Below are 56,869 nucleotides of genomic sequence, written 5' to 3' on the forward strand. Positions count from 1 at the left end.
GGTCAGACCCGAGCAGTCGAAGGAGGAGGGGCCGGAGGCGCCGTAGACGTACGGCGAGCCGATCTTGGACTGGGCGGCCGAGAAGGCGGCGGCGGCACGGCCGGAGGCGGTCCCCGTGTCACCGAGGTCGACGCGCTCGGCGGAGGAGCGGCTGGCGCGGTCGTCCTCGGCGGCCAGCGCGGCCTTCTCCTTGGCGGTGAGGGTGTTGAGCAGCTTCTGCGCCTGGGCGAGCTTGCTCTGCACCGCCTTCTTCTGCTTGGCCAGCTCGGCGCGGGTGGCCGAGAGGTCCTTGAGCTTGTCGGCGGCCTCGGAGCGCTCCTGCGCCAGCTCGCGCTGCTTCTCCTGGATCTTCTTCAGCGCCTCGACCTGCTGGGCGCTGAGCTGGTCGGCGGTGGACGCCTTGTCCAGGTAGTCGTCCGGGTTCGAGGACAGGAAGAGCTGGAGGGAGGAGTCGATCGTGCCCGTGCGGTACTGGGCGGCGGCCGCCAGGCCTATGGAGTCGCGCAGCTCGTTGAGCTCCTCCTGGCCGCGGGCGACGTTGTCCTGGATGGTGGAGATCTCCTTCTGGAGCTTCTCCTGCTTCTCCTCGGCCCCGTTGAGCTTCTCGGTGGCCTGCTCCGTCTCCTCGTAGAGCTTGTCGACCTTCGTCTTCACCTCGTCCTTGCTGAGCTTCTCGCTGGGGGCCGCGTTGGCGGCCTGGGAGCTCAGCACGACGGCAGCGGCGGCTGCGGTGGTCAGCACGGTCACGCGTGCGCGGGACGGCTGCTTCGGTCGACGGTGGGACGCCACGGAGACGGGCTCCTTCTTTTGAGTGATCACCCGTGTGGAGGTTCGAGCACCAGACCTTAGTGACCTCGCTGTGATCAGTTCAAATCCCCAGCCACAAAAATCACGTCACGCAACGCAGTTTTTTCAGGTAACTCACATGCTGTGATGTGGGCTTGACCCTACGTTGCGTGACGATCCCGCCAATTCGGGCATTAAACCTGCAACTTCGACCTTCAGGACAGGCGCTTGAGAAGCATCGCGGAAGCCACGGGTCGGGCACCCGCCTTCGCGACCCCGTCGGCGACCTCGCGGTCGGTCGAGGCGACGATGACCGGTCTCCCCGGCGGCTCGGCCCGCACGAGCTGGCGGATGAGTTCGTCGGCGGTGACGCCCGCCTTGGAGAACAGCACCCGCACCCCGCGCGGCGGCGCCAGCAGCACCGGAGCGGCCAGTTCGGCCCCGTCGAAGACACAGGTGACCTCGGCGCCGGTCTGGGCGGCGAGCGCCGAGAGCTGCCCGAGCAGCCGCAGCCGCTGCTTCTCCAACGGCATCTGCGGATAGCCGGTCTTGGTCACGTTGTAGCCGTCGACGACCAGATGCGCCTGGGGCAGGGCCAGCAACTGGTCGAGAATGGCCGGATCGTGCTCCGACAGGGCCCGTGCGGCGATGTCCTTCGGGGTCATTCGTCCTGGTTCGACCGCATCGACCGTTTCTGCCGGGCGGACCGACACCGGCGGCAACGCCAGTTCCCGGCGCAGCCCTTGGGCGGCGTCGAGCACGGTGTCCAGCAGCAGCCGTACCCGCATGTCCTCGACGCTGCGCCCCTCGCGGGCCGCCCGCCGGGTGGCCTCCAGGGCCGCCTCGGCCTCCCCGAGGCGCGCCTTGAGCCGCCGGGTCTCGCTCTCGGCGGCGGACACCTGGGCCTGCCCCTCGGCGCGTACGGCCTCGATCTCGCCCTGCACCTTGCGCAGGGCCGCCTCCCCGCGCTTGACGTCGCTGAGGGCCGAACGCAGCTTGCGGTGCAGCGATTCGGCGTCCTTGCGGGCGGCGTCCAGCTCGGTGCGCAGGCGTTCGGTGTCCGCGCGGGTCTGCTCGCGGGCCTGCGCCAGTTCCTCGCGCAGCCGCTCCAGTTCGGCCCGGCTCTCCTCGTCGGCCCGCTCGGCGTCCGCCCGCTGGGCCTCCTCACCGGCCGCCGTCACCAGCTTCACCCAGCCGGGGGGCCGCAGCACATAGGCCGCGGCCGCCACATCGAGCGGGTCCGCGGCCGGGGTCGGCGAGCCGGAGTCCAGGGCGCCGGACAGCTCCGGCTGGGCGTCTCTGAACTTCTCGGCGATACGCTGCCGGAACAGCGGATCCGTCTCCAGCGCGGCCGCCATCGCGTTGCCCGCGAACTTCGCCCGGCGATTCGGGGCGAACCGGGCGTACTGCCGCAACTGGGCCGGTAGTTCGGCGACGGTCAGGCCGCCGAAGCCGTCGGAGACGATCTGCACGACCCGGCGGCGCACGCCGTCGGGCAGCGGACGGTCGAGCATCTCAGCGGCGCCGTCGCCCGGCCCCCCGCCTGCGCTCTCCGCCATCCGTCACACCCCAATACCTGTACGGGGCCCGCTCCGCTCAGGAGCCGGCGCCCGGCCGATCCACGAGTTCCACCTGGTCCACGGCGTTGCACCAGCGGCACCGCACCGACTCGATGGTCTCACTGACCACCTCGCGCTCCTCCACCTTCGGCTCTCCGGCAAGGTCGAGGTGCACGTACTCCACGACCTTCGACGAGCGCGTCACGTCGAACCTGGTCAGGTTGCCGCAGAGGGTGCAGCGCCACCGCGTGGTCGCGGTCGGCAGGGGAACCGTCATCGTGACTGTCCTTCTAGTGTCGGTGTTCCAGCAGGGTCGCGCCGGAGGCTCCCCGCTGTGCATGGCTCGTAACCCTACGGCCTGGCGGGTACTCGCCGCCCATCCGTCCCCAGGGCCTGCCCGGCGGATCCTGTCGGAGACGCGGGGATATGGCACGCACATCTCCCGCGTTGTCGTCGGTCCCCGACTCCCCCACGCTCGGCTGCGCTCGCGCGGGAGGGACCCCCATCGCGTCGACTCCCTCCTCCGCCTTGCAGCTGCACGCACCATATCCCGCTCACCTGCGCCGATGAGGTGCCGCCACTTTCCTCCGACCTGATCCGCCGGACAGGCCCTGGCGGCGAGGCGGAGCGGGTGGTTCTGTCCGGTTACGTCATGCTCTGTATTCATGATCGGCAACTGGAACGGGGCCGTCCGCAAGGCTCTGCGCAGCCCTTCGGCACCGGTGACTCACGGGCTGATCGTCCTGTGCTGTCTGGTCTTCGTGATCGGTCCGGCCTCGGGACTCGATCCGGCGTACGGCGCCGGGGAGGGGCTGATGGCCGCCCAGCGGGCCTATTTCCGCCGCTGGGGCGTGGTCCCGGTGGAACTCTTCACGGGCTCCGCGCGCGCCGTCCTGACCCCCGCCACGGCCCTCTTCGTCCACGGCAGCTGGGTGCACCTGCTGGGCAACATGCTCTTCCTGTACGTCTTCGGGGCGATGACCGAGGAGCGGATGGGCCGCGTCGAGTTCACCTTCTTCTACCTGGGCTGCGGCTGCCTGGCCCTGCTCGGGTACGCGGCCGCGCACTCCGGGTCGCCGCAGTCGCTGGTGGGGGCCTCCGGGGCGATCTCGGCGGTCCTCGGCGCGTTCCTGTACCTGTTCCCGCGGGCCCGGGTGACCAGCCTGCTGCCGTTCCTGTTCTTCCTGCCGCTGCGGTTCCCGGCCTGGGTGGTGCTGCCCTTCTGGGCGGCGCTCCAGTGGATCGCGGTGGGGCAGGCGGCCCAGGGGCCCGGGGTGGCGTATCTGGCGCACCTGGTGGGCTTCGGCCTGGGGTTCGGCTACGCGTGGGCGCGTTTCGGCCGTACGACTAGAGTGAAGGCCGCCCCAGCTCCGGCCCCCGAGGGAGAGAACCAGCCGTGATCACCGCGATCGTCCTCATCAAGACCAGCGTGGACCGGATCCCCGAGATCGCCGAGCGGATCGCGGCGCTGGACTCCGTGAGCGAGGTGTTCTCCGTGACCGGGACGTACGACCTGATCGCCATGGTCCGGGTGAAGCAGCACGAGGACCTCGCGGAGGTCATCCCGGGCAGCATCAGCAAGATCCCCGGCGTCGAGGCCACGGACACGCACGTGGCGTTCCGTACCTACTCCCAGCACGACCTGGAGGCGGCGTTCGCGATCGGTCTGGACTCCTGACCGGCTGAACCCGCCCCCCGGCGCGACGGCGCCTCACACCGCCGGGACGCAGCGGCCGTCCTCCGTGCGGTACGTCCACTTCGGGCCCTCGGTCACCAGCTCGCGGACCGCCGTCACGAAACGGTCCACGTGCTCGTCGGGGGTGCCCGCGCCGAAGCTCACCCGGACGGCGTTGAGGGACTTCTCGCCCGGCGCCGCGTCGGGGGCGCCGCACTCGCCCTGGGTCTGGGGGTCGCTGCCCAGCAGGGTGCGGACCAGGGGATGGGCGCAGAAGAGGCCGTCGCGGACGCCGATGCCGTACTCGGCGGAGAGAGCGGCGGCGAAGTGGGAGCTGTTCCAGCCGTCGACGACGAAGGAGATCACGCCGACCCGCGGGGCGTCGTCGCCGAACAGGGACAGGACCCTGACCTGCGGGACCTCGGCGAGGCCCGCGCGGACCCGGGCGATCAGGCGCTGCTCACGGGCGACCAGGGTGTCGAAGCCGGCCTCCGTGAGGGCGTTGCAGGCCGAGGCGATGGAGTAGGCGCCGATGACGTTGGGGGAGCCGGCCTCGTGGCGGGCCGCGGTCTCGTGCCACTCCACGTCCACTCCCCCGTCCTCGCGCCGGGTGACCTTGCGGCTGGCGCCGCCGCCCGCGAGGTAGGGGTCGGCGGCCCGGAGCCAGTCGGCGCGGCCGGCGAGGACGCCGGAGCCGAACGGGGCGTACAGCTTGTGGCCGGAGAAGGCCACGTAGTCGACGTCCAGGTCGCGGACGGACACCGGGTGGTGCGGGGCGAGCTGGGCCGCGTCCAGGACGATCCGGGCGCCGTGCGCGTGGGCGGCCGCGGCGAGCTCGCGTACGGGCCACAGCTCGCCGGTGACGTTGGAGGCGCCGGTGACGCAGACCAGGGCCGGGCCGTGGGGGTCACGGGCGGCGAGGGCCTTCTCCAGGGTCTCGACGGCCTGCCGCGGGGTGCGCGGGGCGTCGAGGTAGGTGACGCGGGCGCCCTTCCAGGGCAGCAGGCTCGCGTGGTGCTCGGTCTCGAAGACGAAGACCTGGCAGCCGGCCGGGAGGGCGGCGGCCAGCAGGTTCAGGGAGTCGGTGGTGGAGCGGGTGAAGACGAGCTGGTCGTCCTCGCGGCAGTCCAGGAACGCGGTGACCGTGCGGCGGGCGTTCTCGAAGAGGTCCGTGGAGAGCTGGGAGAGGTAGCCGGCGCCGCGGTGGACGCTGCCGTAGTACGGGGCGTACGCGGCCACGTCGTCCCAGACGCGCTGGAGGGCGGGGGCGCTGGCGGCGTAGTCGAGCGCCGCGTAGGCGACCTCGCCGCCGGTGACGAGCGGGACGGTGACATCGCGGCCCAGAACGGGCAGCTCCTCCGAAAGGGCACAAACGGTCCGGGCGGCGGCAGCGCTGGAGACAGACATGGCGAACTCCTGTGAAGGGCAAGCGGAATCACCGTGCGAGCGGGTACGGCTCGAGCACGGAGAAAGGTGAAAGGGGGTGTGCGGAGGCGGGGCTCGGCGCCCTATCGCATTCGCTTGCTCACAGAAGGCTCCTCGACGACCAGGACCCCTGGCGTACGAGGGGTCCGCGCTTGCCGTAGACCTCTCTGCCTACGACCTGGTCCTCACCCGGGGCACCCCGCCACGGACGGAGGGTTGCCGGACAGTCGGCCGGGGCCTCATGACTGTCACTCATGACCTGTACAGGAACGTACGGGAAGTGATCGCGGTCCCGCAACTCGTGTCCGAATGACGGGACCGCGACAGGCACGGTCAGACGTTGGTGGCGGCCACCCAGCGGTCCAGGGCCTGCTTGGCGGCGCCCGAGTCGATGGACTCGGCGGCGCGGTCCATGCCGGCGCGGATCTGCTCCGCGAGGGTGCCGGTGCCCGGCTCCAGGGCGACCAGGGCGGCCGCCGAGTTCAGCAGCACGGCGTCCCGTACGGGGCCCTGCTCGCCGTCCAGGAGACGACGGGCGACCTCCGCGTTGTACGACGGGTCGCCGCCCCGCAGGGCCTCCACCGGGACCAGCTCGAGGCCGACGTCCCGCGGGTCGAAGACCTCCTCGGTGACCTTGCCGTCGCGCACCACCCACACCCGGGAGGTGGCCGTGGTGGTCAGCTCGTCCAGGCCGTCGTCGCCCCGGAACACCAGGGAGGAGTGACCGCGCTCGGCGAAGACGCCCGCGACGACCGGTGCCATGCGCGGGTCCGCGACCCCGACCGCCTGCGCCCGCACCCGGGCCGGGTTGGTCAGCGGGCCGAGGATGTTGAAGACCGTGCGGATGCCCAACTGGCCACGCGCGGCGCCCGCGTGACGCAGCGCCGGATGGAACTTGATCGCGAAGCAGAAGGTGATCCCGGCCTCGCGGGCCACCTCGGCCACCCGCGCCGGGGTCAGCTCCAGATTGACGCCCAGCTTCTCCAGCACGTCCGAGGCGCCGGAGGCGGAGGACGCGGCCCGGTTGCCGTGCTTGACGACGGTGGCGCCCGCACCGGCGACCACGATCGCCGACATGGTGGAGATGTTGACGGTCTTGGCGCCGTCGCCGCCGGTGCCGACGATGTCGACGGTCCGGCCCGGCACCTCGATCGTGTTGGCGTGCTCGTACATCGTCCGCACGAGCCCGTTGATCTCCTCGACGGTCTCGCCCTTGGCCCGCAGCGCCACCACGAACCCGGCGATCTGCGCGTCCGTCGCCTCCCCGCGCATGATCCGGTCCATCGCCCACGAGGTGGCGTCGGCGCTCTGGTCACGGCCGTACAGCAGGGCGTTCAGCACGTCGGGCCAGGAACGGCCCGCCGCGGTGTCGCCTCCAGCGGGGGTCACAGCGTTCATAGCCGCTCCTGGGTGTCGTAGAACCATGTGAGGCCACCTTATCCAGCTCGGGACATGGCGAAGGGCCCCGTCCGAACACCGGACGGGGCCCTTCACTCACGGCGTGGCGACGCCGGACGATCAGTGGTGGCCGTGGCCGCTCGTGATCTCCTTGTACTCCTCGACGGTCGGCTTCGGGATCTGCTGGTCCTCGCCGAAGTACGCGCCGCTGATCTTGGCGCGCAGCTTCTCGGACCGCTTGATCTTGCGCTCGACGCCGTTCTCGTCGACGGCCGGGCCGATCGCGACCGGCTCGTACTGCTCGTGCGCCGTGATCGTGTGCAGCTGCTCCTGGCTGAGCGGCTCGTGGATCTCGATGAACTCACCGTGCGGCAGGCGCTTGATGGTGCCGGTCTCGCGACCGTGCAGCACCTTGTCCCGGTCCCGGCGCTGCAGGCCGAGGCAGATCCGCTTGGTGAGGAGGTACGCGATGACCGGTCCGACGAAGAAGAAGATCCGGACGAACCAGGTGATCGAGTTGATCGACAGGTGGAAGTGGGTGGCCCACAGGTCGTTGCCACCGCCGACCAGCGTGATCATGTACATCGTGACCCAGGCGACACCCAGCGCGGTGCGCGTGGGGGCGTTGCGCGGACGGTCCAGGATGTGGTGCTCGCGCTTGTCGCCGGTGATCCACGACTCGATGAACGGGTACATCGCCAGCGCCGCGAGGACGACACCGAAGAGCACCAGCGGGATGAAGACGCCCAGGACCAGCGTGTGGCCCCAGATGTTGACCTCCCAGCCGGGCATGAAGCGGATCAGGCCCTCGGCGAAGCCCATGTACCAGTCGGGCTGGGCGCCGGTGGACACCTGGTCCGGACGGTAGGGGCCGAAGACCCACACCGGGTTGATCTGGGCGAGCGCCGCCAAGGCCGCGATCGTGCCGAAGACCAGGAAGAAGAAGCCGCCCGCCTTCGCCATGTACACGGGCAGCAGGGGCATGCCGACGACGTTCTTGTTGCTCTTGCCGGGGCCCGCGAACTGCGTGTGCTTGTGGTAGAAGACCAGGATCAGGTGCGCCACCATCAGGCCGAGCATGATGCCCGGCAGCAGCAGGATGTGGATCGAGTAGAACCGCGCCACGAAGTCGTGGCCCGGGAACTCGCCGCCGAAGAGGAACATCGAGATGTACGTGCCGACGATCGGCATCGACAGGATGGCGCCCTCGGTGAAGCGGACACCGGTGCCGGAGAGCAGGTCGTCCGGGAGCGAGTAACCGGTGAAGCCGGTGAACATGCCCAGGACGAACAGCAGGAAGCCGAACAGCCAGTTGATCTCACGCGGCTTGCGGAACGCGCCGGTGAAGAACACGCGCATCATGTGCACGAACATGCCGGCGAGGAAGATCAGCGCCGCCCAGTGGTGGATCTGCCGGATGAGCAGACCACCGCGCACATCGAAGGAGATGTGCATGGTCGAGTTGAACGCCTCGGACATCAGCTGTCCCTGCAGCGGGACGTAGCTGCCGTGGTACTCCACCTCGTTCATCGACGGGTGGAAGAACAGCGTCAGATACACACCCGTGAGGATGATGATGATGAAGCTGTACATGCACACTTCGCCCAGCATGAACGACCAGTGGTCGGGGAAGATCTTGCGCATGTTGGTCTTGGCGAGGGAGTAGATCCCCAGCCGGCCGTCGGCCCAGTCGGCGATCCGCTCGCCGGCCGGCGCCTTCCCGCGTTCGCGGGACTGTGCGTTCTCGTTGGTGCTCATCCGCGCTCCCAGAAGGCAGGACCGACGGGCTCTTCGAAGTCGCCGAGCGCCTCGAGGTAGCCCTCGTCGTTCACGCCGATGCGCAGCTGCGGCAGGGCGTGACCGGCCGGGCCGAAGATGACCTTGGCGCCGTCGGAGAGGTCGAAGGTGGACTGGTGGCAGGGGCACAGCACGTGGTGCGTCTGCTGCTCGTACAGCGAGATCGGGCAGCCGACGTGGGTGCAGATCTTCGAGTAGGCCACGATGCCCTGGTGGGACCACTCGAGTTCCTGCTTGTCCTTGATGTCCTCCGGCTGGAGCCGGACGATCATCAGGGCCGCCTTGGCGATCTCGTTCTGGAAGTCCTCGTCGTGCTCCTCCAGGCCCTCGGGCTTGGCGAAGGTGAGCGAGCCGACGGCCACGTCCGAGGCACGCAGCGGCTCGTTCGTGTTCATGTTGACGAGGAGCTTGCCCTTGGCCCACAGCGTGTGGCGCAGCTTGTCCTCGGGCAGCGGACCGAGGTCGCGCAGCAGCATGACGCCGGAGAGCGGCACCAGGGCCAGCGCGCCGAACATCGTGTTGCGGATCAGCTTGCGACGGCCGATCACCGATTCCTTGGCGCCCTGCTTGAAGTCCGCGTGGACCTTCGCCCGGAGCTCGGGGTCGGCCGCGATCGGGTGACGCTCGTCGGCGACCTCGACGTCGGACATCAGGGTGCGGGCCCAGTGGACCGCGCCGGCGCCGATGGTGAACAGCGCCGTGCCGAGGGTCAGACCCAGCGCGAAGTTCAGCGCGCTGACGTGCCCGATCGGGAAGACGAAGATCGACTTGTCGATCGGGATCGCCACGTACGAGACGATGAAGCCGACGGTGGCCAGCATCGACACCGTGAACAGCAGGGCGACCGCGCGCTCGGACCGCTTGGCGGCCCGCTCGTCGATGTCCTGGATACGGTGCTCGTGGGGCGGCAGTCCGGGGTCGGCGAACGGGTTCTTCTCGTCCGCTACGGCCACGGCGCCGTGACTGTCCTGCTCAGCGGGCAGGTTCTCTTCTGGAATGTCTTGGCTACTCATGACTTCTTGGCCTTTGCGGTCCGAGCGGCGACCCAGACGGCGACCGCGATCAATGCACCGAGACCGAAGATCCACGCGAAGAGACCCTCGCTGACCGGGCCGAGCCCGCCCAGCTCCAGACCGCCCGGGTTCACCGTCTCGTCGCTGTCGATCGCGTTCAGGTACGCGATGATGTCCTTCTTGTTCTGCTCCGTCAGCGTGGTGTCCGGGAAGGACGGCATGTTCTGCGGGCCGGTCTGCATGGCCTCGTAGATGTGCTTCGGGTCCACGCCCTCGAGCGTCGGGGCGTACTTGCCGTGGGTCAGGGCGCCGCCCTTGCCGCCGGTCGTGTGGCACTGCGCGCAGTTGGTGCGGAACAGCTCGCCGCCCTTGCCGATGTCGGCGCCCTCCGTGCCGTACTCGGCCTCGGTGGGGACGTTCGGGCCGGCGCCGAGCGAGGCGATGTACGCGGCGAGCTGGTCGATCTCGGCCTGCGTGTAGATGGCCTTCTTCGAGGGCACCTGGGCGCCCTGGGAGGTCGCTGCCGGCATACGCCCGGTGCCGACCTGGAAGTCGACGGCGGCGGCGCCCACGCCGACCAGGCTCGGGCCGTCGGAGCTGCCCTGACCCTTGGTGCCGTGGCAGCTGGCGCAGCCTACGGCGAAGAGCTTCTTGCCCTCGTCGATGGCCAGGGACTGGGCGGTTTCATCTGCCTGCGCCTTGCTCGCGGGCGCGAACGCGGCGTACAGCCCCCCCGTGCACGCCAGCGCGAGGAGTAGGACGACGAGCGCCGCCAGCGGATGGCGTCGTCGTGCGGAGAGCTTTTTCACGGATTACCCCGGTGTCAGGATCTTCTGCGTCGATGCTTGCGTTGGCGGGAACGGGCCCGTGCTACTTGATCATGTAGATCGTGGCGAAGAGGCCGATCCAGACGACATCGACGAAGTGCCAGTAGTAGGACACGACGATCGCGGCGGTCGCCTGCTCGTGGGTGAACCTCTTGGCCGCGTAGGTGCGCCCCAGGACCAGCAGGAAGGCGATGAGGCCGCCCGTCACGTGCAGTCCGTGGAAGCCGGTGGTCAGGTAGAAGACCGAGCCGTACGGGCCGGAGGAGAGCGAGAGTCCGTCCCGCTTCACCAGCTCGGTGTACTCGTAGATCTGACCGCCGACGAAGATCGCACCCATGATGAACGTAACGATGAACCAGCCCCGGAGCTTCTTCACGTCACCGCGCTCGGCGGCGAAGACGCCGAGCTGGCAGGTGAGGGAGGAGAGCACCAGGATCGTGGTGTTCGTCGCCGAGAACGGGAAGTTCAGGAACTCGGCCTGACTCTTCCAGTACTCGGTCCCCGTCACCGATCGCAGGGTGAAGTACATCGCGAAGAGGGCCGCGAAGAACATCAGCTCGGAACTCAGCCAGATGATGGTTCCGACGCTGGTGAGGTTCGGCCGATTGACCGACGGGTGCGCGTGCCCGGTTTCTACTGTCGTTGCTGTCGCCACGACCGACATTATGTCGGTCGCTTATCCCGCCCTCACTCCGGGGGGTGCCGTTCGGAGTGTCTCTGCCATCCGTACCGGTGTTGACGTGGTGTTGAACGGAGTAACATCCGCCTCAACTGGCCTGTCCGTACGACGCTGACGTCTTCGGAGGAACAATGCAGCCGACCGCCACGGTGCTGGTCTACAGCGACGACTCCCACACCCGAGAGCAGGTGCGGCTCGCCACCGGGCGCAGGCCCGCTCCCGACGTCCCCGTGGTGGAGTTCGTCGAGTGCGCCACACCGGCCGCCGTGATCAGTGAGCTGGACAAGGGCGGGATCGATGTCTGCGTGCTGGACGGGGAGGCCGTGCCCATGGGGGGCATGGGGGTCTGCCGGCAGATCAAGGACGAGGTGTTCCAGTGCCCGCCGGTGCTGTTGCTGATCGCACGGCCGCAGGACGCCTGGCTGGCGACCTGGAGCAGGGCTGACGCGGCTGTGACGCTGCCTGTGGAGCCGGTGGAGTTCGCGGCCGCGCTGGCTTCCCTGTTGCGGGAGAAGAGGCTTCAGAGCGCCTAGGGGGTGCCTGGGGACGTGGCGGGGCGGGTGCGGCGCCGTTGTGGCCTGTCGCGCCCACGCGGCGGAGCCGCAGATCGATACAGCCCCGCGCCCCTGGTTGGCTACACCGCCGCAGGTCTCAGGGTTGACGTGTCCGGCTGGGTCTTGTGCTTGCCGGTGATCAGGGCGCTGCCGGTCTTCCACTTCGGCCAGTCGACGTTCCAGTCGCCGAAGCCGTTGCCGAAGGGCTCCATCGTGTCGCCGTAGCTGTTGACGACCTTGACGACGTCGCCCTGGCGGACGTGCTCGAAGAACCACTCGGCGTTGGCGGTGCTCATGCCGGTGCAGCCGTGGCTGACGTTGGCGTAGCCCTGGGAGCCCACGGACCAGGGGGCGGCGTGGACGTACTCGCCGCTCCAGGTGAGCCGGGTGGCGTAGTAGACGGGCAGGTCGTACGACTCCGAGGAGCCCTCGGCGATGCCGACCGTGGCGCTGCGCATCCGGACGAACTGTTCCTTGCCGAGGACGACCTTGACGCCGTTGCGGGTCTCGAAGCCGGGCTTGCCGGTGGTGACCGGGATGGTGTTGATCACCTCGTCGTTCTTGTAGAACGTCAGCGAGTGCGACGAGGCGTCCGTGACGGCTATGACGCGGTCGCCGATGGTGAGGCTGACGTCCTTGGACGTGGTGCCCCAGAGGCGGTCGCTGATCCGGATGCCGTCGAGGTTGCTGTGGGCGCGGATCGTCGCGTGGGCGGGCCAGTACTCCTGGGGACGGTAGTGGAGTTCCTTGTCGTCCACCCAGTACCAGGCGCCCGGCACGGAGGGCGTGGAGTCGACCTTGAGACCGCGCTCGACTATCGCACGCTGGGCCGGGTCCTTGACGGGCTCGCTGAGCTTGGCGGTGACGGGCTGGCCGACGCCGTACGTGCCCTGGTCCGGGCCGAGCTCGACCGCCAGGCGCTTCTTGCCGCTGGGCTTGCCGGTGTCGAAGGTGAGGACCCGGCGGCCGGGGGCGCCGTCGGCGTCCTCGGTGCTCACCCGGACCGTGTAGTGGGCGTTGGCGGCCAGCGGCTCGGTGCTGTGCCAGCGGCTGCCGTCGGCGGCGAGTTCGCCCGCCACGTAGCGCCCTGAGGCGTCCACGGCGGTGACGTCGGTGAGGGGCTCGTCGTCGTCCCGGGCGACGACCTCCAGCGGCTTGTCCGGGTCGGCCTTCTTCCTGCCGTCGCCGTCGGGGCCGTTGAAGGAGATCCGGTCGCTCGCGTCGTAGGGGCGCTCGGCGAGGGGGTTGCCGTCGGATCCGCAGGCGGTGACGACGCCCGCTCCGAGGGCGATCACCAGCACCGTGCAGCTGACGACTGTGCGGGGGCGGGGTGTGTGGCTCATGACTTCACGCTAGGGAGCCGCGTCAACGACGGCGCGCTGGAAGCCACGGATGGAGGACAGGGATTGCGGCGAACGAAGGAGCCCGGACCCTCCTTGACGGAGTGTCCGGGCTCCCGTGGGTTCGGCGCGTGCTACTGGGTGCGGTTCTCACCGCGGTAGTACTCGAAGACCCAGCCCCAGATGCCGATGAGGATGATCGGGGCGGAGAAGTACAGCAGCCACCAGCCGATCGCGACACCGAGGAAGGCGATGGCGCCACCGACGCCGAGCGCGAGCGGCTGCCAGCTGTGCGGGCTGAAGAAGCCCAGCTCGCCGGCGTCGTCCGCGACGTCCGCCTCCTTGTTGTCCTGGGCGCCCGCGTCCACCCGACGGGCCGTGAAGCCCAGGTAGAAGCCGATCATGATGGACAGACCGAAGGCCAGGAAGAGGGCCGTGGTGCCCGCCGGCTCCTTCGACCAGACGCCGTAGACGATCGCCATGATGAGGATGAACACGCTCAGCCACGTGAACATCCGGCCTTGGACCTTCACTTGCCGGCCTCCTTGCTGCCCGCGATGGCACCGTGGCCGGCGTGCTCCAGCTGCTCGAGCGCGGCGATCTCCGGGTGGTGCAGGTCGAACGCCGGGGATTCACTGCGGATCCGCGGCAGGGTGAGGAAGTTGTGCCGCGGCGGCGGGCAGGAGGTCGCCCACTCGAGGGAGCGGCCGTAGCCCCACGGGTCGTCGACCTCGATCTTCTTGCCGTACTTGGCCGTCTTCCACACGTTGTAGAGGAACGGCAGGATCGACAGACCGAGGACGAAGGAGCTGATCGTCGAGATCGTGTTCAGGGCGGTGAAGCCGTCCTGCGCCAGGTAGTCGGCGTAACGACGCGGCATGCCCTCGGCGCCCAGCCAGTGCTGCACCAGGAAGGTGCCGTGGAAGCCGAAGAACAGCGTCCAGAAGGTGATCTTGCCGAGGCGCTCGTCGAGCATCTTGCCGGTGAACTTCGGCCACCAGAAGTGGAAGCCGGCGAACATCGCGAAGACGACGGTGCCGAAGACGACGTAGTGGAAGTGCGCCACCACGAAGTACGAGTCGGACACGTGGAAGTCCATCGGCGGCGAGGCCAGGATGACGCCGGTCAGACCACCGAAGGTGAAGGTGATGAGGAAGCCCGCCGCCCACAGCATCGGTGTCTCGAAGGACAGCGAGCCCTTCCACATCGTTCCGATCCAGTTGAAGAACTTCACACCGGTCGGGACGGCGATGAGGAACGTCATGAAGGAGAAGAACGGGAGCAGGACGCCACCGGTGACGTACATGTGGTGCGCCCACACCGTCACGGAGAGACCGGCGATGGCGATCGTCGCGGCGATCAGGCCCATGTAGCCGAACATCGGCTTGCGGGAGAAGACCGGGATGATCTCACTGATGATGCCGAAGAACGGTAGCGCGATGATGTACACCTCTGGATGGCCGAAGAACCAGAAGAGGTGTTGCCACAGCAACGCGCCGCCGTTGGCCGCGTCGAAGACATGGGCACCGAACTTGCGGTCCGCCTCCAGGGCGAACAGCGCGGCCGCGAGGACCGGGAAGGCCAGCAGGACCAGGACACCGGTCAGCAGGACGTTCCACACGAAGATCGGCATGCGGAACATGGTCATGCCCGGCGCGCGCATGCAGATGATCGTGGTGATGAAGTTGACCGAGCCGAGGATGGTGCCGAAGCCGGAGAAGGCCAGACCCATGATCCACATGTCGGCGCCGATGCCCGGGCTGCGGACCGCGTCCGACAGCGGGGAGTAGGCGAACCAGCCGAAGTCGGCCGCACCCTGCGGGGTGAGGAAGCCGCCGACGGCGATGAGCGAGCCGAACAGGTACAGCCAGTAGGCGAACATGTTCAGCCGCGGGAAGGCGACGTCGGGCGCGCCAATCTGAAGCGGCATGATCCAGTTCGTGAAGCCGGCGAACAGCGGCGTCGCGAACATCAGCAGCATGATCGTGCCATGCATCGTGAACGCCTGGTTGAACTGCTCGTTCGACATCAGCTGCAGGCCCGGACGGGCCAGTTCGGCGCGCATGAACAGCGCCATCACGCCGCCGATCATGAAGAACGCGAACGACGTCACCAGGTACAACGTACCGATGGTCTTGTGGTCGGTGGTGGTGAGCCACTTGACCACGACGTTGCCGGGCTGCTTGCGCCGGACCGGCAGCTCGTTCTCGTATGAGTCTTCAGCTGCCGCGGCACCCTGGGGTTCGTTGAGGATGCTCACAGGTTGTTCGTCTCCCGGTTCTTCTCATGGGCGGTCTGCTCGATGCCCGCGGGAACGTAACCGGTCTGCCCCTTCTTGGCGAGGTCCTTGAGGTGCTGCGCATAGCGCTCGGGGGAGACGACCTTCACGTTGAACAGCATCCGGGAGTGGTCGACGCCGCAGAGCTCGGCGCACTTGCCCAGGAAGGTGCCCTCATGGTTGGGGACCACCTGGAAGGCATTGGTGTGACCCGGGATGACGTCCTGCTTCATGAGGAACGGCACCACCCAGAAGGAGTGGATGACGTCACGCGAGGTCAGGACGAAGCGGACCGTCTTGCCCTCAGGAAGCCACAGGGTCGGGCCCGGGTTGTTGGTCTGCGGGTTCCGCTCACCGGGGACACCGCAGGTGTAGACGCCGCCCGCGTCGGACGGGAAGTCCTTCTTGTACCGGTCCGGGATCGCGGCCAGGTTCTCGTCGGTCTTCGCGTCGCCGGTGGAGCCTTCGACGTTCTCGATGTAGTTGAAGCACCAGCTCCACTGGAAGCCGACCACGTTGACCGTGACGTCGGGCTTCTTCTCGAGGCTGAGGAGCTTCGACTCGTCGCGGGCGGTGAAGTAGAACAGCACCGAGACGATGATGATCGGGACCACCGTGTACAGCGCCTCGATCGGCATGTTGTACCGGGTCTGCGGAGGAACTTCGACCTTCGTGCGGCTGCGCCGGTGGAAGAAAGCACTCCACAGGATCAGGCCCCACACCAGCACGCCGGTGGCCAGCGCGGCCGCCCAGGAGCCCTGCCACAGGGAGAGGATCCGCGGAGCCTCTTCTGTGACGGGGGTGGGCATGCCAAGGCGGGGGAAGTCCTTGTATGTGCAACCGGTGGCGGTCGCCAGGACCAGGCCCGCGGTCATTGCCTGCAGCAGCTTCCGCCGCATCGGGCGCCGCGGCGAGCGGTCGGAGCCGTTGGGACTCACGTAGCGCCTTCCCGAGAGTCTCGCCCGCGCTGATCGGCTGCGGCCTTCTCGCTGGTCGGTCGCCGCCCTGCGTCGGGCAGGGGTTTGGATGTTTATGCGGACCAAACCCTAGCCGACGCCTTCCGGGGGTTCTCGGGGAGGGGTGCCTACCGAGGGGGGTGGTTCGCTGGTTTGGCGGGTGCGGCGTGGGTTGTGGCCGTTCGCGCCCCGCGGCGGAGCCGCATATGTGCACAGTCCCGCGCCCCTTTTGGCCGTTGCGGCACCGGACGTCTTAGCGTTGCCGTGTGCCCTACTTCGACGCGGCCTCCGCCGCTCCCCTTCATCCCGTCGCCCGTCAGGCCCTGTTGGCCGCGCTGGACGAGGGGTGGGCCGACCCCGGGCGGCTGTACCGGGAAGGCCGCAGGGCCCGCATTCTGCTCGACGCCGCCCGCGAGGCAACCGCCGAGGCCGTCGGCTGCCGCACCGACGAACTGACGTTCACGGCGTCCGGGACACAGGCCGTTCAGACGGGTATCGCAGGGGTGTTGGCGGGGCGGCGGCGGATCGGGCGTCACCTGATCGTGTCATCCGTTGAACACTCGTCGGTGCTCCATTCGGCCGAAGCGCTGGAGGCGGACGGCGGGACGGTGACGCGGGTACCGGTGGTGCGGAGCGGGGCGGTGGAGGCGGGGGCCTACGAGGCGGCGCTGCGCCCCGGCACCGCGCTGGCGTGTCTGCAGTCGGCCAACCACGAGGTGGGCACCGAGCAGCCGGTGGCGGCCGTCGCCGAGGTGTGCCGGGCGGCCGGGGTGCCGTTGCTGGTGGACGCGGCGCAGTCGCTCGGATGGGGTCGGGTGGACGGCGGCTGGTCGGCGCTGACCGCCAGTGCCCACAAATGGGGCGGGCCGTCCGGGGTCGGGCTGCTCGTGGTGCGCAAGGGGGTGCGGTACGCGGCCGGGGAGACGGAGGAGTTCGGGAACCTGCCGGCGATCGTGGCGGCCGCCGCCTCCCTGCGGGCCGTACGGGCCGAGGCCGACCGGGAGGCGGTACGGCTGCGGGAGCTGACGGAGCGGATCCGGGTGCGGGTGCCCGAACTGGTCCCGGACGTCGAGGTGGTGGGCGATCCCCGACGGCGGCTGCCGGGGGTCGTCACCTTCTCCTGTCTGTACGTCGACGGGGAGGCGCTCCTGCACGAGCTGGACCGGGAGGGTTTCTCGGTGTCCTCGGGCTCGTCCTGCACGAGCAGCACCCTGACGCCGAGCCATGTGCTCAAGGCGATGGGGGTGCTCAGCGAGGGGAACGTACGGGTGTCGCTGCCGGCGGGGGCGGCCGAGGAGGACGTGGAGCGGTTCCTCGCCGTGCTGCCGGGGGTGGTGGCGGGGGTGCGCGAGAAGCTCGGGGCGCCGGCCCCCGCCACGGCCGTGGAGGAGGACGTCCTGGTCGTGGACGCCCTGGGCAAGCGCTGCCCGATCCCCGTCATCGAACTCGCGAAGGTCATCGGGAACGTGCCGGTGGGCGGCCGCATCCGGGTCCTGTCGGACGACGAGGCGGCCCGCCTGGACATCCCGGCGTGGTGCGAGATGAGGGGCCAGGAGTACGAGGGCGAGGAACCGGCGGACAAGGGAACGGCGTATCTGGTCCGCCGGACGAGCTGACCCGCCCAGGGGCGCGGGGCTGTGTCGACATGCGGCTACCGCCGCGGGTGCGCGACCAGCCCCCACGCACCCGCACCCGACACCGTCAGCCCAGGTGACCCCGAACCTCGACGGCCGCGTCCTCCCCGTACGCCTTGGTGAACCGCTCCATGAAGTGCGCCCGCCGCAGCTGATACTCCTGCGTCCCGACCGTCTCGATGACGAGCGTCGCGAGCATGCACCCGACCTGGGCGGCCCGCTCCAGCGAGACGCCCCAGGCCAGTCCCGACAGGAACCCGGCGCGGAAGGCGTCGCCGACGCCGGTCGGGTCGGCCTTGCGCTCCTCGTCGGGGCAGCCGACCTCGATCGGGTCCTCGCCGTCGCGCTCGATGCGGACGCCGCGCGCGCCGAGGGTGGTGACGCGGTGGCCGACCTTGGCGAGGATCTCGGCGTCGGACCAGCCGGTCTTGGACTCGATGAGGCCCTTCTCGTACTCGTTCGAGAACAGGTACGTGGCGCCCTCCAGCAGTATCCGGATCTCCTCGCCCTCCATCCGGGCGATCTGCTGGGAGAAGTCGGCGGCGAAGGGGATGGCGCGGGAGCGGCACTCCTCCGTGTGGCGGAGCATCCCCTCCGGGTCGTCGGCGCCGATCAGAACCAGGTCGAGGCCGCCGACGCGGTCCGCGACGGTCTTCAGCTCGATCAGCCGGGCCTCGCTCATCGCGCCCGTGTAGAACGAGCCGATCTGGTTGTGGTCGGCGTCGGTGGTGCACACGAAGCGGGCGGTGTGCAGCGTCTCGGAGATACGGACGGACTCGGTGTCCACGCCGTGCCGGTCCAGCCAGGCGCGGTACTCGTCGAAGTCCGCGCCCGCGGCGCCGACCAGGACCGGCCGGGTGCCGAGCTGTCCCATGCCGAAGGCGATGTTCGCGCCCACCCCGCCCCGGCGGACGTCCAGGTTGTCGACCAGGAAGGAGAGCGAGACCGTGTGGAGCTGGTCGGCGACCAGCTGGTCGGAGAAACGTCCTGGGAACGTCATGAGGTGGTCGGTCGCGATGGAGCCGGTGACTGCGATGCGCACGGCGTGGACTCTCCTGTGGGGAGGGGGATTGACAGTTCACGCTACCCGGTGGAGCGGCGCCACTGAAGCAGCCGAAACTACCCGATAGTAGATCTTTCTTCGCGGGCGCTTCCGTGCTTACGGTTCCGCTATGACGAACCTCGAGTTCCGCATCGCCCCCGCACCGGCCGACCTCGAAGGCGGCCTCGCCTCCCTGCGGGGCGACTGCGCCCGGATGGCTCCGCACTGGGCTGCTCCGGAGAAGATCGCTTCCCGTCCGGTCTCCCCGTCACGCATTCACGGTGTCTCCGTCCCGGCGAGGTCGGCACGGCTCGTGGACGCCATGCCGGACTACGGCAACTAGGGGGTTCCCTCCGCATTTCCTTTCGCTCTTTCCTTACGGCCTTTCCTTACGGCTTTTCCGGCCGGGGCGCTCACAGGGAACCGTGCGCTCCCCCGCCGCGTCCCATCGCTGTCCCTCGTCGAGGGGATGTGAGGTACGACAGCAGGGCAGCCGAAGGAGCGATGCGGTGAACACCGAGCGACCCGAGAACGACGACGCCGCGCGCGAGCCGGAGCGGACGGGCTCCGCGCAGCAGGAGGCGGCGGAGAGCACGCCGGCCGGGGCCGCCGACGCGGTCGCGGAGTCTCCCGCCGCCCCGGAGTCCCGGAAGCCCGCGGCAACCGAGAAAGCGCCCGGGGCCAGTGAGGCCCGGGATGCCGAGAAGGCATCCCCGGCCCAGAAGCCCACGAAGACCCCGGAGTCCCCAAAGGCCACGGAGGCCCCCGAGCCCTTGACGGCCCCGGAGGGCCGGGGGTGCTCGGAGAGCCAGGAAGGCCCGGAGGCCCCCACGCCCCTGGCGGCCCCGGAGGGCCGGGAGGACTCGGAGAGCCAGGAAGACCGGGACAGCTCGAAGGACCGCGAGCCCCTGGCAGCCCCGCACAGCCCGAAGGGCCGGGAGGGCACGGTGGGCCCGCAAGACCAGGAGAGCTCAAAGGACCGCGAGGCCCTGACGAACCCGCAGGGCCGGGAGGCCCCGGAGAACCACGAGCCCCTGGCAGCCCCGGACAACCCGAAGGACCGGGAGGACACGGTCGGCCCGCAGGGCCGGAAGGGCTCGGAGGGCCGGGAAGGCTCAGAGGGCCGGGAAGGCTCGGAGGGTCGCGCGCCGCTGGCGAACCCGAAGGGCCGGGATAGCTCCGAGAGCCCGCAAGACCAAAAGGCCCCGGAGGACCGCGAGGCCCTGGCGAACCCGCAAAGCCGGGAGGCCCCGGAGAACCACGAGCCCCTGGCAACCCCGGACAGCCCGAAGGACCGGGAGGACACGGTCGGCCCGCAAGGCCGGAAGGGCTCCGAGAGCCAGGAAGGCTCGGAGGACCGCGAGGCCCTGGCGAACCCGGAGGGTCGCGTGCCCCTGGCAGTTCCGGAGGTTCCGGGGACGTTGGTGGGTGGTGGTGGGGACGAGAGCTTGGCAGCGCCCCGGCGTCGCTCGCCTTTCCTCGTTCTGTCCGTTGCCGCCGCCGTGCTGCTCGTCGGTGGGGGCGGGGCGTATCTCAGTGCGCACGCCGGCGGGGGTGGCGGCGGGGCCGGGGCGTCCTCCGGTGGTGGCACCCCCGTGCCGCTGACGCTGGACGACTACGCCGGGACCGGCTCCGGCGGGGGGTCGAACGGCATCGCGCCCGGTGAACCGAACCCGTACGGGGTGACGTACCAGGCCTCCGGCACCCTCCCCGAAGGCCCCGGTTCCGCGCCCGTGTACTGGGCGAAGGGCGAGGTCGGCAAGGACGAGGTGGCGCGGCTGGCGAAGGCGCTCGGGGTGGACGGGACGCCCGTGGCGGACGGCGAGGCCTGGAAGGTGGGCGCCGGGAACGACGGCTCGGGGCCGGTGCTGCGGGTGAACCGGCAGGCGCCGGGCATGTGGACGTTCAGCCGGTACGCGCCCGGCACGGACAACTGCAAGGGCGGCATCGCCAAGTGCAGGCAGGATCCCGCCGCCCCGGCCGCCGATCCGGTGAGCGAGGCGGCCGCGAAGAAGGCGGCGGCGCCGATCCTGAAGGCGGTCGGACAGGACGACGCCAAGGTGGACGCGAGCCAGGTCATGGGCGCCCAGCGGGTGGTGAACGCGGACCCGGAGGTCGGCGGCCTGCCCACCTACGGGTGGACGACCGGGATCAGCGTCGGCGCCGACGGGGTCGTCATCGGCGGGAACGGGCAGCTCAAGGCACCGGTCGAGGGTGCCGCGTACCCCCTGCTGACCGCCGCGGAGGCGCTGAAGGCGCTGAACGCGGCTCCGGGGAGCGACCACCGGATGGGCATCGGCGGGTGTGCCAGCCCGGTGCCGCTGAAGGACCGGCTGGAGAGTCCGTGCGGCTCGTCCACGAGCTCCGGCGCGGGCTCCGCGGAGACCGTGACCGTCGAGGACGCGGTGCTCGGGCTCGCCCCGCACACCTCGGGCGGACGGCAGGTGCTCGTGCCGTCCTGGCTGTTCGACGTGCGGGGCACGGGAGCCGCGGACGCGTACCGGGTGACGCAGCCGGCGGTCGACCCGGCCTATCTGAAGAGCGCCTCGACGCCCACCCCGGCGCCGAGTGCCTCCTCGGGCACCCGGAACGTACAGGTGGACGGCTACACGGCCGAGGGCGACGAGCTGGTCGTGAGCTTCACGGGCGGGGTCTGCGCCGACTACGCGGCGAGCGCGAAGGAGTCCGGCGACCAGGTGACGGTCACCGTGACCGAGACGCCCTGGCCGAACAAGGTCTGCATCCTGATCGCCAAGGAGTACCACGAGACCGTACGGCTGGACGCGCCGCTCGGCGGCCGGAAGGTGGTCGGCTCGGACGGGGCGGCCGTACCGCTGGAGAAGGCGGGGGCGCGGCTGCCTGACGTCCAGTAGACGGCGCGGGAGCAGGTACGACGAAGGCGGCGGCCCCTTCTCGAGGGGCCGCCGCCTTCGCGCACGCCGTCATGACCTAGCTGAACGAGTCACCGCAGGCGCAGGAGCCCGTCGCGTTCGGGTTGTCGATCGTGAAGCCCTGCTTCTCGATCGTGTCGACGAAGTCGATGGAGGCGCCGCCCAGGTACGGGGCGCTCATCCGGTCGGTGACGACCTTGACGCCGTCGAAGTCCTTGACGACGTCGCCGTCGAGGGAGCGCTCGTCGAAGAAGAGCTGGTAACGCAGGCCGGAGCAGCCGCCGGGCTGCACGGCGACGCGCAGGGCCAGGTCGTCACGGCCTTCCTGGTCGAGCAGGGCCTTGACCTTCGCCGCGGCGGCGTCGGACAGGATGATGCCGTCGGTGACGGTGCTGGTCTCGTCCGATACGGACATCTACATCTCTCCCGGGTTGTACGGAGACTGCTTGCCGACGGTTGCAACCGACGGGGCCGCGGATTCATTCCGGGCCCAGCTTGTGTCTTTGTCGTTCCCTTCTCATGCTCGCACATGCGGTTGCGAGCGGAAAACGTCACTTCACGCCTCTCCGGGATTCATGTCACATCGACGCGATGACCATCGTCAACGTGACACGAAGCAGGCTATCATAGATAGCGTCAGTTCGACGAAAAGTAGAAAGGGTGCGTGACGTGACCACCGCCCAGACCACGGAGCTCGACGTACAGCCGACTCCGCTCGCCCTGTTGCTGCTCGGCCGCGAGGCCGACCCGAAGAGCGAGCGGGGTGTCGAGTGCCCCGGCGACCTGCCCTCGCCCTCCGACCCGGACCTGGTCGAGCGGGCCCGGGCGGCCAAGGAGAAGCTCGGTGACAAGGTCTTCGTGCTCGGCCACCACTACCAGCGCGACGAGGTCATCCAGTTCGCCGACGTCACGGGCGACTCCTTCAAGCTGGCCCGGGACGCGGCCGCCCGCCCGGAGGCCGAGTACATCGTGTTCTGCGGTGTGCACTTCATGGCCGAGTCGGCGGACATCCTGACCTCGGACGAGCAGAAGGTGGTCCTGCCCGACCTCGCGGCCGGCTGCTCGATGGCCGACATGGCGACGGCCGAGCAGGTCGCCGAGTGCTGGGACGTGCTGACCGAGGCCGGCATAGCCGAGCAGGTCGTGCCCGTCTCGTACATGAACTCGTCCGCGGACATCAAGGCGTTCACGGGCCGGCACGGCGGCACGATCTGCACCTCGTCCAACGCCCGGCGGGCCCTGGAGTGGGCCTTCGAGCAGGGCGAGAAGGTCCTCTTCCTGCCCGACCAGCACCTCGGCCGCAACACCGCCGTCCGGGACATGGGCATGTCCCTGGAGGACTGTGTCGTCTACAACCCGCACAAGCCGAACGGCGGGCTGACCGCCGAGCAGCTGCGCGACGCGAAGATGATCCTGTGGCGCGGCCACTGCTCGGTGCACGGCCGCTTCAGCCTGGAGTCGGTCGAGGACGTCCGCGCCCGCATCCCCGGCGTGAACGTGCTGGTGCACCCCGAGTGCAAGCACGAGGTCGTCGCCGCGGCGGACCACGTCGGCTCGACCGAGTACATCATCAAGGCGCTGGAGGCGGCCCCGGCCGGCTCCAAGTGGGCCATCGGCACCGAGCTGAACCTGGTGCGCCGCCTGGCGAACCGCTTCGCGCCCGAGGGCAAGGAGATCGTCTTCCTCGACAAGACGGTCTGCTTCTGCTCGACCATGAACCGCATCGACCTCCCCCACCTGGTCTGGACCCTGGAGTCGCTGGCCGAGGGCAAGCTGGTCAACCGCATCGAGGTCGACGCGGAGACCGAGGCGTTCGCCAAACTGGCGCTGGAGCGGATGCTGGCGCTGCCGTAGCCGGACCCGCGCGGACCCCGGATCACCCCGACACCGGCTCCAGGTCGGGGTGATCCGGGTCCAGCGTGACGACGGTCCCGTCCGGGCACAGCACCACCAGGGCGCCCTCGTCGAGGAACACGCGCGCCGCCGCGTAGCCCGGCTCGGCGACATGGTCGGCGCGCGCGGGGGACTCCCACAGCAGGGTGCCCTTGCCCGTGTCCAGGGCGGCGACCCGGCCGGAGGCACTGGCCGCGAACACCGTACGGCCCTGCCCGTCGGCGACGGGCACGCCCGGCTGCTGAAGGGTGGTCGAGGTCGCCCACAGGCGCTCGCCGGTCCCGGGCGCGTAGGCGGTCAGCAGGCCGCTGGAGGAGGCGAAGCAGAGCACGCCGCCGACCAGCGAGACCCGGCCGCGCGGACCGCCCGTCAGCTTCTTCTTCCGTACGGCCGCGGTGTCCGGATCGATCAGCAGGACCTCGGTGTACGTCGTGTCCGCGGAGGTCCGGCCCTCCCGCAGGGACATCACGAAGACCAGGTCGCCGCCGAGGGTGCCGACGTGGACGGCGTCGCCGTCGGGCACGCTCACCTTCCGGGGCGTGCCGTCGGCGGGGTCGACGGCGTAGAAGACGGTGCGTGACGGTGTGCCCGCGTTGGTGCAGCCCGCGTACGGAAGGCCGTCGACGTCGTGGACCTGGCAGGAGTAGCCGGCCCCGGCGGGCAGCGTCGTGGTCCAGCGCGTACTGCCGTCGCGCGGGTCGCGGGCCGTCACGCGCAGGCCGTCCGGGATCAGCAGCAGATCACCGACGACGGCGGGCGTCTCATAGCTGTCCGCCGCCGCGCGCGACCAGAGCCGGTCGCCGGTGCCCGCGTCGAGGGCGACGACGGTGGCCGCCGTGTCGTCGCCCGCGCTGTTCAGGACCGCCTGGCTGACCAGCACCACGTCGTCGTGCACCCCGACGGGCGTGCTGTCGTACCTCGCCCGTGTCACGTCCGAGGGCAGGGGCTCCGCGCGCCAGACGATCCGGCCCGTCGCCGCGTCGACCCGGATCGGCAGGGTGCCGTCGCCCCCGCAGTACAGGGCGCCCCGGCCCGCCGTACAGGACAGGGAGCCGCCGTCGGCCACCCCGCCGGCGCCGCCCAACGGCTCGCGCACCCCGCTCGCGGCCGTCGCGAAGACGGACGTCCGCCAGGGCTTCCAGCCGTCCGGAAGGGAGTCCCAGCGGGAGGACCCGGCACCCGTGGCGTCCGGCTCCGCCGTCGCGTCGGCCCCCTGGAACGGGTCGAACAGGAAGGCGCCGGTGAGCGCCACGGCGAGGACGCCCGCCACCGCGATCAGGACCGGCCACCGGGGCGGCCGGGGCCGACGGCCCGCCCGGAACGCCCAGAACACCCGGGCGGGCTCCCCGGGTGCGGACCCGTCGGGTGCGGGATGGCTGGGCGCAGCGCGGCCGGGTACGGCACGACCGAACACGGCACGGCCGGATGCGGACCGGTCGGGTGCAGCACCGGCCGCCGGCGTGCGCAGGGTCACCGTCGGCACGTCGCCCGTCTCCGGCTCGGGCAGCGCGCCCGCCAGCTCCCGGCCCAGTTCGTCGAGTCCGGGCCGGTCGTCGGCCTCCTTGGCCAGGCAGCGGACCAGCACCGCGCGCAGCGGTTCGGCGACCGGGTCCACCGACGGTTCCTCGTGCATGACGCGGTACGCCGTCATGTAGGGGCTCTCGGCGTCGAAGGGGCCGCGGCCGGTGGCGGCGAACACCAGCAGCGCGCCGAGGGAGAAGACGTCCGAGGCCGGGCCCACCGAGCGGGCGTCCTTGAACTGCTCCGGGGACATGAACGGCGGGGTGCCGATCGCGTGCCCCGTCTCGGTGAGGGTCTGGTTCTCGGTGGCGCGGGAGATACCGAAGTCGATCACCCGGGGGCCGTCCTCGGCCATCAGCACGTTGGCGGGCTTGAGGTCACGGTGGACGACCCCGGCCCGGTGGATGTCCCGCAGCGCCTCCACCAGCCCGAGGGCCAGCCGCCGCAGCTCCGCCCCCTTCAGCGGGCCGGTGTCGCGGATGCGGGCGGAGAGCGCGGCGCCCGGCACGTACTGGGTGGCCATCCAGGGCCGTATGGCCTCCGGATCGGCGTCCACGACCGGAGCGGTGAACGCCCCGCTGACCTTGCGGACCGCCTCGATCTCCTGCCGGAACCGGGCCCGGAAGACACCGTCCTCCGCGTACTGCGCGTGCACCAGCTTGACGGCGACGTCACGCCCCGAACGGGACCGGCCCAGGTAGACGACGCCCATCCCGCCCGACCCGAGGCGGTCGACGATCCGATACCCGCCGAGCGCCTTCGGATCGCCCTTGTGCAGCGGCACGTCCCGATTCCCTTCCCCCGCCGGACAGTTCGTCCACAGGATAGGGAACGTCAGCCCGCCGAGACCGGTGTCCGGTCGGGGTGGGCCGGGTCGAGGGTGAAGACCGTGCCGTCGGCGGTCACCACCACCACCGATCCCTTGTTGATCAGCACGCTCGGCTCGATTCCGCCGGCCAGGACCTCGGCACGGGCGTCCGACTCCCACAGCAGGGTGCCCTTGGCCGCGTCCAGGGCCGCCATCCGGCCGCTGGTGGTGGCCAGGTACACCGTGTTGCCCTCGTCGTCCAGGGTGACCGCGCCGGGTGACTCCATGTTGGTGTGGCTCTCCCACTTCCGGGTGCCGGTGAGCGGGTCGACGGCGGTCACCAGCCCGCCGGAGGTGGAGAACCAGAGCGTGTCGTGCCGCAGCACCGCCTGCCCCCGGAACGTGCCGTTCAGCTCGCTCACCTCGCGCTCGCCGCTGTCGGGATCGATGCGCACGATGCGGTGGTACGTGACGTCGCCGCTGAGGAAGGGGTCCTCGTCGTCCGACTCCACGAAGACCAGCCGCCCGTCGAGGGCGCCGACGAGGAACGCCTTGCCCTCCACCGCGGTCACCCGGCGGGTGGAGCCGTCGGCGGAGTCGATGACGAGGTACTGCGTGGCGTCGGAGTTCTCCTCCTGGGTGACGCACTCCACGTAGAAGCGGTCCCCCAGGGACGTCGGAGTGCAGTAGTGGCCGGCGGGCAGGGACACCTGCCAGCGCGCCGTGCCGTCGCTCGCCGAGCGGGCGGTCAGGGTGCGGCCGTCGCCCTCCTCCATCAGGCCGAGACCGTCCGCGGAGACCGATCCGAGCCCGTCCTTGTAGGTGTTCCGGGTCCAGAGCGTCTTGCCGGTCTCGCTGTCGAGACCGAGGACGGCCTGCACCTTCGTCCCGCCGGACGCCTCGTCGACGACCAGCTCCACCAGCACCACGCCGTCCTGCACACCGAAGACCGACGTGGTGTACAGGTCGGCGGAGGTCCCGGCGGGCGCGATGTCCGCCCGCCACAGGATCCTTCCGGTGGCGCCGTCGATCCGCACCGGCAGGAGCGCGCTGCCCCCGCAGTAGACGGCGCCCTCGCCCAGGGCGCAGAACGGCGCGGTCGCGGTCTCCCTGGTGTCCGGGGCCTTGCGCAGTCCGCTCTCGGCGTCCGCGGTCACGGTCGTCTGCCAGGGCTTCCAGCCGGAGGGGAGAGCCGCCCACCGGGAGGCGGCGGACGGGCCGGAGGACGGGGCCGAGGTGCTGCTCGACGCCGGGGTGTCGTCGGCGAATCCCGGCCCGTAGGTGACGTAGCCGAGCAGTCCCAGGGCGAGCGCGCAGGCCGTGCCGGCCACGGTCCACACCGGACGCAGCCGGCGCCTGCGGCCCGCGCCGGTGCCGGCGGCGGTGGGGCCGGCGGCGTTGCCCGGGTCGGTCTCCGGGGCGGCCCGCAGGGGGACCGGCCGCAGGGTCATCGTGGGCGGATCGTCGTCGCCCACGGGCTCGGGCAGGACGGAGGCGAAGTCCTGGGCCAGTTCCTCGAGTCCGGGCCGGTCCTTGGCCTCCTTGGCCAGGCAGCGCTCCAGGACGGTGCGCAGGGGGCGCGCCACCCCCTCCAGCACGGGCTCGTGGTGGACCACCCGGTAGGCGGTGAGATAGGGGCTGTCGGCGTCGAAGGGGCCCCGGCCGGTGAGGGAGTACGCCAGCAGCGCGCCGAGCGAGAAGACATCGGAGGCGGGGCCGACCGAGCGGGCGTCGGTGAACTGCTCCGGCGACATGAAGGGCGGGGTGCCGATCATCTGGCCGGTCTCGGTGAGGGTGTTGTGGTTCTCGGCCGCCCTGGATATGCCGAAGTCGATGACGCGGGGGCCGTCCTCGGCCATCAGGACGTTCGCCGGCTTCAGATCGCGGTGCACCACGCCCGCCCGGTGGATGTCCCGCAGCGCCTCCACCAGCCCGAGGGCCACCAGCCGTATCTCGGGGCCCCGGATCGGGCCGCCCTCACGGATCCGGTCGGCGAGGGAGCGTCCGGGCACGTACTGGGTCGCCATCCAGGGGCGTGCCGCGTCCGGGTCGACGTCCACGACCGGTGCGGTGAAGGCGCCGCTCACCCGGCGGACGGCCGCGATCTCCTGCCGGAACCGGGCCCGGAAGACGGCGTCCTCGGCGTACTGGGCATGCACCACCTTCAGGGCGACCTCGCGCCCCGACCGTGAGCGGGCACGGTAGACGACACCCATGCCTCCGGCGCCGAGCCGGTCGACGATCCGGTATCCGCCGAGCGTCCTCGGGTCGTCCTTGTGCAGCGGCACGTCCCGATTCCCTTTCGCCGCCGAGCAGTTCGAGCGCACAGCATAAGGAACCGGACCACCGGAAAAACCGTCGGCGTGACGGACGGGGTGTCCGCCGCGCCGACGTGCCCTCAGACGCCGGCCGGTCCGGGCGTCTTGTCGGGCTGTGCGGACTGCCGCTTCAGGGCCCGCTTCCTGGCCCGGCGTTCCTTGCGCGGTTCGAGCATCGCGTAGAGCGTCGGGACGAGGAGCAGGGTGAGCAGCGTCGAGCTGATCAGGCAACAGGGCGAAGATGGTCGCGAGCGCGGTCATCAGGACGGGGCGCAGCCGGTGCCGGCCGCCTTCGACCACGGCCTCGACGACGCCGTACCCCTGCTTGCGGTACTGGTTGACGAGGTCGATCAGCACGATCGCGTTGGTCACCACGATGCCGATGAGCATCAGCATGCCGATCACCGCCGGGACGCCCATCGGGGTGCCGGTGACGAGCAGCAGACCGATCGCGCCGGTCGCCGCGAACGGGATGGAGACCAGCAGGATCAGCGGCTGGACGAGCGAACGGAACGTCGCCACCAGCAGCATGAAGACGATCGCGATCGCCGCGAGCATCGCCAGGCCCAGGTTCCTGAACGCGCTGTCCTGGTCGGAGGAGACCCCGCCGATCTGGGCCGTGGCGCCCGCCGGGAGCTGCAACGCATCGATCCTCGACTGCAGTTGGGTGCTGACCGCGCCCGTGTTGTCGCCGGTCGGCCGGGCGGTGACGGTGGCCGCGCGCTGCCCGTCGATCCGGGTCATCGACACCGGGCCGTCGACCAGTTGGACGGTGGCGATGTCACCGAGCCGTACGGCGCCGAGCCGGAGGGCCTTCAGTTCGGCCAGGGTCCGCGCGGGCTTGGCCGAAAGGACGCCACGACGAGGGCGTTGCCCTCGCTCGCGGTGGAGGTGACACCGGTGATGCCGTCGACACCCTCGAGGCTGTTGACGACCACATCACACGCACCCGCTTCTGCGGATCTCTCTTCTTTGAACCCTCCCCGACACGGGGATTCCCGGCTCACGCTGCTTGTCCGCCCGGCGGACGGTCAAGTCTCACGCGATCAACACCGGCCGGGTTGGAACCAGCCCGGCGACACCGACCGTACCCCAACCAACCGTGCAATAAGGGACAGTTGAGGTCACTCCACCCTCGGGCGGACCAGCCCCGACTCGTACGCGATCACCACGAGCTGGGCCCGGTCACGGGCGCCGAGCTTGGCCATGGCCCGGTTGACGTGCGTCTTCACGGTGAGCGGGCTGACCTCCAGCCGCTCGGCTATCTCGTCGTTGGAGTGACCGCCGGCCACCTGGACGAGGACCTCGCGCTCCCGCACCGTGAGGGCGCCGAGGCGCTGTGCCCGGGCGGGGTCGTGGTCGTCGGGGGCGTCGCCCTGCGCGAGGAAGCGGGCGATCAGGCCCTTGGTGGCGGCCGGGGAGAGCAGGGCCTCGCCGCCGGCGGCGATCCGGATCGCGCTGAGCAGCTCCTCCGGCTCGCTGCCCTTGCCGAGGAAGCCGGAGGCGCCCGCGCGCAGTGACTGCACCACGTAGTCGTCGACCTCGAAGGTGGTCAGGATGACCACCCGGACCTGGGCGAGGTCGGGGTCGGCGCTGATCTGGCGGGTCGCGGCGAGGCCGTCCGTGCCCGGCATGCGGATGTCCATCAGGACGACGTCCGGACGCTCCTCGCGAGCCAGCCGGACCGCCTGCGCCCCGTCGGACGCCTCCCCCACCACCTCCATGTCGGACTCGGAGTCGACGAGCACCCGGAACGCGCTGCGCAGCAGCGCCTGGTCGTCGGCGAGCAGGACACGGATGGTCATACGGGGTCCTCGGCGGTCCGGGTACGGGTCTTGACGGGCAGGATCGCATGCACCCGGAAGCCGCCTCCGTAGCGGGGACCGGTGGTGAGGGTGCCGCGCAGGGCGGTGACGCGTTCGCGCATGCCGAGCAGTCCGTGTCCACCGCCGGTGACCGGGGCCTCCTCGGCCCCGGGGACTCCGTCGTCGAGGACCGTGATCTCGATGTGCGGTCCCACGCGTACGACGCTGACCTCGGCCTTCGCGTCCCCTCCCGCGTGCTTCTGGACGTTGGTGAGGGCCTCCTGGATGACCCGGTAGGCGGCCAGGTCCACGGCGGCGGGGAGCTTGGTGTCGTGGTCGGCGCGGGCCACCTCGACCAGCAGGCCGGCGTTGCGGAAGGTGCCGGCCAGCTCGTCGAGGCGGTCCAGACCGGGGGCCGGTTCGGTGGGGGCCTCCGGGTCGCCGGACTGGCGCAGCAGGCCGACGGTGGCGCGCAGTTCGCTGAGCGCGGAGCGGCTGGCCTCGCGGACGTGGGCGAGGGCCTCCTTGGCCTGGTCGGGGCGCTTGTCCATGACGTGCGCGGCGACCCCGGCCTGCACGTTGACCAGGGCGATGTGGTGGGCGACCACGTCGTGCAGATCGCGGGCGATGCGCAGGCGTTCCTCGGCGACGCGGCGGCGGGCCTCCTCCTCGCGGGTGCGCTCGGCCCGCTCGGCGCGCTCGCGGATGGCCTGGACGACGGCCCGGCGGCTGCGGACGGCGTCGCCGGCGGTGGCGCCGATGCCGGTCCAGGCGAGGATGCCGAGGTTTTCCTGCGCGTACCAGGGCAGCGGGCCGGCCAGCATCGCGGCGCTGGTGAGGGCGGTCATCGTGACCAGGCCGGCGCGCAGGGTGGTGGGGCGGTCGGTGGTGGCGGCGACGGTGAAGAGGGCGACGACGGCGGACATCGCGACGGGGGCGCGGGGGTCGCCGGTGATCAGCTCGACGACGGAGAGGGTGCCGGTGACGGCGAGGACCGTCATGGGGGCGCGGCGACGGAAGACCAGGGCCATGGCGCCAAGGGTCATCAGCAGGAGGCTGAGGGGGTCGGGGGTGCGGATGCTCCAGCTGACGGTGTGGCCGCTGTGGGGGTCGACGAAGGAGCCGGCGAGCATGCAGAGCAGGACGCCTGCGGCGAGGGCCGAGTCGAGGGCGAGGGGGTGGGCCGTCAGCTGGCGCCGGGCCCGTGCGAGGGGGGTCACTTTCTGCTTACCGTCGCCCTCCTGGCCGTAACTGGAAGCTTGCCGCCGCCAGACCCCCGCTGTCGGCCCCGAACGGACCTCGTCCTCAAACGCCGGACGGGCTGAGACCCGGCCGGCGCCGAGAGGTGCCCCTCAGCCCGGGATCAGCCCGTCGTCGCTCAGCATCTCCCGGACCTCGTCCAGCGTCGCGTCCGGGGACGGAAGGATCAGTTCCGACGGTTCGAGGGAGTCGTCGGGGAGGGGGGTGCCCAGGCGGCGGACCGCGTCCAGCAGGGCGCCCAGCGTCCGGCCGAACCCGCTCGCGTCGCCACCCTCCAGCTCCGCGAGGAGTTCGTCGTCCAGCTTGTTCAGTTCGGCGAGGTGGCCGTCGTCCAGCCTCACCTGTCCCTCCCCCATGATCCGTACGATCATGTCGCCTCCCTCGGCGTGGGCCCTACTGCTTGTCGAAGCGCGGGGTGTCCTGCGGCTGCTGCGGGGACTGCGACTGGCCCGTGCCACCCTCGATGGCCTGCTGGCCGGACGAGGAGCCTCCTGCCAGCTCGGCCTTCATGCGCTGCAGTTCCAGCTCTACATCCGTACCACCGGAGAGCCGGTCCAGCTCGCTCTGGATGTCGTCCTTCGCGATGCCGGTGGGGTCGTCCAGGGCGCCGGAGGCGAGCAGCTCGTCGAGGGCGCCGGCCCGGGCCTGGAGCTGGGCGGTCTTGTCCTCGGCGCGCTGGATGGCGAGGCCGACGTCGCCCATCTCCTCGGAGATGCCGGAGAAGGCCTCGCCGATGCGGGTCTGGGCCTGGGCCGCGGTGTAGGTGGCCTTGATCGTCTCCTTCTTCGTACGGAAGGCGTCGACCTTGGCCTGGAGGCGCTGCGCCGCGAGCGTGAGCTTCTCCTCCTCGCCCTGGAGCGTGGCGTGCTGCGTCTCCAGGTCGGTGACCTGCTGCTGGAGGGCGGCCCGGCGGGAGAGGGCCTCGCGGGCGAGGTCCTCACGGCCGAGCGCGAGCGCCTTGCGGCCCTGGTCCTCCAGCTTCGAGGACTGCGACTGCAACTGGTTGAGCTGCAACTCCAGGCGCTTGCGCGAGGTGGCCACGTCGGCGACGCCGCGGCGGACCTTCTGCAGGAGCTCCAGCTGCTTCTGGTACGAGTAATCGAGGGTCTCGCGCGGGTCCTCGGCCCGGTCAAGGGCCTTGTTCGCCTTCGCGCGGAAGATCATCCCCATACGCTTCATGACACCGCTCATGGGCTTCGCGCGCCCCCTTCTGACGTCCAGCTCCAGCTCTGCGACAGAACCCACAGTACGGGCCCTGCATCCATTGACGCACTGTTCGGGGGCGGATGCGCTCCTCCCCGAGAACGACTGACCGAGTCCTTTGCTCCGGCGTGAGGAGTAGGTGACGCTCAGGGTCGGCGATCGCCTTCCCTTACGTCCCCTCTTCCTCTGTTTTCCCCCGTCTGTCCCGGTCCCGTCTTCACTACAGACGCCTGGTGTTGCCGGATCGTTCCCCGCCGGGCTGGGGTCCATGCCCGGATGCGCTTACCCTTGGGTTTTGTGTTCCGTAGCCGTGCCAAGGAAGAGAAGGCCCCCGCCGACAAGGCGGCGGTGACCGACTCCAAGCAGACCCGTGACCCGCAGGCCCCCAAGGGCCGGCCGACGCCCAAGCGCAGCGAGGCCCAGACCCAGCGCCGCAGCGTCGCCAACACGCCGACGACGCGCAAGGAGGCCGCCAAGCGGCAGCGTGACGAGCGCCGCACCCAGCTGGAGCGCCAGCGCCAGGCCCTGGCGGGCGGTGACGAGCGGTACCTCCCGGCCCGTGACAAGGGCCCGGTCCGCAAGTTCGCGCGCGACTGGGTCGACTCGCGGTTCAACGTGGCGGAGTTCTTCCTGCCCATGGCCGTGGCGATCCTGGTGCTGAGCCTGGTCCGGGTGGCCTCGCTGCAGACCGTCGCGCTGCTGCTGTGGCTGGTCGTGATCGTGCTGATCGTGCTCGACTCGATCGTCTCCGCCTTCCGGCTGCGCAAGGCGCTGCACGCGCGCTTCCCCGACCAGAACAGGCGGGGCGCGGTCGCCTACGCCCTGATGCGCTCTCTGCAGATGCGCCGGCTCCGGCTGCCCAAGCCGCAGGTCAAGCGCGGAGAGCGGCCCTGAGCACGACGGCTTTCTCCGGGGGAGCGGCCGAGGCCTGGCTGAGCAGGCTGGGCGGGCTGCGTGATGTCGTACGGCAGGAGCTGGTGGCCCGGCAGCTCGACGAGCAGATCGCCGGGCGTTATCCGGTCGGGCAGCGGCTGCGCGTGCTCGACGTGGGCATGGGGCAGGGCACGCAGGCGCTGCGGCTGGCCCGCCTCGGTCATCAGGTGACCGGTCTGGAACAGGACGCGACGATGGCCGCGGCGGCCCGTGAGTCGCTCGCCGGGGAGCCCGAGGGCATCCGGGAGCGGATGCGGATCATCGAGGGCGACGGCCGGGACACCGGTGTGCACTTCCTGCCGGGCAGCTTCGACGTGGTGCTGTGCCACGGCGTGCTGATGTACGTCGAGGAGCCGGACGCCCTGCTGGCCGGGCTGGGGCGGATGCTGGCCCCGGGCGGGCTGCTGTCGCTGCTGGTGCGCAACGCGGACGCGCTGGCCATGCGGCCGGGGCTGAGCGGCGACTGGGCGGGCGCGCTGGGCGCGTTCGACACGGTGGCCTATACCAATCGGCTCGGGCTGGACGTGCGCGCGGACCGGCTGGCGACCCTGACCGACGCGCTGGCCGGGATCGGGGCGCCGTTGCAGGCCTGGTTCGGGGTGCGGGTGTTCACCGACACGGCGGTGGACGGGGCCGCGGTGCCCGACGACGTGGAGACGCTGCTCGCCGTCGAGGAGCGGGCGGGGCGGACCGATCCCTACCGGGGGGTGGCGGCGTTGCTGCATCTTTGTGGGGTTCGGGGGGCTTGAGGCCGCAGGGGATGTGCGGGCCGGTGGGGGCTGATCGCGCACCCGCGGCGGAGCCGCATATCGATACGGCCCCGCGCCCCTGGAAAGCGGGCGTCGGTTCGCTCGTTCGGGTGAGTTGAAGAAGCCCCTCAGGCTCCTCGCCGAGAGACTCGGGACATGGACTCTGCCCGTTTCCGTGCTCTGGGATGCGCCCTGCTCGTGTGCTGTGCCGGGTGTTCCGGGCTCGGGGCGCCGGCCGCCGAGAGGACTCCTCGGGCCACCACCGCCCAGGCCGCGCAGGCCGCCGTGCAGCCGCCCGGCCGGGCCGCGGAGGAGTTGGAGAGCGACTTCCAGCGGGTGATCAAGGACGTGCTGCCGTCGGTGGTGCAGATCGAGACGGACAGCGGGCTGGGGTCCGGGGTCGTCTACGACGGCAAGGGGCACATCGTCACCAACGCGCACGTCGTCGCCGACGGGCGGACGTTCCGGGTGACCACCGCCAACAGCAAGAAGCCGCTCACGGCGACCCTCGTCTCCTCGTACCCGGAGCAGGATCTCGCCGTGGTGAAGCTGGACACCGTGCCGGCCGGGCTGCGGGCGGCGTCGTTCGGGGACTCCTCGAAGGTGCAGGTCGGGCAGGTCGTGCTGGCGATGGGATCGCCGCTGGGGCTGTCGTCGAGCGTGACGGAGGGCATCGTCTCGGCGACCGGACGGACCGTCAGCGAGGGCAGCGACGGCGGCGGTACGGGGGCGACCCTCGCCAACATGGTGCAGACCTCGGCGGCGATCAACCCGGGCAACAGCGGGGGCGCGCTGGTCGGACTGGACGGGCAGATCATCGGTATCCCGACGCTCGCCGCGACCGATCCCGAACTCGGCGGCGGGGCGGCGCCCGGCATCGGGTTCGCGATCCCCGCGTCGACCGTGCGCACGATCGCCGACCAGATCGTGCGCAGCGGCCGGGTGACCGACTCGGGCCGGGCGGCGCTCGGCATCACCGGACGCACCTTCGTGGACGCGGACTTCCAGCCCGCCGGGGTGGTCGTGGTGGAGGTGAAGAGCGGCGGGGCGGCCGACAGGGCGGGGATCAGGCCGGGGGACGTCATCGTCCGGCTCGGTGACACGGACGTCACCACCATCACCTCGCTGACGGAGGCGCTGGCCGAGCAGAAGCCGGGTGACCGGACCACGGTGACGTACACCCACGACGGCAAGGAGAAGACGGCCCAGGTGACGCTGGGTGAGCAGTGAGGCGGTGCCCCGGAACCGGAGGAGGGGCGGCCGGGTCGGGGGCCGCCCCTTCCCACGGTTACGGGGTCAGGCCTCGCTCGCGTGCAGGCTCATGGGGCCGTAGATCTCGGTGGAGTCCTCGAAGAGCCGCACCTGGTCCGCGCCGCCTTCGAGGAGGGCCTTCCACTGTTCCCCGATCCAGGACTCGGCGTCCCCCTGGGTGGTGAACTCCTCCGGCTCCACGGCGGGCGGGACCTCCGTCCCGTCGGCCTTCTCGAACCGCCACGTCCATGCCGCCATGTACGCCTCCCTGTTTGAACACGTGCAGAGCAGAAGCCGGATCTTGGTCCGGCTCCTGCCGAGCAGCCTAGTCGGATGCGCAAGACCAGGTCAGGGACGCGAAAATACGCTGTGTGGACGTGACTCTGCTCGGAACCGGTGCCCCGGCGGGACTGCCCCGCCCCGACTGCCCCTGCGCGGTGTGCGCGATGTCGCTGGGACCGCACGCGCGTGCGGCGACCGCGTTGCTCGTGGACGGGTCGCTGCTGCTCGATCTGACGCCGGGTGCGGCCTTCGCGGCGGCCCGGGTGGGCCATTCGCTGGGCGGTGTACGGCAGGTGCTGCTGTCGCATCCGCACGACGGGCCGCCGGTGGAGGTGCCGCCCGGGCTGCCGCAGCCGGGGCGGGTGCCGGACGGGCGTGAGCTGGCGCTGCTGACGGGGCATCGGGTGCGGGCGGTGGCGATGGACGCGCCGGGGACCGGCTACGCGGTGACCGGTCCGGACGGGCAGCGGCTGCTGTATCTGCCGCCGGGGGGCGCGCCGGCCGGTCTGGAGGAGGGGGCGGAGCCCGCGGAGCGGTACGACCTGGTCCTCGCCGATCTGGTGGGGCGGCCGGACGCGCTGGCCAAGCTGCGCGCGGTGGGTGCGGTCGGACCGACGACGGACGTGATCGCCGTACATCTGGACCATGACGTGCCGCCGGGCGCGGAGTTGACGCGACAGCTGGCGGCGGCGGGGGCGCGGGCGGTGCCGGACGGGACGACGCTGGTGGCGGGGGTGTACGAGGACGTGCCGGACGTGCCGCGGCGGACGCTGGTGCTGGGCGGGGCGCGGTCGGGGAAGTCGGTGGAGGCGGAGCGGCGGCTGGAGTCGTTCCCCGATGTGCTGTACGTGGCGACCGGGGGGACGCGGGGCGGGGACACCGAGTGGGCGGCACGGGTGGCCGCGCACCGGGACCGTCGGCCGGGTTCGTGGCGTACGGCGGAGACCTGCGACCTGGTGCCGTTGCTGGCGGAGGAGGGGGCGCCGGTGCTGATCGACTGTCTGTCGCTGTGGCTGACGGACGTCATGGACTCCGTGGGGGCGTGGGACGACGCGGTGTGGGCGGACGGGGGTGAGCGGGCCCTGCGGGGGCGGGTCGCGGAGTTGGCGTCGGCGGTGCGGGGCGCTCGGCGGACCGTGGTGCTGGTGTCGAACGAGGTGGGGTCGGGAATCGTGCCGGCGACCGCGTCCGGGCGCCGCTACCGGGACGAGCTGGGCCGCCTGAACGCGGCGGTGGCGGCGGAGTGCGAGGAGGTCGTCCTGGTGGTGGCGGGCCAGGCGGTGGTGCTGCGGGGATGAGGGCAACACGACTGCAACCCCCTGGGGGCGCGGGGAAGTGCGCGAGCGGCCACCACGCGCCCGCACGTGCCCGACGGCCCGCGCTCACCCGGTCTTTCGGGCGATCACCCGGTACGCGTTCGAGAAGCGGGTGCGGCGCAGGGCCGGGGCCAGGGCGTGGTCGGCGAGGGACGCGACGGCGGTGGCGAGAGCCGCGGCCCGGTGCAGGCGGGTGCGGTTCAGATAGAGGGAGGCCGCCGTCGAGAGGTCGTGGGGGGTGTGAGGCGCTCTGCGGTCCGTGGTGACGATGTCGCAGCCCTGGGACTCGAGTTCCACCAGGAGGTTGGCCGGGGGGATCAGATGGAGGTGGCGGGGCTGGTCGTGGGGGTGCCACCACTTGCCGAGGACGGTCGCCGACGCGCTGGTGGGGTCCGGGAGTTCGAGGAGGAGGTGGCCGCCGGGCCGCAGGGCGGTGAGCGCGGCGGCGAGTTCCTCCCGGGGTTCCCTGGTGTGTTCGAGGTGGTGGAGCATGCTGACGACGTCGTAGCGGCCGCGCAGACGGGAGAGGACGTCGGGGGCGGTGAGAGCGCCCAGGTGGGCCTCGTCCAGACGGCCCGCCGCCCGGGCCCGCCGCACGCGCGGGGTCACGTCCACCCCGTCGAAGGCCGTGTAGGCGAACAGCGCCTTGGCCGCCAGGGGGAAGTACGCGTCCCCCGTGCCCACGTCCAGCCAGCTCTCCGGCTCCGGGAACGGCAGCATCGCGCGGGCCGTCGCCCGCAGGCGCCGGGGGCTGTGGCGCCGGTCGCCCGGGCCGTCGTAGAGCGTCAGGCCCTCGGGGGTCAGGCGCGGGTTCTGGAAGGCGTGCGCGCAGTCCCGGCACTCGTCGACCACGAAGGTGCCCGGTCTGCGGTGGCGCAGGTCCGGTGACCGCAGTCGGGTGCGCAGGCGTTTCGATCCGCACCACGGGCAGTCGTCGCGGCGCGGGTCGTGGATGGGCCTGGGCCGGGAGGGCATGAGCGGCTCCGGGGGAAGGGCAGTCGCGAGCGCTACGACATTCCGCAGCAAAACGGAACGTATGGGATACCGATCTTGGGCGCAACGACGTCGCGCCTGTGGGCTGCCCATGTGCCGCCGAACCGGTCGCCCGGTGCCGGTACTGTTCGGCGAATGAGCTCGCTTAATCTCGACGACTTCACCGATCTGATCGAGCGCCCCGACGGCGGCGTCCGCCGCGACGCGGAGGCCCGCCGGGAACGTCAGATCGTGCCGCCCGGATCGCTGGGGCGCCTGGACGACCTGGGTGAGTGGCTGGCGGCGGCACAGGGTTCGGTGCCCGTGCGGCCGGTCGTACGGCCGCGGGTGGTGCTGTTCGCCGGCGACCACGGCGTCGCCGAGCTCGAGGTCTCGGTCCGGCCGGCCGGCACCGCCGCGGAGCTGGTGCGGGAGATCCTGGAGGGCGGCCGCCCGGTCTCGGTGCTCGCCCGGCGCCTCGACGTGCCCGTGCGGATCGTGGACATGGCGCTGGACTGCGAGCCGGACGCGTTCCCGGAGGACGTCGTACGGCACCGGGTGCGGCGCGGCAGCGGCCGGATCGACATCGAGGACGCCCTGACGGTCGAGGAGGCCGAGGCGGCCTTCCGGGCGGGCGTGGCGGTCGCGGACGAGGAGGCCGACTCCGGTACGGACCTGGTGGTCCTCGGCGATGTCAGCGTGGGCGGGACCACGGCGGCCGGAGTGCTGGTCGCCGCGCTGTGCGGGACCGACGCCTCCGTGGTGACCGGGCGGGGCGGCGAGGGCATCGACGACCTGGCGTGGATGCGCAAGTGCGCGGCCATCCGGGACGCGCTGCGGCGGGCCCGGCCGGTGCTCGGGGAGCAGCTGCAGCTGCTGGCGACGGTCGGCGGGGCCGACCTCGCCGCGATGACGGGCTTTCTGCTCCAGTGCGCCGTACGGAAGTTGCCGGTCGTGCTGGACGGGGTCGTGGCGGCCGCGTGCGCGCTCGTGGGGCAGCGGATCGCGTTCCGGGCGCCGGACTGGTGGCTGGCGGCGAACAAGAGCGGCGAGCCGGGCCAGGCGAAGGCGCTGGACCGGATGGCGCTGGAGCCGCTGCTCGACCAGGGCGTGAAGGTCGGGGAGGGCGCGGGGGCGCTGCTGGCGCTGCCGCTGGTGCAGGCCGCGGCGGCACTGGCCGCCGAACTGCCGGAGCGGCCGGCCCTCTCCGAGGGGGACGACGAGAAAGAGGAGTAAGAGGAGTAAAGGGACAGGCGGTCACAAAGGAGCGGTTTCCCGGAAGTGCACCCATATGATCACCCGTCATGGGAAACTCCCGGGTCGCCGCCGTCCTCGCCGTCTGGTACCTGCGTGCCGTCGCCTTCGTCAACTTCCTCAGCGCGGTGTGGGTTTCCCTGGGGCAGGACGTGCGACGGCACAACCAGGAGGACCTGTTCACGCCGTATCTGCTGACCGCCGGCTTCGCCTCCGGGGTGTTCACGGCGTTCCTGGCGATCACCATGCGGCGCCGCAAGCGCGCCGCGTGGATCCTCAACCTCGGGCTCGGCGGGGCGTTCCTCGCGCTGCTCGCCTTCGCCATGGTGTTCCCGGAGATCCGGCGGCACCCGCAGAACTGGGTGTCGCTGGCCCTGACCGCCGCCTTCGTGGGCGCGCTGGTGCTCGGGCGGCGGGAGTTCTACGCCAAGGGCGACCGGGCCAACCCCCGGCTCGCCGCCACCGTCGGCGCCGGCGGGCTGCTCGTCTCGTCGCTGCTCGCCGCCCTGCTGGTGACGGCGACCAACCGGGCCCAGGGGCCCTCCACGTTCGCCGAACGCTGGCGCTACGGGACCCTCCGCCTGGTCTCGATCACCGACTTCCGCTCCCCCGGCATCGCCCCGCCGAACTGGGTCGACGTCACCGTCAACGTGCTGAGCACGGCCCTCGTCCTGGCCGTCCTGTACGCGGCCTTCCGCTCCCGGCGGGCCGTGGACCCGCTCACCGAGGACGACGAGAAGCGGCTGCGGGAGCTGCTCGATCGGCACGGCGAGCGGGACTCGCTCGGGTACTTCGCGCTGCGCCGGGAGAAGAGCGTGCGCTGGTCGCCGACCGGGAAGGCGGCCGTCGCCTACCGCGTGGTCGGCGGGGTGTCCCTGGCCTCGGGGGATCCGCTCGGCGACCCGGAGGCCTGGCCGGGGGCGATCGAGCCGTGGCTCGCCGAGGCACGGGCGCACGGGTGGATCCCGGCGGTGATGGGCGCGAGCGAGGAGGCAGGGACGGTGTACGCCCGGCACGGGCTGGACGCCCTCGAACTCGGCGACGAGGCGATCGTCGAGGTCGCCGACTTCACGCTGGAGGGCCGGGCCATGCGGACGGTCCGGCAGGCGTACAACCGGGTCCACCGCGCCGGGTACACGGTGCGGGTACGGCGGCACGAGGACATCCCGGCCGACGAGCTGGCGTATCTCCTGCGCCGTGCCGACGACTGGCGGGACGGGGCCACCGAGCGCGGGTTCAGCATGGCGCTGGGGCGGCTCGGGGACCCGCAGGACGGGCGCTGCGTGATGCTGGAGTGCACGGACGCGCACGGCGAGCTGCGCGCGTTGCTCTCCTTCGTGCCCTGGGGCCCGCGGGGGCTCTCCCTCGACCTGATGCGGCGCGACCGGGACTCCGACAACGGCCTGATGGAGTTCATGGTGATCGACCTCCTCCGGCGCGCCCAGGAGGTCGGGATCACCCAGGTCTCGCTCAACTTCGCCGTGTTCCGCTCGGTCTTCGAACGGGGCGCGCGGCTGGGCGCCGGGCCCGTGCTGAGGCTGTGGCGCTCCCTGCTGAGCTTCTTCTCCCGCTGGTGGCAGATCGAGTCCCTGTACCGCGCCAACGCCAAGTACCGGCCCATCTGGGAGCCCAGGTTCCTCCTCTTCGAAAAGAGCGCGGACCTGCCCCGCATCGCCCTGGCGTCGGCCAGGGCGGAGGGGTTCCTGGCGGTGAGGGAGACCCGTCGGTGAGGGGTCGTGCCGTGCGGTGGGCCCGTGCCGAGTGGGGACCGCTGTACTCGGCCGTGCGCGAGCCCCTGGTGCGGCGGCGGTGGCGGGCGGTGGCGACGACGCTCGCGGCGGTGTGTCTGACGTCGGTCCTCCAGCTCGTCCAGAACCGGTCCTGGGGCTACGGGCCGGTGCAGGACCTGGGCGCCGTCCGGGCCGCCGACCCCCTGTGGCTCGCCCTCCTGCGCACCCCGCTCTCCCTCTTCGTCCCCGCGCTCGACCTGCCGGTCTGGGGTGCCCTCGCCCAGCTCCTGCTGGTGTTCGGCCTCGCGGAGACCTGTCTGGGCCGTCGGCGCACCCTGGCCGTGGCCTACGTCGCGACCCTCGCCGGTACCCTGTACGCCCGCGTCGGCATCGCCCTCGGCTGGCTTCCCGCGTCCGACGCCGTGGTGGTCGACACCGGCCCGTCAGCAGCGGTGGTGGGCCTGGCGGTGTACCTGGGCTGCCGCTACCGCGCGTACGTCACGGCGACTGCGGTGTTCGCGGCGATGCTCCTGGAGGTCGCCCTGAAGAACAACCTGGCAGGCAAGGAGCACTTGGCTGCGATGACGGCGGTTGCTCTTCTGTGCCGGGCAAGATCGCTCACCTCAGGGGCGCGGGGCTGTATCGATGTGCGGCTCCGCCGCGGGGCGCGACCAGCCACAACGCATCCGCACCCGCCGAGCGACAGCCGCACCCACCCCCATTAGGCCCCCTTGCGCGACAGCTCCGCGTCCGTCTTCCCCCCGAGCCAGTCCCCCAGCACCCGCCCCGGCCCCACCCAGCGCCGGTCGTGCCGGTACGCCCGCAGGATCGCCCGCGCCCGGGCCCGCGGCCGTCGCCGGTAGAACCGCCGCGCCCAGGGCGACCCGGGCCGGGCCAGCCGCACCAGCCCGACCAGCCCGATGAACGGGATGAACACGCTGAACACGGCCATCTTGATCTTGCCCTTGAACAGCACGGTCAGCGACAGCAGGAAGTTGACGGCGACGGTCACCAGCACGGTCCCCCGGTCCTGGAGCTCCGCATCGCTCATGTCGTTCACCCCGAACGGCGCCGACCCCACCAGCAGCAGCCCCCCGAGCGCGGCCGTCAGCACCACCGCCTCCACGCTCTTGCGCCCCGCCTCCGTCCAGTACACGTCGTCGAGGTGCAGGATCAGCGCGAACTCGTCGAGGACGAGCCCCGCCCCGATACCGAAGACCACCGCGAAGACCCCGGAGCCGAAGCCCCGCGCCCCGCTCGCCACCGCGCCGAAACCGCCCGCGATGATCAGGACGACCCCGGGGACGACATGGTGGATGTGCACCCCGCCGGAGCTGATGTTGCCGAAGGGGCCCTTCCCCGCCCGGATCAGGCGGGTGATCATCCGGGTGATCAGGAAGGTGAGGACGAAGGCGGTCAGCGCGAGGAGCAGGGGGAGTTTCCCCGGCTCGACGATGTTGCGCTGCACCCATTCGCCCATGTCCCCAGTGTCGCGGGCGGCGGGGTGCGCCGCCTCGCGGGAACGGCGTCCGGGCTAGTCTGCCGCCGTGTCCATGACCCCGCCACCGCTGCACGGCCTCCGCTTCGCCTTCGGCACCCTCACCGTGCTCCCCGTACGGGTGAGCCGCTGGGACCGGGAGGCGGCGCGCGGCGGCATGCTGTGCGCGCCCGTCGTCGGGCTGGTCGTCGGGGGCGGCGCGGCGGGCCTCGGTCTGCTGCTGCTCCTCCTCGGCGCGGGCCCGCTGCTCGCCGCCGTGGGCTCCGCCGCCGTACCCGCCGTGCTCACGCGCGGGCTGCATCTCGACGGGCTGGCCGACACGGCGGACGGTCTGGGCAGCGGCAAGCCCGCCGAGGACGCGCTGCGGATCATGAAGCAGTCGGACATCGGGCCGTTCGGGGTGCTCACGCTGGTGTTCGTGCTGCTCGCCCAGGTGGCGGCGCTGGCGCGGCTGTACGACGACTCGTGGGCGCGGGGTGCGGTCGCGGCCGTCGTCTCGGCGGTGGCGGCCCGCCTCGCCCTCACCCTGGCGGCGCGGGCGGGTGTCCCGCCGGCCCGGCCGGAGGGGCTGGGCGCGGCGGTGGCCGGCGTGGTCCCGGTACCGGCCGCGCTGACGGTGACGGCCTTGTCCACGGCCGCCGCCGCGGCCTGCGGCGCGCTGTCCGGGCCCTACGACACCGCCCGCGCCCCCCTGGCCCTGCTCGCCGCGCTGGCCACCGCCGCACTCCTCCTGCGGCACTGCGTCCGCCGCTTCGGCGGCGTGACGGGAGACGTGTTCGGCGGCGTGGCGGAGACAGCGGCGACGGCGGCCCTGGTGGCCCTGACACTGGGCGGTCGGCTGGGCGGCTAGCAGGCCTCCCGCCACACCCCCAGCTCGTACTTCTTCAGCAGCGAACTGAGCTTCAGCCGCCGGGACTCGGCGCAGAAGTCGCTGGTCGGCAGCTCGTACTCGACATGGAAGACCGCCTTGTCCGCCTCGATGAACGGGGTCATGTCCGCGCACTCGTCGTACTGCGCGCACTGCTCGTTGACCGCGAAGTCGAAGTCGTCGACGAGTGCGGGGATCTGGTCGAGGTCGTTCTTCAGGCCGACGGACATGCCCCGTTCGTGCGCGAGGCGGGCGAGCAGCCGGTTGTAGCGGAGCTGGTCGGCCGCCTTCAGCGGGAAGCCGGTGGTGTTCTTGTAGCCGTCCATGTTGTCCGGCTCGACCGCGTCGAAGCCCTTGTCCCGGCACATGTCGAGGCGCGCCGCCATCAGGGGTTCGAGGACGTCCACCGCCCGGATGTCGAGCCAGCGCTCGCCCTTCCAGCCGTTGCCCTTGCCGATCACCGCCTTCGGGAAGTCGTCGGCGTCCGGGCGCCAGTCCTCCCAGGCGCCGGTGGACAGGTAGCAGATGACCTTGCGGCCGTCCCGGTGCAGGGCGGCGACGGTCTCCTCGGAGTGGTCGAAGCCGTCGATGTCGTACACCGGGACGTCCACGGAGGTGTCCAGCCTGCCGCTGAGCTGCCACTGCCAGTCGGTGCCGGGCCGGGGCTGCCAGCGCTTCCCCGTGGCCGTACCGGCCGGCTCCGGCTGGTCGGACCGGCCGTCGGAGACCGTCGTGCAGCCCGTGAGCAGCAGGAGCAGGGACGCGGTCGCGAGGAGGGATCGCGTGTTCATCGGTGGGCCGTCGCTCTTCCCAGGAGTGTGCGGATCAGCAGCGCCTGGACGGCGGCCGCCGTTGCGTACACCGTAAGGGCCACCCCGTGCGGGTCGGTGAGGTGGGTGAGCAGGGCGAGGGTCTGGGCGAGGGCGGCGGCGCAGCAGACGGCGGCCGGGCCGCGGACCGCGCCGAACGACTGGAGCAGCAGCCCGGTCCACAGCACCACGCCCAGCAGGAGCAGGTCCGCGAGGCGTACGGCGGTGAGGCCGGGCGCGTCCGGCCACAGCGCGGTGGCGATCGGGCCGAGGGCCAGGAGGACCAGCAGGTAGGCGGCGAGGCATCCGGCGCCGGTGCGCAGGGTCGCCCGCCGGAAGGCGTGCGGGGTGCCCGTGGTGCGCAGTCCGGCCAGGCTGCCGCTGCGGAAGCGGTACAGCAGCCACTCGGCGGGTCCCATGCTGAGGGTGAGCGCCACGGCGGAGGGGGCGGCGAGCGCACTGTGCTCCTGCCCCGCCAGGACGTCGCCGAGGGCCGCGTACAGGACGAGGGCGCCGCTGCCGAGGCCGAACAGGGCGTACGGCAGGGAGGCCGTCGGCGCGGGGGCGTCGGCCCTGGGGACCGGCTCCCGTACGGAGGCCCGCTCCCGCCGGGAGGGCGCGACCGAGAGCAGTGCGAGCAGCATCACCGCGGCCAGTGAACCCAGCAGCAGGGTCAGGCCGAGCGGGTCGGGGACGGGGCGGGCCAGGGCCAGCAGGGCGCCGGCCGGGAGCGGGGTCAGGGCGGCGAGCAGGGCTCGTTCGCGGCCGAGGACGAGCAGGGTGGTGGAGGCGCCGAGGTAGCAGGACTGGCCGGCGGCGAAGGCCACGGCCGCCCCGTCGGCGGGCCCGGCGCAGGCCAGTGCGGTCAGCGCGCCGAGCAGGGCGCCCACCGGGGCCCCGACGAGGAGGCAGCGCCGGGCGGCCGCGCGGTCGCCGAGCCCCAGCCAGGCGTACGCCCGGTGCGACAGGCCCTGGTTCCAGGTCCAGCCGAACAGCGCGCCGGCCAGCAGCGGGACCGTGCCCGGCGGCAGGCCGGGGGCGCCGGCCGGGCCGGTGAGCAGCGGGGCGCCGAGGACGTACGCGAAGCCGGGCAGGGCGAAGACGAGCCCGCGCAGGAGGCAGGCGCGCAGGCCGACCCGCCAGGGGTCGTGCGGCGGCGCTTCGGGTTCCGGGTGGCGGCGTGGGACGCGGGCGTAGAGCTCCTCGGCGAGGGCGAAGGAGTTGCGCACGCCGTAGCGTTCGCGGATCTGGTCGTCGGAGAGGCCGTCGGACTCCAGCACCGCGGCTATCTCGTCCGGGTGGACGGCGGCGGCCGCGAAGTCGCCCAGCTGTGCGGCGAGCCGGTCGACCGGGTCCGGGGCGGCCCAGGAGGGGGTCCGTGCGGTGCGCTGCCGGGGGACATGGGGTCGTGTGGCCGTCTCGCCGCCGGTGGTCCCGCGCTTCACCAGCCCGTCCCGTCCGTCGCCACGGCCCGGTACCACGGGTCGCGCAGTTCCCGGGTCCAGTCGGCGACCGTCTCGACCGTGGGTTCGTAGACGTCCAGGCCCGCGAGTTCCTGGTAGATCGTGCGGAAGTGGTCGACCGAACGGCGGAGCGTGAACCGGTCGATGACCCGCTGCCGGGCCAACGCGCCGAGCTTCAGGCGCCGTTCGTCGTCCTTGAGGAGGGTCAGGGCGGCGGCGGCCAGCTTCTCCGGTTCGCGTGGCGGGACGACCAGACCGGTGTCGCCGACGGCCTCGCGCACACCGCCGACGTCCGTCGACACCGTCGTACGGCCGCAGGACATGGCCTCGATGAGGGAGAACGGGAAGCCCTCGGAGATCGAGGACAGCAGCACGAGATGGCCGGCGGCGTAGGCGCGCGAGACGTCGGTGACGCGGCCCTCGAAGGTGAGGCCGTCGGTGACGCCGAGTTCGGCGGCGAGCTTCTCCAGCCGGGTCGCGTACTCCTCGCAGCCGGGGGACACCGGGCCGAACAACCTCAGTCGGGTGTCGGGGAGTTCGGCGCGGACGACGGCGTAGGCGCGCAGCAGGGTTTCCAGGTCCTTGATGGGGTCGATGCGGCCGCACCAGGCCAGGGTGGGCACGTCGGGCTCGGGTCCGGCGTGCGGGAAGGCGTGCGGGTCGACGCCGTTGTAGACCGTGCGGATCTTCTGCGGGTCGGCGCCGCCGCGCTCCTCCCAGCGGCGGTTGTACTGGTTGCAGGGCGTGATGAGGTCCGCCGCGCGGTAGCCGAGGGTGTTCAGGGCGCGGTGGAAGCCGAGTATGAAGGCCTTCACCGGCCAGCGCTGTGCCTCGCGTCGGCTGCCGAGGTAGCGCTCGCGCAGATAGATGCCGTGTTCGGTGAGGAGGAACGGCACGCCGTCGAAGTGGCGGGCGGCGAGGGCGGGCAGGGTGGCGAGGCCGCTGCTGACGGCGTGCGCGACCGAGTCGGCGGGGACCTTGAAGCCCAGCGGGCGCAGGGCGTGTTCCAGCAGGTCGATGGCGGTGAGCGCGTCGTGCACGGTGGGTGCGGCGGCCGCGGTGGGCAGGTGCGGCATGGTCCAGATCGCCAGCAGGGCGCGCAGCGCGGTCTCGGTGCGCAGGGCCGCCGAGAGCCGGCCCTCGCGGGCGAGCGCGGCCAGTTCGTAGAGGCTCTCGCCGAAGTCGCAGGGTGACTCGGGGTCGAGGATCGAGAGCAGCAGACGTTCGTGGGCGTCGCCGAAGCGGCGCAGGTCCCTGCCGTACGGCGGCCGGTGGCGGCCGGGGCGCGGGCCCCAGGTCGGCACGGAGCTGTGGCGGCGGACGTTGGGCGGCAGCTCCCAGGTCACGGGTTCGCGGCCGCTGCCGGAGAGCGAGACGACGTGGAAGTCCACTTCCGGCATGCCCTTGACGAGTTGGTCGCACCAGGTGCTGACCCCGCCGTGGACGAGCGGGTAGGTGCCTTCGGTGAGCATGGTGACGCTTCGGCCTGTGCGCATCGCTGCGCGGCCTCCCCCTGGTTGTGCGGATGGTGTGGGGGGAACTGCGGACCGGGTGCCGGGTGCGGGTCCGTGGTGGCTGGTCGCGCAGTTCCCCGCGCCCCTGGAGGGCGTGCGCTTCGCGCGCCCTCCAGGGGCGTTGGTGGTTACGCCAGCTTCAGCGTGAGGGTGTTTCCGAGGCTGCCTGCCGTGGTCCAGTCCGAGCGGCGGCCCGCGTACGGCGTGCCGAAGACGGAGGTGCCGATGAGCTGCTGCTTCTTGGTGCCCTCCGGCGCCGTGACCGGGATCTGGGTGCCGTTCGGCGCGGTGATCGTGACCGTGTTGCCGATGCGGTACGCGGTCACCTTGTTGGCGGCGACGGCGGCCTGCCAGGCGGCGCGGCGCTGGAGTTCGGTGCCGATGGCGCTCTGGCGGAGGTTCTCCAGGGGGGTGTTGTCGGCGAACAGGGCCTTGTAGTCGGCGAGGACCTTGTCCATGACCGGGTAGAGGAGGCGGTCCTCGGCCAGGTTGGACTGGTGGGCGTAGTGCGGCCGCGGGTCGTTGCTGATGGCGTGGCCGAGGTCGGTGCGGGCCTCCTGGGGGACGATGAAGTCGTCGTAGCCGGTCGCCGTGTCCAGCGGCTGGGAGAGGCAGGTGGAGGACGCGTTGCCCTCGCAGATGCCGCTGCCGCCGTCGGCCTTCGAGGTGTAGATCCAGTTGTACTCGTCGGCCATCTCGGCCTTGGTGCCCGTGTTGTAGTACACGTTCATCGGGTAGCGCGGGACGGTCAGCGCGTTGCCCACGGCGCGCTGCTCGGGCTCGCGCGAGTTGTCCGAGGCGATCCACCTGACGCCGTTGTCGGAGAGCGCGCGGGCCAGGTTCGGGTTGTCGTTCGGCTGCTGCGGCAGCGTCTTGAGGCCCGAGTGCTCACCGGTGACCAGCTCGGTGCGGTCGACCGGCAGGCCCTTGGCCGCGGCCCAGTTGTTGTTGTCGCGGATCTGCGCGGAGATGTCGGCGCGGCTCATGTACTGCGTCGAGCCGTCGGCGTTCTTCGCGCAGCTCCACGGCACGGTGGAGGTGTCCTGCACACAGCCGAGGAACGGGTGGGTGTAAGTGTGGTTGATCCAGCGGTACTGGGCCTTGTCGGCGAGGAGCCGGTCGGCCATGGCGTCGGTGCCGCCGTTCTCGGTCTTCCACTCCTCCCCGGCGCCGGCGTTGTACACCATGTCCATGGTGAAGCCGTGTTCCTGCTGCCACTGGGCGGCGTAGGCCGCGTCGGCGGCCGTCATCCGGATCGGGGTCTCGCTGTCGTCCCCGCCGCCGACGCAGTCGATGTCGCCGGGCGTGCAGTTGCGCGCGGCGTCCCAGCGGGCGTCGGGCGCGAACACGTCGTCGACGTGGACGGCGAAGTAGTTGCGGGCCTGGCCCAGGTGGACGCCCTGGGTGAGCCACTCGACGATGCCGCGGGCGAGCAGCCGGAACTGCTGCTGGTACTGGTTGTAGGCGAACGTCACGACCAGCTCGCGGCGTCCGTCGTGGGCGTACTCGCCGACCAGGCTGCCGGTGCCGCCGCCCCCCGGCAGCGGTGCGTCGACATAGCTGGTGTAGCCGGCCCTGGGCGCCGCCAGGTAGCCGTAACTCTCGCCGATCGTGGGCGAGTTGTCCTCGAAGGTGAAGCCGCCGTCGAGGTAGCCGAACCAGCCGGCCTGGCCGGCCGTGGTCACGGACGCCTGCTGCCCGTCGAGGGAGCCGGAGTAGTTCGCGTACTCCAGGCCGACCTCGGGGTGCGCCCAGGTGTAGGCGTCGACCTGCGGGATGCCGTACGTCTTCTCGTACGTCTCCAGCGCGGTCTGCTCGGCCGAACCGGCCCCGAACGGTGCCTCGTTGGGCAGTACGACGCCCTGGAACCTCGCCCTCGCGGTCCCGTTCACCGTGTCGGCCAGGAAGGCCGCGGTGATCGTCGGCCGGCTCGCGGAGTTCAGGTCGACGACGGTGTACGGGATGCCGGTGCTCTTCAGCTGGGCGGTGATGGCCTGCACGGGGGTGTCCCCGTTGTCCACGACCAGGACCCTCAGGTCGATCCGCGGCTCCCCTGCCGCGGTGGCGCCGGGTGCCGCCCCCAGACTCAGCGCCGTCAGCCCCGCGGCCGCCATGAAGGCGGCGGCGTTCTTGGCGTTTCTCCACATGTGCGCACGCTGCGCCATGGTGTGTCCTCCCCCAGAGATGGACCTCCGCGCGGGCAGCAGGCATGGCTGTGCCGATACGGCGAAGGATCCGTGGAAATCGTGCGAAACAGCGAAGTGATCTCTTCGCCGGAACCCGACGAGTGTGACCCACCTCATGGAGTGCCAGGATCCAGAAATGGCTACGACGCCACAGACAGGTGAACGCTCGCGTGCATGAGCGAATGCGCAGGCACGCGTAGGCTCGTTGCGGGGTTCGTCACGCCGGTTCGCCGCGCCGATGCGACGCACCCCGGATGCAACCGCGCCTCCGGCCGAGATCAGACACCGTCTAGGGTCTGCTGCCGGGCCCGGTCGACCCACCCATTCCGGCCACAGCAACTCCACATCGGAAGCGAGATTTCACCACCGTGACTGCTCTCACTCTCAGCACCGCCGCGGCGCCCGGCCTTCGGGCCGACGCGATCGTGATCGGTGTCGCCAAGGGCGTAAAGGGCCCGATCGTTGCCCCGGGCTCCGAGCCCGTCGACCTGGCCTACGACGGCCGCCTCGCCGGCGTGCTGGAAACCCTCGGTGCCACCGGCGCCGAGGGCGAGGTGACGAAGTTGCCCGCCCCGGCCGGCTTCAAGGCGCCGCTCGTGCTCGCGGTGGGGCTGGGCGCGGAGCCCGAGAAGGACGCCTCCTACGACGCCGAGGCGCTGCGCCGGGCGGCAGGCGTGGCCGCCCGCACCCTCACCGGCTCCAAGAAGGCCGCCTTCGCCCTGCCCCTGACGGACGCCGCCGATGTCGGCGCGGTCGCCGAGGGCGTGGTGCTGGGCGCCTACTCCTTCGACGCCTACAAGCAGAACGGCGCCGACGCCAAGGCCAAGAACGCCAAGGCGCCGCTCGCCGAGGCCGCCCTGCTCGGCGGGAAGCCGCGCGACGCCGCCCACAAGGCCGCGCTCGCCCGTGCCACGGCCGTCGGCGAGGAGCTCAACCGGGCCCGCGACCTCATCAACATGCCGCCGAACGACCTCGACCCCGAGGCGTTCGCCACCCTGGCGCAGACCGCGGCCAAGGAGCACGGCATCAAGGTCCAGGTGCTCGACGAGAAGGCCCTCGCCAAGGGCGGCTACGGCGGCATCCTGGGCGTCGGCGGCGGCTCCGCCGCGGCTCCGCGCCTGGTCAAGCTGTCGTACACCGCCTCGAAGGCGGACAAGCACCTCGCCTTCGTCGGCAAGGGCATCACCTACGACTCGGGCGGCATCTCGCTGAAGCCGGCCGGTCACAACGAGACGATGAAGTGCGACATGAGCGGGGCGGCGGCGGTCTTCGCCGCCGTGGTCGCCGCCGCGCGGCTCGGCCTCCAGGTCAACGTCACCGGCTGGCTGGCGCTGGCCGAGAACATGCCGTCGGGCACCGCCACCCGCCCGGGTGACGTGCTGCGGATGTACAGCGGCAAGACCGTGGAGGTGCTGAACACCGACGCGGAGGGCCGCCTGGTCCTCGCGGACGCGCTGTGGGCGGCGTCCCAGGAGAAGCCGGACGCGATCGTCGACGTGGCGACGCTGACCGGCGCGATGATGCTGGCGCTGGGCAGCCGGACGTTCGGCGTCATGGCCAACGACGACGCGTTCCGCACGGCCGTGTACGAGGCCGCCGAGGAGGTCGGCGAGCCGGCCTGGCCGATGCCGCTGCCGGAGCACCTGCGCAAGGGCATGGACTCCCCCACCGCCGACATCGCGAACATGGGCGAGCGGATGGGCGGCGGGCTGGTGGCCGGTCTGTTCCTGCGCGAGTTCGTGGGCGAGGGGATCACCTGGGCGCACCTGGACATCGCCGGGCCCGCGTTCAACGAGGGCGGGCCCTTCGGGTACACGCCGAAGGGCGGCACGGGGACCGCGGTGCGGACGCTGGTGCGCCTTGCCGAACTGACCGCGGCGGGTGAGCTGGGCTAGTTCTCCGGGCTGGGGAACTGTGCGCCTGATCACTCGGGTCCGGCCGTCCGTGGGGCGGGTGCGGGCCGGATGTGGCTTGTCGCGCAGTTCCCCGCGCCCCTTGGTCGCGATACGTGGGGCGTCTCACATAGGTGCCCCGTGTCTCGTTGGCCTCCGACAAGTGCGAGGATGGGCGTCGGCAGGACAGGGCCCCCACCACAGGGCCGGAGAAAGAGCGGCCGGACACCAGCCGCCGGCGGTCAGCGACGACCGGCGCACGGCGCACATGCATGGAGGACGTGACGTGGCGAACGACGCCAGCACCGTTTTCGACCTAGTGATCCTCGGCGGTGGTAGTGGCGGTTACGCCGCGGCCCTGCGCGGGGCGCAGCTGGGCCTGGACGTCGCCCTGATCGAGAAGGACAAGGTCGGCGGCACCTGCCTGCACCGGGGTTGCATCCCCACCAAGGCCCTGCTGCACGCGGGCGAGATCGCCGACCAGGCCCGCGAGAGCGCGCAGTTCGGCGTCAAGGCCACCTTCGAGGGCATCGACATCGCCGGGGTCCACAAGTACAAGGACGGCGTGATCTCCGGCCTGTACAAGGGCCTCCAGGGTCTCGTCGCCTCCCGGAAGGTGACGTACATCGAGGGTGAGGGCCGCCTGTCCTCCCCGACCTCCGTCGACGTCAACGGACAGCGCGTCCAGGGCCGTCACATCCTGCTGGCGACCGGCTCCGTGCCGAAGTCGCTGCCGGGCCTGGAGATCGACGGCAACCGGATCATCTCCTCCGACCACGCCCTCGTCCTGGACCGCGTGCCGAAGTCCGCGATCATCCTGGGCGGCGGCGTCATCGGCGTCGAGTTCGCCTCGGCGTGGAAGTCCTTCGGCGCGGACGTCACCGTCATCGAGGGTCTGAAGCACCTCGTCCCGGTCGAGGACGAGAACAGCTCCAAGCTCCTGGAGCGCGCGTTCCGCAAGCGCGGCATCAAGTTCAACCTGGGCACCTTCTTCTCGAAGGCCGAGTACACCGCCGACGGCGTCAAGGTCACCCTGGCCGACGGCAAGGAGTTCGAGGCCGAGATCCTGCTGGTCGCGGTCGGCCGCGGCCCGGTCTCCGCCGGTCTCGGCTACGAGGAGCAGGGCGTCGCGATGGACCGCGGCTATGTCCTGGTCGACGAGTACATGCGGACGAACGTCCCCACCGTCTCCGCCGTCGGTGACCTGGTCCCGACCCTCCAGCTCGCGCACGTCGGCTTCGCCGAGGGCATCCTGGTGGCGGAGCGTCTGGCCGGTCTGAAGGCCGTCCCGATCGACTACGACGGTGTCCCGCGGGTGACGTACTGCCACCCCGAGGTCGCCTCCGTGGGCATCACCGAGGCCAAGGCCAAGGAGATCTACGGCGCGGACAAGGTCGTCGCTCTGAAGTACAACCTGGCGGGCAACGGCAAGAGCAAGATCCTGAACACCGCGGGCGAGATCAAGCTCGTCCAGGTCAAGGACGGCGCCGTGGTCGGCGTCCACATGGTCGGCGACCGCATGGGCGAGCAGGTCGGCGAGGCCCAGCTGATCTACAACTGGGAGGCGCTGCCGGCCGAGGTCGCCCAGCTCATCCACGCCCACCCGACGCAGAACGAGGCGCTCGGCGAGGCCCACCTGGCCCTCGCGGGCAAGCCGCTGCACGCGCACGACTGACCCCTCGGTCGACCAAGCGACGACACAGACTTCCGCAATTCGTAAGGAGCAACCGAAACCATGGCGGTTTCCGTAACCCTTCCGGCGCTCGGCGAGAGCGTCACCGAGGGCACCGTCACCCGCTGGCTGAAGGCCGAGGGTGAGCGCGTAGAGGCCGACGAGCCGCTGCTCGAGGTCTCCACCGACAAGGTCGACACCGAGATCCCCGCGCCCGCCGCGGGCATCCTGGCGTCCATCAAGGTCGCCGAGGACGAGACCGTCGAGGTGGGCGCCGAGCTGGCGATCATCGACGACGGCACCGGCGCCCCGGCCGCCGCTCCGGCCCCCGCCGCCGAGCCCGCCGCGGCACCGGCTCCGGCCCCCGTGGCCGAGGCCCCGGCCGCCCCGGCCCCGGCCCCCGCCGCCGAGGCCCCCGCGGCCGCCGGTGGCGCGTCCGGCACGGACGTGGTCCTGCCCGCGCTCGGCGAGTCCGTCACCGAGGGCACCGTCACCCGCTGGCTGAAGGAGGTCGGCGAGGAGGTCGCGGAGGACGAGCCCCTGCTCGAGGTCTCCACGGACAAGGTCGACACCGAGATCCCGGCGCCGGTCGCCGGTGTCCTGCTGGAGATCGTCGTCGGTGAGGACGAGACCGCCGAGGTCGGCGCCAAGCTCGCCGTCATCGGCGCCCCGGGCGCGGCTCCGGCCGCCGCTCCGGCCCCGGCCGCCCCGGCTCCGGCGCCCGCCGCCGCTGCCCCGGCCGCTCCCGCCGCCCCGGCTCCGGCCCCGGCTGCTCCGGCCGCCCCGGCCGCCGCCGCTCCGGCCCCGGTCCAGCCCGCGGCTCCGGCCCCCGCTCCGGCCCCGGTCGCCCCGGCGCCCGTGGTTCCCGCGCCCGCCGCCGCCCAGCCCACCGACGAGGGTGCGTACGTCACCCCGCTGGTGCGCAAGCTCGCCGCCGAGAACGGCGTCGACCTGGGCTCGGTCAAGGGCACCGGCGTCGGCGGTCGTATCCGCAAGCAGGACGTCCTCGCCGCCGCCGAGGCCGCGAAGGCCGCCACCGCTGCCCCGGCTCCGGCCGCCGCTGCACCGGCCGCCGCGAAGAAGGCCCCGGCGCTGGAGGTCTCCCCCCTGCGCGGCCAGACCGTCAAGATGCCCCGCATCCGCAAGGTCATCGGCGACAACATGGTCAAGGCGCTGCATGAGCAGGCGCAGCTGTCCTCGGTCGTCGAGGTCGACGTCACCCGTCTGATGCGGCTGCGGGCCCAGGCCAAGGACTCCTTCGCCGCGCGCGAGGGCGTCAAGCTCTCCCCGATGCCGTTCTTCGTGAAGGCGGCGGCCCAGGCGCTGAAGGCCCACCCGGTCATCAACGCCAAGATCAACGAGGCCGAGGGCACGATCACCTACTTCGACTCCGAGAACGTCGGGATCGCGGTGGACTCGGAGAAGGGCCTGATGACCCCGGTCATCAAGGGCGCCGGCGATCTCAACATCGCGGGTATCGCCAAGGCCACGGCCGACCTGGCCGGCAAGGTCCGCGGCAACAAGATCACCCCGGACGAGCTGTCCGGCGCGACCTTCACCATCTCCAACACCGGTTCGCGCGGCGCGCTCTTCGACACGATCATCGTGCCGCCGGGCCAGGTCGCGATCCTCGGCATCGGTGCCACGGTGAAGCGTCCGGCCGTCATCGAGACGGAGGAGGGCACGGTCATCGGCGTCCGCGACATGACGTACCTGACCCTGTCCTACGACCACCGCCTGGTCGACGGCGCCGACGCGGCCCGTTACCTGACCGCGGTCAAGTCGATCCTGGAGGCCGGCGAGTTCGAGGTCGAGCTCGGCCTGTAACTCGCCTCTGCGTTCAGGCCGGTGCCCCCACCCGGAGTTTCCGGGTGGGGGCACCGGCCTGTAGGGGCGCGGGGAACTGCGTGACCGGCCCCCCACAGCCCGCATCCGCCCGACGACAGGCCGGACCGCACCCGAAGGCGCCGCAAGCCACATGTAAGTCTCGTCTCACCTGCGTAAAAGCGCCCCTGCACGCCCTCTCACCGGAGCGAACCGGCCGTATTGTCTAAACGTCAAAGCCCTCCCTAAGGAGCACTCATGACCGCGCCCGTCGTCCACTCGCTGCGCGAACAGATCCGCGAGCACATCGTGGAGGGGATCGTCAGCGGTCGCTGGAAGCCGGGCGAGCGCATCGTGGAGCGGCGGATCGCCACCGAGCTGGAGGTCAGCCAGACCCCGGTGCGCGAGGCGCTGCGCGAGCTGGAGAGCCTGCGGCTGATCGAGTCCGCGCCGAACAAGGGCGTCCGGGTGCGCAACCTGACCGCGGCCGACCTGGAGGAGAGCTACCCGGTGCGGGCCGGTCTGGAGGCCATCGCCGCCGAGCTCGCGGCCCAGCGGCTGGCCGAGGACTGCTCGGCGCTGGAGCCGCATGTCGCCGCGCTCTACGAGGCCGACCGCAACGCCGACGGCACCGCCCAGGTCCGCCACACCGTCGGCTTCCACCGCGAGCTGGTCCGGGCCGCCGGCAACTCGGTGCTGCTGCACACCTGGGAGGGCCTCGGCATCGAGGTGTTCACCGCGCTGTCCATCCGCTGGCTGGGCACGGTGCAGCAGTCGTACGCGGAGGAGCACGAGGAGCTGGTGCAGGCGTTCCGCCGCCGGGACCCGAGGATCGCGGAGCTGGTGAAGGCGCATGTCCTGGGCTGCGCGCCGCGCGCCTGAGACACCCGAGCGCACCCATGCTCACCTGCGGAAATCCATCGAACAAGCGGCACCGGGTGCCTGTCCGAAAGACACCCCGTGCCGACTTTCTCGGAATCGAGAGGTTTTTCCTTTCAACCCTTTGATCGATCATCGATCAGAGTTAGAGTCGCCGACGGACCTCCACCGGGGTCCACAGCCCTGTCCTGCCAAAGACCAAGGGCACCCCCCTTCGACTGAGGAAGGCGGCGACATGACCGACCCCAACGCCATCCAGCCCAGCGAGCTCGACCAGCTCCCGGACCGCGACCCGGAGGAGACCGCCGAATGGCAGGCCTCGCTGGACGCGGTCGCCAAGGCGGCCGGCCCGCACCGTGCCGCGTACCTGATGCGCCGCACGCTGGAGAGGGCGGAGGGCAACGGCATCGCGCTGCCGAAGCTCCTCGAGACCGACTACGTCAACACCATCCCCACCGCCGCCGAGCCGTCCGCGCCCGGTGACGAGGAGATGGAGCGGAAGATCACCGCGTGGAACCGCTGGAACGCGGCCGCGATGGTCACCCGCGGCTCGAAATACGGCGTCGGCGGCCACATCGCCACCTTCGCCTCCGCGGCCTGGCTCTACGAGACCGGCTTCAACCACTTCTTCCAGGGCAAGGAGGCCGACGGTTCGGGCGACCAGCTCTACATCCAGGGCCACGCCTCCCCCGGCATCTACGCCCGCGCCTTCCTCGACGGCCGGCTGACCGAGTCCCACCTGGACAACTTCCGCCGTGAGTCCGGCGGCGACGGCCTGCCGTCCTACCCGCACCCGCGCCGGCTGCCCTGGCTGTGGGAGTTCCCGACCGTCTCCATGGGCCTCGGCCCGCTGTCGGCGATCTACCAGGCCCGGTTCAACCGGTACCTGACCAACCGCGGCATCAAGGACGTCTCCGCGTCGCACGTCTGGGCCTTCCTCGGCGACGGCGAGATGGACGAGCCGGAGTCGACCGCCGCGCTCGCGCTCGCCTCCCGCGAGGGTCTGGACAACCTGACCTTCGTCATCAACTGCAACCTCCAGCGCCTCGACGGCCCGGTCCGCGCCAACTTCAAGATCGTGCAGGAGCTGGAGGCCCAGTTCCGCGGTGCCGGCT

At 71.4% G+C, this 56,869-nt stretch carries 48 protein-coding genes, 1 pseudogene and 1 riboswitch (2 of these 50 running past the window's edge); of the genes and pseudogenes, 20 read left to right on the forward strand and 29 right to left on the reverse strand.

Annotated features, from left to right (window positions below; genetic code table 11):
- The 3 genes from ACYQ8Q_RS13220 to ACYQ8Q_RS13230 all read right to left on the reverse strand — a co-directional run.
- Positions 1–789 carry the 5' portion of a C40 family peptidase gene (locus tag ACYQ8Q_RS13220; RefSeq protein WP_460064687.1) on the reverse strand. Its footprint begins 252 nt before the window's first position, so the window shows 789 of its 1,041 coding nt (coding positions 1–789); it begins with the start codon at positions 787–789; the stop codon falls past the left edge of the window.
- 212 nt (positions 790–1,001) lie between these two features.
- Positions 1,002–2,345, reverse strand: coding sequence for an NYN domain-containing protein (locus tag ACYQ8Q_RS13225; RefSeq protein WP_460064690.1), 1,344 nt, complete (start codon positions 2,343–2,345; stop codon positions 1,002–1,004).
- A gap of 37 nt (positions 2,346–2,382) precedes the next feature.
- The gene (locus ACYQ8Q_RS13230) at positions 2,383–2,622 is read right to left on the reverse strand and encodes a hypothetical protein (protein ID WP_055541554.1); all 240 of its coding nucleotides are present in this window, start codon (positions 2,620–2,622) and stop codon (positions 2,383–2,385) included.
- A gap of 388 nt (positions 2,623–3,010) precedes the next feature.
- Between ACYQ8Q_RS13230 and ACYQ8Q_RS13235 the strand changes: the two genes are divergently transcribed.
- The gene (locus tag ACYQ8Q_RS13235; RefSeq protein ID WP_460064692.1) at positions 3,011–3,745 is read left to right on the forward strand and encodes a rhomboid family intramembrane serine protease; all 735 of its coding nucleotides are present in this window, start codon (positions 3,011–3,013) and stop codon (positions 3,743–3,745) included.
- Positions 3,742–4,023: an Lrp/AsnC family transcriptional regulator gene (locus ACYQ8Q_RS13240; protein WP_089101146.1), complete on the forward strand. Its 282-nt coding sequence runs from the start codon at positions 3,742–3,744 to the stop codon at positions 4,021–4,023. Before ACYQ8Q_RS13235 ends, ACYQ8Q_RS13240 begins: the two co-directional genes overlap by 4 nt.
- 33 nt (positions 4,024–4,056) lie before the next feature.
- On the opposite strand, the gene ACYQ8Q_RS13245 is transcribed toward ACYQ8Q_RS13240, so the two are convergent.
- The 6 genes from ACYQ8Q_RS13245 to ctaE all read right to left on the reverse strand — a co-directional run bounded on the left by ACYQ8Q_RS13245 (position 4,057) and on the right by ctaE (position 11,144).
- Positions 4,057–5,427 carry an aminotransferase class V-fold PLP-dependent enzyme gene (locus tag ACYQ8Q_RS13245; protein ID WP_460064694.1) on the reverse strand — a complete coding sequence of 457 codons (1,371 nt, stop codon included), beginning with the start codon at positions 5,425–5,427 and terminating at the stop codon, positions 4,057–4,059.
- Positions 5,428–5,588: 161 nt separating this feature from the next.
- Positions 5,589–5,705: riboswitch (SAM riboswitch) on the reverse strand.
- A 73-nt stretch (positions 5,706–5,778) separates the two neighbouring features.
- On the reverse strand, positions 5,779–6,843 hold the full coding sequence (gene trpD / locus ACYQ8Q_RS13250) for an anthranilate phosphoribosyltransferase (RefSeq protein WP_460064697.1): 1,065 nt from the start codon (positions 6,841–6,843) through the stop codon (positions 5,779–5,781).
- A gap of 120 nt (positions 6,844–6,963) precedes the next feature.
- Complete coding sequence (qcrB, locus tag ACYQ8Q_RS13255) at positions 6,964–8,601, reverse strand: cytochrome bc1 complex cytochrome b subunit (protein ID WP_460064698.1); 1,638 nt, start codon at positions 8,599–8,601, stop codon at positions 6,964–6,966.
- A complete protein-coding gene (gene qcrA / locus ACYQ8Q_RS13260) occupies positions 8,598–9,653 on the reverse strand; it encodes a cytochrome bc1 complex Rieske iron-sulfur subunit (RefSeq protein ID WP_460064700.1) in 1,056 nt (351 codons plus the stop codon). The genes qcrB and qcrA overlap by 4 nt, the downstream gene beginning before the upstream one ends.
- Positions 9,650–10,462 (reverse strand): cytochrome bc1 complex diheme cytochrome c subunit, encoded by an 813-nt coding sequence (gene qcrC / locus ACYQ8Q_RS13265; protein ID WP_460064702.1) that lies wholly within the window; start codon positions 10,460–10,462, stop codon positions 9,650–9,652. The genes qcrA and qcrC overlap by 4 nt, the downstream gene beginning before the upstream one ends.
- A gap of 61 nt (positions 10,463–10,523) precedes the next feature.
- Positions 10,524–11,144 (reverse strand): aa3-type cytochrome oxidase subunit III, encoded by a 621-nt coding sequence (gene ctaE / locus ACYQ8Q_RS13270; RefSeq protein ID WP_067245103.1) that lies wholly within the window; start codon positions 11,142–11,144, stop codon positions 10,524–10,526.
- Between the two features lie 146 nt (positions 11,145–11,290).
- Here ctaE and ACYQ8Q_RS13275 point away from each other — a divergent pair, with 146 nt between their 5' ends.
- Positions 11,291–11,692 (forward strand): response regulator, encoded by a 402-nt coding sequence (locus ACYQ8Q_RS13275; RefSeq protein WP_460064704.1) that lies wholly within the window; start codon positions 11,291–11,293, stop codon positions 11,690–11,692.
- Positions 11,693–11,793: 101 nt separating this feature from the next.
- Here ACYQ8Q_RS13275 and ACYQ8Q_RS13280 read toward each other — a convergent pair whose 3' ends face one another.
- The 4 genes from ACYQ8Q_RS13280 to ctaC form a co-directional block, all read right to left on the reverse strand.
- Positions 11,794–13,056, reverse strand: a complete 1,263-nt coding sequence (locus tag ACYQ8Q_RS13280; RefSeq protein WP_460064705.1) for a L,D-transpeptidase — start codon at positions 13,054–13,056, stop codon at positions 11,794–11,796.
- Positions 13,057–13,187: 131 nt separating this feature from the next.
- Positions 13,188–13,586, reverse strand: a complete 399-nt coding sequence (locus ACYQ8Q_RS13285) for a cytochrome c oxidase subunit 4 (protein ID WP_055631436.1) — start codon at positions 13,584–13,586, stop codon at positions 13,188–13,190.
- A complete protein-coding gene (gene ctaD / locus ACYQ8Q_RS13290) occupies positions 13,583–15,313 on the reverse strand; it encodes an aa3-type cytochrome oxidase subunit I (RefSeq protein ID WP_359269148.1) in 1,731 nt (576 codons plus the stop codon). The genes ACYQ8Q_RS13285 and ctaD overlap by 4 nt, the downstream gene beginning before the upstream one ends.
- Positions 15,310–16,269, reverse strand: a complete 960-nt coding sequence (gene ctaC / locus ACYQ8Q_RS13295) for an aa3-type cytochrome oxidase subunit II (protein ID WP_460064708.1) — start codon at positions 16,267–16,269, stop codon at positions 15,310–15,312. Before ctaC ends, ctaD begins: the two co-directional genes overlap by 4 nt.
- Positions 16,270–16,553: 284 nt before the next feature.
- Here ctaC and ACYQ8Q_RS13300 point away from each other — a divergent pair, with 284 nt between their 5' ends.
- The gene (locus tag ACYQ8Q_RS13300) at positions 16,554–17,903 is read left to right on the forward strand and encodes an aminotransferase class V-fold PLP-dependent enzyme (RefSeq protein WP_460064709.1); all 1,350 of its coding nucleotides are present in this window, start codon (positions 16,554–16,556) and stop codon (positions 17,901–17,903) included.
- Positions 17,904–17,988: 85 nt separating this feature from the next.
- Here the strand turns inward: ACYQ8Q_RS13300 and ACYQ8Q_RS13305 are convergent, their stop codons facing one another.
- Positions 17,989–18,963 carry a carbohydrate kinase family protein gene (locus ACYQ8Q_RS13305; RefSeq protein WP_460064711.1) on the reverse strand — a complete coding sequence of 325 codons (975 nt, stop codon included), beginning with the start codon at positions 18,961–18,963 and terminating at the stop codon, positions 17,989–17,991.
- Positions 18,964–19,093: 130 nt separating this feature from the next.
- On the opposite strand from ACYQ8Q_RS13305, the gene ACYQ8Q_RS13310 reads away from it, so the two are divergent.
- Both ACYQ8Q_RS13310 and ACYQ8Q_RS13315 read left to right on the forward strand, forming a co-directional pair.
- Positions 19,094–19,306, forward strand: coding sequence for a hypothetical protein (locus ACYQ8Q_RS13310; protein ID WP_460064712.1), 213 nt, complete (start codon positions 19,094–19,096; stop codon positions 19,304–19,306).
- A gap of 166 nt (positions 19,307–19,472) precedes the next feature.
- Positions 19,473–21,836, forward strand: coding sequence for a hypothetical protein (locus ACYQ8Q_RS13315; RefSeq protein ID WP_460064714.1), 2,364 nt, complete (start codon positions 19,473–19,475; stop codon positions 21,834–21,836).
- A 76-nt stretch (positions 21,837–21,912) separates the two neighbouring features.
- On the opposite strand, the gene ACYQ8Q_RS13320 is transcribed toward ACYQ8Q_RS13315, so the two are convergent.
- The gene (locus tag ACYQ8Q_RS13320; protein WP_030794551.1) at positions 21,913–22,269 is read right to left on the reverse strand and encodes a HesB/IscA family protein; all 357 of its coding nucleotides are present in this window, start codon (positions 22,267–22,269) and stop codon (positions 21,913–21,915) included.
- Between the two features lie 254 nt (positions 22,270–22,523).
- Between ACYQ8Q_RS13320 and nadA the strand changes: the two genes are divergently transcribed.
- Positions 22,524–23,708, forward strand: a complete 1,185-nt coding sequence (gene nadA / locus ACYQ8Q_RS13325) for a quinolinate synthase NadA (RefSeq protein ID WP_460064715.1) — start codon at positions 22,524–22,526, stop codon at positions 23,706–23,708.
- 22 nt (positions 23,709–23,730) lie between these two features.
- Here nadA and ACYQ8Q_RS13330 read toward each other — a convergent pair whose 3' ends face one another.
- The 7 genes and pseudogenes from ACYQ8Q_RS13330 to ACYQ8Q_RS13360 form a co-directional block, all read right to left on the reverse strand.
- Complete coding sequence (locus ACYQ8Q_RS13330) at positions 23,731–26,052, reverse strand: protein kinase domain-containing protein (protein ID WP_460064716.1); 2,322 nt, start codon at positions 26,050–26,052, stop codon at positions 23,731–23,733.
- A 50-nt stretch (positions 26,053–26,102) separates the two neighbouring features.
- Entirely contained in the window at positions 26,103–28,403 is a 2,301-nt protein-coding gene (locus ACYQ8Q_RS13335; protein WP_460064717.1) for a protein kinase domain-containing protein, read from the reverse strand.
- A gap of 71 nt (positions 28,404–28,474) precedes the next feature.
- Positions 28,475–29,249 (reverse strand): annotated as a pseudogene (locus tag ACYQ8Q_RS13340) (efflux RND transporter permease subunit); the annotation flags it as partial.
- Positions 29,250–29,518: 269 nt separating this feature from the next.
- The gene (locus tag ACYQ8Q_RS13345; RefSeq protein ID WP_460064718.1) at positions 29,519–30,199 is read right to left on the reverse strand and encodes a response regulator; all 681 of its coding nucleotides are present in this window, start codon (positions 30,197–30,199) and stop codon (positions 29,519–29,521) included.
- Complete coding sequence (locus ACYQ8Q_RS13350; RefSeq protein WP_460064720.1) at positions 30,196–31,419, reverse strand: sensor histidine kinase; 1,224 nt, start codon at positions 31,417–31,419, stop codon at positions 30,196–30,198. The genes ACYQ8Q_RS13345 and ACYQ8Q_RS13350 overlap by 4 nt, the downstream gene beginning before the upstream one ends.
- A gap of 132 nt (positions 31,420–31,551) precedes the next feature.
- Positions 31,552–31,830 (reverse strand): PspA-associated protein PspAA, encoded by a 279-nt coding sequence (gene pspAA, locus ACYQ8Q_RS13355; protein WP_460064722.1) that lies wholly within the window; start codon positions 31,828–31,830, stop codon positions 31,552–31,554.
- 22 nt (positions 31,831–31,852) lie between these two features.
- Positions 31,853–32,623, reverse strand: coding sequence for a PspA/IM30 family protein (locus ACYQ8Q_RS13360; protein WP_460073297.1), 771 nt, complete (start codon positions 32,621–32,623; stop codon positions 31,853–31,855).
- Positions 32,624–32,938: 315 nt separating this feature from the next.
- Here ACYQ8Q_RS13360 and ACYQ8Q_RS13365 point away from each other — a divergent pair, with 315 nt between their 5' ends.
- From ACYQ8Q_RS13365 to ACYQ8Q_RS13375, 3 genes are all read left to right on the forward strand, one after another.
- Complete coding sequence (locus ACYQ8Q_RS13365; protein ID WP_460064723.1) at positions 32,939–33,556, forward strand: DUF3043 domain-containing protein; 618 nt, start codon at positions 32,939–32,941, stop codon at positions 33,554–33,556.
- An 83-nt stretch (positions 33,557–33,639) separates the two neighbouring features.
- Positions 33,640–34,344 carry a methyltransferase domain-containing protein gene (locus ACYQ8Q_RS13370; protein WP_460064725.1) on the forward strand — a complete coding sequence of 235 codons (705 nt, stop codon included), beginning with the start codon at positions 33,640–33,642 and terminating at the stop codon, positions 34,342–34,344.
- Between the two features lie 156 nt (positions 34,345–34,500).
- On the forward strand, positions 34,501–35,574 hold the full coding sequence (locus ACYQ8Q_RS13375; RefSeq protein ID WP_460064727.1) for a S1C family serine protease: 1,074 nt from the start codon (positions 34,501–34,503) through the stop codon (positions 35,572–35,574).
- 66 nt (positions 35,575–35,640) lie between these two features.
- Here ACYQ8Q_RS13375 and ACYQ8Q_RS13380 read toward each other — a convergent pair whose 3' ends face one another.
- On the reverse strand, positions 35,641–35,853 hold the full coding sequence (locus tag ACYQ8Q_RS13380; RefSeq protein ID WP_460064729.1) for a hypothetical protein: 213 nt from the start codon (positions 35,851–35,853) through the stop codon (positions 35,641–35,643).
- A gap of 113 nt (positions 35,854–35,966) precedes the next feature.
- Here ACYQ8Q_RS13380 and ACYQ8Q_RS13385 point away from each other — a divergent pair, with 113 nt between their 5' ends.
- The gene (locus ACYQ8Q_RS13385; RefSeq protein WP_460064731.1) at positions 35,967–37,175 is read left to right on the forward strand and encodes a bifunctional adenosylcobinamide kinase/adenosylcobinamide-phosphate guanylyltransferase; all 1,209 of its coding nucleotides are present in this window, start codon (positions 35,967–35,969) and stop codon (positions 37,173–37,175) included.
- Positions 37,176–37,259: 84 nt separating this feature from the next.
- Here ACYQ8Q_RS13385 and ACYQ8Q_RS13390 read toward each other — a convergent pair whose 3' ends face one another.
- On the reverse strand, positions 37,260–38,168 hold the full coding sequence (locus ACYQ8Q_RS13390) for a class I SAM-dependent methyltransferase (RefSeq protein WP_460064733.1): 909 nt from the start codon (positions 38,166–38,168) through the stop codon (positions 37,260–37,262).
- Positions 38,169–38,321: 153 nt separating this feature from the next.
- Here ACYQ8Q_RS13390 and cobT point away from each other — a divergent pair, with 153 nt between their 5' ends.
- From cobT to ACYQ8Q_RS13405, 3 genes are all read left to right on the forward strand, one after another.
- The gene (gene cobT, locus ACYQ8Q_RS13395; protein WP_460064735.1) at positions 38,322–39,401 is read left to right on the forward strand and encodes a nicotinate-nucleotide--dimethylbenzimidazole phosphoribosyltransferase; all 1,080 of its coding nucleotides are present in this window, start codon (positions 38,322–38,324) and stop codon (positions 39,399–39,401) included.
- A gap of 68 nt (positions 39,402–39,469) precedes the next feature.
- Entirely contained in the window at positions 39,470–41,149 is a 1,680-nt protein-coding gene (locus tag ACYQ8Q_RS13400; RefSeq protein ID WP_460064738.1) for a phosphatidylglycerol lysyltransferase domain-containing protein, read from the forward strand.
- Positions 41,146–41,874 (forward strand): hypothetical protein, encoded by a 729-nt coding sequence (locus ACYQ8Q_RS13405; RefSeq protein ID WP_460064740.1) that lies wholly within the window; start codon positions 41,146–41,148, stop codon positions 41,872–41,874. The genes ACYQ8Q_RS13400 and ACYQ8Q_RS13405 overlap by 4 nt, the downstream gene beginning before the upstream one ends.
- Here the strand turns inward: ACYQ8Q_RS13405 and ACYQ8Q_RS13410 are convergent.
- On the reverse strand, positions 41,871–42,629 hold the full coding sequence (locus ACYQ8Q_RS13410; RefSeq protein WP_460064742.1) for a hypothetical protein: 759 nt from the start codon (positions 42,627–42,629) through the stop codon (positions 41,871–41,873). The genes ACYQ8Q_RS13405 and ACYQ8Q_RS13410 overlap by 4 nt on opposite strands.
- A 73-nt stretch (positions 42,630–42,702) precedes the next feature.
- Here ACYQ8Q_RS13410 and ACYQ8Q_RS13415 point away from each other — a divergent pair, with 73 nt between their 5' ends.
- Positions 42,703–43,497, forward strand: a complete 795-nt coding sequence (locus ACYQ8Q_RS13415) for an adenosylcobinamide-GDP ribazoletransferase (RefSeq protein WP_460073299.1) — start codon at positions 42,703–42,705, stop codon at positions 43,495–43,497.
- Here the strand turns inward: ACYQ8Q_RS13415 and ACYQ8Q_RS13420 are convergent.
- The 4 genes from ACYQ8Q_RS13420 to ACYQ8Q_RS13435 form a co-directional block, all read right to left on the reverse strand.
- Positions 43,494–44,306, reverse strand: coding sequence for an endo alpha-1,4 polygalactosaminidase (locus tag ACYQ8Q_RS13420; RefSeq protein WP_460064745.1), 813 nt, complete (start codon positions 44,304–44,306; stop codon positions 43,494–43,496). The two genes, ACYQ8Q_RS13415 and ACYQ8Q_RS13420, sit on opposite strands and share 4 nt — an antisense overlap.
- Positions 44,303–45,769 (reverse strand): hypothetical protein, encoded by a 1,467-nt coding sequence (locus tag ACYQ8Q_RS13425; protein WP_460064749.1) that lies wholly within the window; start codon positions 45,767–45,769, stop codon positions 44,303–44,305. Before ACYQ8Q_RS13425 ends, ACYQ8Q_RS13420 begins: the two co-directional genes overlap by 4 nt.
- Complete coding sequence (gene pelF / locus ACYQ8Q_RS13430) at positions 45,766–47,283, reverse strand: GT4 family glycosyltransferase PelF (protein ID WP_460064751.1); 1,518 nt, start codon at positions 47,281–47,283, stop codon at positions 45,766–45,768. Before pelF ends, ACYQ8Q_RS13425 begins: the two co-directional genes overlap by 4 nt.
- 146 nt (positions 47,284–47,429) lie before the next feature.
- Positions 47,430–49,466, reverse strand: coding sequence for a hypothetical protein (locus ACYQ8Q_RS13435; RefSeq protein WP_460064753.1), 2,037 nt, complete (start codon positions 49,464–49,466; stop codon positions 47,430–47,432).
- Positions 49,467–49,855: 389 nt separating this feature from the next.
- Here ACYQ8Q_RS13435 and ACYQ8Q_RS13440 point away from each other — a divergent pair, with 389 nt between their 5' ends.
- The 5 genes from ACYQ8Q_RS13440 to aceE all read left to right on the forward strand — a co-directional run.
- Positions 49,856–51,382, forward strand: a complete 1,527-nt coding sequence (locus tag ACYQ8Q_RS13440) for a leucyl aminopeptidase (RefSeq protein WP_460064756.1) — start codon at positions 49,856–49,858, stop codon at positions 51,380–51,382.
- 283 nt (positions 51,383–51,665) lie between these two features.
- Entirely contained in the window at positions 51,666–53,054 is a 1,389-nt protein-coding gene (lpdA, locus tag ACYQ8Q_RS13445) for a dihydrolipoyl dehydrogenase (protein ID WP_460064759.1), read from the forward strand.
- A gap of 60 nt (positions 53,055–53,114) precedes the next feature.
- Entirely contained in the window at positions 53,115–54,878 is a 1,764-nt protein-coding gene (gene sucB, locus ACYQ8Q_RS13450; protein ID WP_460064761.1) for a 2-oxoglutarate dehydrogenase, E2 component, dihydrolipoamide succinyltransferase, read from the forward strand.
- A gap of 255 nt (positions 54,879–55,133) precedes the next feature.
- Positions 55,134–55,757 (forward strand): GntR family transcriptional regulator, encoded by a 624-nt coding sequence (locus tag ACYQ8Q_RS13455; protein WP_055632373.1) that lies wholly within the window; start codon positions 55,134–55,136, stop codon positions 55,755–55,757.
- Between the two features lie 232 nt (positions 55,758–55,989).
- A protein-coding gene (gene aceE / locus ACYQ8Q_RS13460; RefSeq protein ID WP_460064762.1) for a pyruvate dehydrogenase (acetyl-transferring), homodimeric type crosses the window boundary here: on the forward strand, positions 55,990–56,869 show its start. 1,823 nt of this gene lie beyond the right edge of the window; 880 of the gene's 2,703 nt are visible here — the first part of the coding sequence; the start codon lies at positions 55,990–55,992; its stop codon lies off the right edge, out of view.

The sequence above is a fragment of the Streptomyces sp. YKOK-I1 genome, assembly GCF_054660435.1.

Bases quoted from the DNA above. Each gene is read 5' to 3' on its own strand.
- ACYQ8Q_RS13225 (WP_460064690.1), bottom strand. From the start codon at position 2,345: ATGGCGGAGAGCGCAGGCGGGGGGCCGGGCGACGGCGCCGCTGAGATG.
- ACYQ8Q_RS13230 (WP_055541554.1), bottom strand. From the start codon at position 2,622: ATGACGGTTCCCCTGCCGACCGCGACCACGCGGTGGCGCTGCACCCTC.
- ACYQ8Q_RS13235 (WP_460064692.1), top strand. From the start codon at position 3,011: ATGATCGGCAACTGGAACGGGGCCGTCCGCAAGGCTCTGCGCAGCCCT.
- ACYQ8Q_RS13245 (WP_460064694.1), bottom strand. From the start codon at position 5,427: ATGTCTGTCTCCAGCGCTGCCGCCGCCCGGACCGTTTGTGCCCTTTCG.
- trpD (WP_460064697.1), bottom strand. From the start codon at position 6,843: ATGAACGCTGTGACCCCCGCTGGAGGCGACACCGCGGCGGGCCGTTCC.
- qcrB (WP_460064698.1), bottom strand. From the start codon at position 8,601: ATGAGCACCAACGAGAACGCACAGTCCCGCGAACGCGGGAAGGCGCCG.
- qcrA (WP_460064700.1), bottom strand. From the start codon at position 9,653: ATGAGTAGCCAAGACATTCCAGAAGAGAACCTGCCCGCTGAGCAGGAC.
- ctaE (WP_067245103.1), bottom strand. From the start codon at position 11,144: ATGTCGGTCGTGGCGACAGCAACGACAGTAGAAACCGGGCACGCGCAC.
- ACYQ8Q_RS13275 (WP_460064704.1), top strand. From the start codon at position 11,291: ATGCAGCCGACCGCCACGGTGCTGGTCTACAGCGACGACTCCCACACC.
- ACYQ8Q_RS13280 (WP_460064705.1), bottom strand. From the start codon at position 13,056: ATGAGCCACACACCCCGCCCCCGCACAGTCGTCAGCTGCACGGTGCTG.
- ACYQ8Q_RS13310 (WP_460064712.1), top strand. From the start codon at position 19,094: ATGACGAACCTCGAGTTCCGCATCGCCCCCGCACCGGCCGACCTCGAA.
- ACYQ8Q_RS13320 (WP_030794551.1), bottom strand. From the start codon at position 22,269: ATGTCCGTATCGGACGAGACCAGCACCGTCACCGACGGCATCATCCTG.
- ACYQ8Q_RS13345 (WP_460064718.1), bottom strand. From the start codon at position 30,199: ATGACCATCCGTGTCCTGCTCGCCGACGACCAGGCGCTGCTGCGCAGC.
- pspAA (WP_460064722.1), bottom strand. From the start codon at position 31,830: ATGATCGTACGGATCATGGGGGAGGGACAGGTGAGGCTGGACGACGGC.
- ACYQ8Q_RS13360 (WP_460073297.1), bottom strand. From the start codon at position 32,623: ATGATCTTCCGCGCGAAGGCGAACAAGGCCCTTGACCGGGCCGAGGAC.
- ACYQ8Q_RS13365 (WP_460064723.1), top strand. From the start codon at position 32,939: ATGCGCTTACCCTTGGGTTTTGTGTTCCGTAGCCGTGCCAAGGAAGAG.
- ACYQ8Q_RS13375 (WP_460064727.1), top strand. From the start codon at position 34,501: ATGGACTCTGCCCGTTTCCGTGCTCTGGGATGCGCCCTGCTCGTGTGC.
- ACYQ8Q_RS13380 (WP_460064729.1), bottom strand. From the start codon at position 35,853: ATGGCGGCATGGACGTGGCGGTTCGAGAAGGCCGACGGGACGGAGGTC.
- ACYQ8Q_RS13390 (WP_460064733.1), bottom strand. From the start codon at position 38,168: ATGCCCTCCCGGCCCAGGCCCATCCACGACCCGCGCCGCGACGACTGC.
- cobT (WP_460064735.1), top strand. From the start codon at position 38,322: ATGAGCTCGCTTAATCTCGACGACTTCACCGATCTGATCGAGCGCCCC.
- ACYQ8Q_RS13400 (WP_460064738.1), top strand. From the start codon at position 39,470: ATGGGAAACTCCCGGGTCGCCGCCGTCCTCGCCGTCTGGTACCTGCGT.
- ACYQ8Q_RS13410 (WP_460064742.1), bottom strand. From the start codon at position 42,629: ATGGGCGAATGGGTGCAGCGCAACATCGTCGAGCCGGGGAAACTCCCC.
- ACYQ8Q_RS13415 (WP_460073299.1), top strand. From the start codon at position 42,703: ATGACCCCGCCACCGCTGCACGGCCTCCGCTTCGCCTTCGGCACCCTC.
- ACYQ8Q_RS13420 (WP_460064745.1), bottom strand. From the start codon at position 44,306: ATGAACACGCGATCCCTCCTCGCGACCGCGTCCCTGCTCCTGCTGCTC.
- pelF (WP_460064751.1), bottom strand. From the start codon at position 47,283: ATGCGCACAGGCCGAAGCGTCACCATGCTCACCGAAGGCACCTACCCG.
- ACYQ8Q_RS13435 (WP_460064753.1), bottom strand. From the start codon at position 49,466: ATGGCGCAGCGTGCGCACATGTGGAGAAACGCCAAGAACGCCGCCGCC.
- sucB (WP_460064761.1), top strand. From the start codon at position 53,115: ATGGCGGTTTCCGTAACCCTTCCGGCGCTCGGCGAGAGCGTCACCGAG.
- ACYQ8Q_RS13455 (WP_055632373.1), top strand. From the start codon at position 55,134: ATGACCGCGCCCGTCGTCCACTCGCTGCGCGAACAGATCCGCGAGCAC.